This is a genomic window from Roseomonas chloroacetimidivorans (genome assembly GCF_049629625.1).
Lineage (GTDB): Bacteria > Pseudomonadota > Alphaproteobacteria > Acetobacterales > Acetobacteraceae > Roseomonas > Roseomonas chloroacetimidivorans.
In genome coordinates this window covers 55,136-110,824 of sequence record NZ_JBNBZS010000015.1, presented here as the reverse complement: position 1 = coordinate 110,824, position 55,689 = coordinate 55,136, and the positions used below count along the sequence as shown (strand labels likewise).

53 protein-coding genes (1 of these 53 running past the window's edge) are annotated in these 55,689 nt (G+C 68.1%); 35 read left to right on the top strand and 18 right to left on the bottom strand.

Annotation, left to right across the window (positions count from 1 at the left end; translation table 11 throughout):
- Positions 1 to 10 precede the first annotated feature (10 nt).
- Entirely contained in the window at positions 11 to 1,690 is a 1,680-nt protein-coding gene (ggt, locus tag ACO1BU_RS13715) for a gamma-glutamyltransferase (RefSeq protein ID WP_424136515.1), read from the bottom strand.
- Positions 1,691 to 1,726: 36 nt separating this feature from the next.
- Between ggt and ACO1BU_RS13710 the strand changes: the two genes are divergently transcribed.
- Positions 1,727 to 2,104, top strand: coding sequence for a YraN family protein (locus ACO1BU_RS13710; protein WP_424136514.1), 378 nt, complete (start codon positions 1,727 to 1,729; stop codon positions 2,102 to 2,104).
- On the opposite strand, the gene mepA is transcribed toward ACO1BU_RS13710, so the two are convergent.
- The 7 genes from mepA to ACO1BU_RS13675 all read right to left on the bottom strand — a co-directional run bounded on the left by mepA (position 2,105) and on the right by ACO1BU_RS13675 (position 8,006).
- Positions 2,105 to 2,938, bottom strand: coding sequence for a penicillin-insensitive murein endopeptidase (mepA, locus tag ACO1BU_RS13705; protein WP_424136513.1), 834 nt, complete (start codon positions 2,936 to 2,938; stop codon positions 2,105 to 2,107).
- Positions 2,939 to 3,102: 164 nt separating this feature from the next.
- A complete protein-coding gene (locus tag ACO1BU_RS13700) occupies positions 3,103 to 3,381 on the bottom strand; it encodes a hypothetical protein (protein WP_424136512.1) in 279 nt (92 codons plus the stop codon).
- 8 nt (positions 3,382 to 3,389) lie between these two features.
- Entirely contained in the window at positions 3,390 to 4,748 is a 1,359-nt protein-coding gene (locus tag ACO1BU_RS13695) for an HlyD family type I secretion periplasmic adaptor subunit (RefSeq protein WP_424136511.1), read from the bottom strand.
- A complete protein-coding gene (locus tag ACO1BU_RS13690; protein ID WP_424136510.1) occupies positions 4,745 to 6,484 on the bottom strand; it encodes a type I secretion system permease/ATPase in 1,740 nt (579 codons plus the stop codon). Before ACO1BU_RS13690 ends, ACO1BU_RS13695 begins: the two co-directional genes overlap by 4 nt.
- Before the next feature lie 99 nt (positions 6,485 to 6,583).
- On the bottom strand, positions 6,584 to 7,153 hold the full coding sequence (locus ACO1BU_RS13685; protein WP_424136509.1) for a hypothetical protein: 570 nt from the start codon (positions 7,151 to 7,153) through the stop codon (positions 6,584 to 6,586).
- Between the two features lie 5 nt (positions 7,154 to 7,158).
- Positions 7,159 to 7,557, bottom strand: coding sequence for a hypothetical protein (locus ACO1BU_RS13680; RefSeq protein ID WP_424136508.1), 399 nt, complete (start codon positions 7,555 to 7,557; stop codon positions 7,159 to 7,161).
- Positions 7,554 to 8,006, bottom strand: coding sequence for a GtrA family protein (locus tag ACO1BU_RS13675; RefSeq protein WP_424136507.1), 453 nt, complete (start codon positions 8,004 to 8,006; stop codon positions 7,554 to 7,556). Before ACO1BU_RS13675 ends, ACO1BU_RS13680 begins: the two co-directional genes overlap by 4 nt.
- Positions 8,007 to 8,142: 136 nt before the next feature.
- Here ACO1BU_RS13675 and ACO1BU_RS13670 point away from each other — a divergent pair, with 136 nt between their 5' ends.
- The 13 genes from ACO1BU_RS13670 to ACO1BU_RS13610 all read left to right on the top strand — a co-directional run bounded on the left by ACO1BU_RS13670 (position 8,143) and on the right by ACO1BU_RS13610 (position 23,057).
- The gene (locus ACO1BU_RS13670; protein WP_424136506.1) at positions 8,143 to 9,750 is read left to right on the top strand and encodes an ABC transporter substrate-binding protein; all 1,608 of its coding nucleotides are present in this window, start codon (positions 8,143 to 8,145) and stop codon (positions 9,748 to 9,750) included.
- A gap of 86 nt (positions 9,751 to 9,836) precedes the next feature.
- Entirely contained in the window at positions 9,837 to 11,435 is a 1,599-nt protein-coding gene (locus ACO1BU_RS13665) for an ABC transporter substrate-binding protein (protein WP_424136505.1), read from the top strand.
- A 281-nt stretch (positions 11,436 to 11,716) separates the two neighbouring features.
- Positions 11,717 to 13,306 (top strand): ABC transporter substrate-binding protein, encoded by a 1,590-nt coding sequence (locus ACO1BU_RS13660; protein ID WP_424136504.1) that lies wholly within the window; start codon positions 11,717 to 11,719, stop codon positions 13,304 to 13,306.
- Positions 13,307 to 13,315: 9 nt separating this feature from the next.
- Positions 13,316 to 14,257, top strand: a complete 942-nt coding sequence (locus tag ACO1BU_RS13655) for an ABC transporter permease (RefSeq protein ID WP_424136503.1) — start codon at positions 13,316 to 13,318, stop codon at positions 14,255 to 14,257.
- Positions 14,254 to 15,210 carry an ABC transporter permease gene (locus ACO1BU_RS13650; protein ID WP_424136502.1) on the top strand — a complete coding sequence of 319 codons (957 nt, stop codon included), beginning with the start codon at positions 14,254 to 14,256 and terminating at the stop codon, positions 15,208 to 15,210. Before ACO1BU_RS13655 ends, ACO1BU_RS13650 begins: the two co-directional genes overlap by 4 nt.
- Positions 15,211 to 15,213: 3 nt before the next feature.
- Positions 15,214 to 16,227, top strand: a complete 1,014-nt coding sequence (locus ACO1BU_RS13645) for an ABC transporter ATP-binding protein (RefSeq protein WP_424136501.1) — start codon at positions 15,214 to 15,216, stop codon at positions 16,225 to 16,227.
- Positions 16,224 to 17,261, top strand: a complete 1,038-nt coding sequence (locus ACO1BU_RS13640; RefSeq protein WP_424136500.1) for an ABC transporter ATP-binding protein — start codon at positions 16,224 to 16,226, stop codon at positions 17,259 to 17,261. The genes ACO1BU_RS13645 and ACO1BU_RS13640 overlap by 4 nt, the downstream gene beginning before the upstream one ends.
- Before the next feature lie 94 nt (positions 17,262 to 17,355).
- Entirely contained in the window at positions 17,356 to 17,859 is a 504-nt protein-coding gene (locus ACO1BU_RS13635) for a (2Fe-2S)-binding protein (RefSeq protein WP_424136499.1), read from the top strand.
- A gap of 17 nt (positions 17,860 to 17,876) precedes the next feature.
- Entirely contained in the window at positions 17,877 to 18,668 is a 792-nt protein-coding gene (locus ACO1BU_RS13630) for an FAD binding domain-containing protein (protein ID WP_424136498.1), read from the top strand.
- Positions 18,658 to 19,953: an NAD(P)/FAD-dependent oxidoreductase gene (locus ACO1BU_RS13625; protein ID WP_424136497.1), complete on the top strand. Its 1,296-nt coding sequence runs from the start codon at positions 18,658 to 18,660 to the stop codon at positions 19,951 to 19,953. Before ACO1BU_RS13630 ends, ACO1BU_RS13625 begins: the two co-directional genes overlap by 11 nt.
- 82 nt (positions 19,954 to 20,035) lie before the next feature.
- A complete protein-coding gene (locus tag ACO1BU_RS13620; RefSeq protein WP_424136496.1) occupies positions 20,036 to 20,803 on the top strand; it encodes a cold-shock protein in 768 nt (255 codons plus the stop codon).
- Between the two features lie 159 nt (positions 20,804 to 20,962).
- On the top strand, positions 20,963 to 21,799 hold the full coding sequence (locus ACO1BU_RS13615) for a flagellin (protein WP_424136495.1): 837 nt from the start codon (positions 20,963 to 20,965) through the stop codon (positions 21,797 to 21,799).
- Positions 21,800 to 21,869: 70 nt separating this feature from the next.
- Entirely contained in the window at positions 21,870 to 23,057 is a 1,188-nt protein-coding gene (locus ACO1BU_RS13610; protein WP_424136494.1) for an acetyl-CoA acetyltransferase, read from the top strand.
- An 8-nt stretch (positions 23,058 to 23,065) separates the two neighbouring features.
- Here ACO1BU_RS13610 and ACO1BU_RS13605 read toward each other — a convergent pair whose 3' ends face one another.
- Complete coding sequence (locus tag ACO1BU_RS13605; protein ID WP_424136493.1) at positions 23,066 to 23,320, bottom strand: DUF2171 domain-containing protein; 255 nt, start codon at positions 23,318 to 23,320, stop codon at positions 23,066 to 23,068.
- 113 nt (positions 23,321 to 23,433) lie between these two features.
- Between ACO1BU_RS13605 and ACO1BU_RS13600 the strand changes: the two genes are divergently transcribed.
- Both ACO1BU_RS13600 and cutA read left to right on the top strand, forming a co-directional pair.
- A complete protein-coding gene (locus ACO1BU_RS13600) occupies positions 23,434 to 24,570 on the top strand; it encodes an acetoin utilization protein AcuC (protein ID WP_424136492.1) in 1,137 nt (378 codons plus the stop codon).
- 7 nt (positions 24,571 to 24,577) lie between these two features.
- Entirely contained in the window at positions 24,578 to 24,904 is a 327-nt protein-coding gene (gene cutA, locus ACO1BU_RS13595) for a divalent-cation tolerance protein CutA (protein WP_424136491.1), read from the top strand.
- Positions 24,905 to 24,949: 45 nt separating this feature from the next.
- On the opposite strand, the gene ispD is transcribed toward cutA, so the two are convergent.
- Positions 24,950 to 26,095: a 2-C-methyl-D-erythritol 4-phosphate cytidylyltransferase gene (ispD, locus tag ACO1BU_RS13590; protein WP_424136490.1), complete on the bottom strand. Its 1,146-nt coding sequence runs from the start codon at positions 26,093 to 26,095 to the stop codon at positions 24,950 to 24,952.
- 151 nt (positions 26,096 to 26,246) lie between these two features.
- Here ispD and dusB point away from each other — a divergent pair, with 151 nt between their 5' ends.
- From dusB to ACO1BU_RS13535, 11 genes are all read left to right on the top strand, one after another.
- Entirely contained in the window at positions 26,247 to 27,362 is a 1,116-nt protein-coding gene (gene dusB / locus ACO1BU_RS13585) for a tRNA dihydrouridine synthase DusB (protein ID WP_424136489.1), read from the top strand.
- Positions 27,363 to 27,372: 10 nt separating this feature from the next.
- Complete coding sequence (locus ACO1BU_RS13580) at positions 27,373 to 28,512, top strand: two-component system sensor histidine kinase NtrB (protein WP_424136488.1); 1,140 nt, start codon at positions 27,373 to 27,375, stop codon at positions 28,510 to 28,512.
- A gap of 39 nt (positions 28,513 to 28,551) precedes the next feature.
- Complete coding sequence (ntrC, locus tag ACO1BU_RS13575) at positions 28,552 to 29,997, top strand: nitrogen regulation protein NR(I) (RefSeq protein WP_424136487.1); 1,446 nt, start codon at positions 28,552 to 28,554, stop codon at positions 29,995 to 29,997.
- A gap of 64 nt (positions 29,998 to 30,061) precedes the next feature.
- A complete protein-coding gene (locus tag ACO1BU_RS13570; protein WP_424136549.1) occupies positions 30,062 to 32,257 on the top strand; it encodes a sensor histidine kinase NtrY-like in 2,196 nt (731 codons plus the stop codon).
- Positions 32,247 to 33,644 carry a nitrogen assimilation response regulator NtrX gene (ntrX, locus tag ACO1BU_RS13565; RefSeq protein WP_424136486.1) on the top strand — a complete coding sequence of 466 codons (1,398 nt, stop codon included), beginning with the start codon at positions 32,247 to 32,249 and terminating at the stop codon, positions 33,642 to 33,644. Before ACO1BU_RS13570 ends, ntrX begins: the two co-directional genes overlap by 11 nt.
- A 182-nt stretch (positions 33,645 to 33,826) precedes the next feature.
- Positions 33,827 to 34,702 (top strand): D-amino-acid transaminase, encoded by an 876-nt coding sequence (locus tag ACO1BU_RS13560; RefSeq protein WP_424136485.1) that lies wholly within the window; start codon positions 33,827 to 33,829, stop codon positions 34,700 to 34,702.
- 11 nt (positions 34,703 to 34,713) lie between these two features.
- Entirely contained in the window at positions 34,714 to 35,376 is a 663-nt protein-coding gene (locus ACO1BU_RS13555; protein WP_424136484.1) for an HAD family hydrolase, read from the top strand.
- 133 nt (positions 35,377 to 35,509) lie between these two features.
- Complete coding sequence (gene hfq, locus ACO1BU_RS13550) at positions 35,510 to 35,842, top strand: RNA chaperone Hfq (RefSeq protein ID WP_424136483.1); 333 nt, start codon at positions 35,510 to 35,512, stop codon at positions 35,840 to 35,842.
- Complete coding sequence (gene hflX, locus ACO1BU_RS13545) at positions 35,823 to 37,163, top strand: GTPase HflX (RefSeq protein WP_424136548.1); 1,341 nt, start codon at positions 35,823 to 35,825, stop codon at positions 37,161 to 37,163. The genes hfq and hflX overlap by 20 nt, the downstream gene beginning before the upstream one ends.
- Positions 37,160 to 37,996, top strand: a complete 837-nt coding sequence (locus ACO1BU_RS13540) for an inositol monophosphatase family protein (RefSeq protein ID WP_424136482.1) — start codon at positions 37,160 to 37,162, stop codon at positions 37,994 to 37,996. Before hflX ends, ACO1BU_RS13540 begins: the two co-directional genes overlap by 4 nt.
- 96 nt (positions 37,997 to 38,092) lie before the next feature.
- Positions 38,093 to 38,824, top strand: a complete 732-nt coding sequence (locus tag ACO1BU_RS13535; protein WP_424136481.1) for a glycerophosphodiester phosphodiesterase family protein — start codon at positions 38,093 to 38,095, stop codon at positions 38,822 to 38,824.
- Here ACO1BU_RS13535 and ACO1BU_RS13530 read toward each other — a convergent pair.
- A complete protein-coding gene (locus ACO1BU_RS13530; protein WP_424136480.1) occupies positions 38,821 to 40,332 on the bottom strand; it encodes a YifB family Mg chelatase-like AAA ATPase in 1,512 nt (503 codons plus the stop codon). The genes ACO1BU_RS13535 and ACO1BU_RS13530 overlap by 4 nt on opposite strands.
- The gene (locus tag ACO1BU_RS13525; RefSeq protein ID WP_424136479.1) at positions 40,329 to 41,360 is read right to left on the bottom strand and encodes a histone deacetylase family protein; all 1,032 of its coding nucleotides are present in this window, start codon (positions 41,358 to 41,360) and stop codon (positions 40,329 to 40,331) included. The genes ACO1BU_RS13530 and ACO1BU_RS13525 overlap by 4 nt, the downstream gene beginning before the upstream one ends.
- Before the next feature lie 102 nt (positions 41,361 to 41,462).
- Here ACO1BU_RS13525 and ACO1BU_RS13520 point away from each other — a divergent pair, with 102 nt between their 5' ends.
- The 5 genes from ACO1BU_RS13520 to ACO1BU_RS13500 are packed head-to-tail and all read left to right on the top strand — an operon-like array spanning position 41,463 to position 46,323.
- Positions 41,463 to 42,755 carry an ArgE/DapE family deacylase gene (locus ACO1BU_RS13520; RefSeq protein WP_424136478.1) on the top strand — a complete coding sequence of 431 codons (1,293 nt, stop codon included), beginning with the start codon at positions 41,463 to 41,465 and terminating at the stop codon, positions 42,753 to 42,755.
- Positions 42,752 to 43,993 carry a Zn-dependent hydrolase gene (locus ACO1BU_RS13515; RefSeq protein ID WP_424136477.1) on the top strand — a complete coding sequence of 414 codons (1,242 nt, stop codon included), beginning with the start codon at positions 42,752 to 42,754 and terminating at the stop codon, positions 43,991 to 43,993. Before ACO1BU_RS13520 ends, ACO1BU_RS13515 begins: the two co-directional genes overlap by 4 nt.
- 4 nt (positions 43,994 to 43,997) lie before the next feature.
- Positions 43,998 to 45,491 carry a M81 family metallopeptidase gene (locus ACO1BU_RS13510; protein ID WP_424136476.1) on the top strand — a complete coding sequence of 498 codons (1,494 nt, stop codon included), beginning with the start codon at positions 43,998 to 44,000 and terminating at the stop codon, positions 45,489 to 45,491.
- Positions 45,488 to 45,889 (top strand): VOC family protein, encoded by a 402-nt coding sequence (locus ACO1BU_RS13505; RefSeq protein WP_424136475.1) that lies wholly within the window; start codon positions 45,488 to 45,490, stop codon positions 45,887 to 45,889. The genes ACO1BU_RS13510 and ACO1BU_RS13505 overlap by 4 nt, the downstream gene beginning before the upstream one ends.
- Positions 45,886 to 46,323: a GNAT family N-acetyltransferase gene (locus ACO1BU_RS13500; RefSeq protein ID WP_424136474.1), complete on the top strand. Its 438-nt coding sequence runs from the start codon at positions 45,886 to 45,888 to the stop codon at positions 46,321 to 46,323. The genes ACO1BU_RS13505 and ACO1BU_RS13500 overlap by 4 nt, the downstream gene beginning before the upstream one ends.
- A gap of 4 nt (positions 46,324 to 46,327) precedes the next feature.
- Here the strand turns inward: ACO1BU_RS13500 and ACO1BU_RS13495 are convergent, their stop codons facing one another.
- Together ACO1BU_RS13495 and ACO1BU_RS13490 are read right to left on the bottom strand one after the other, a co-directional pair.
- Positions 46,328 to 46,585 (bottom strand): hypothetical protein, encoded by a 258-nt coding sequence (locus ACO1BU_RS13495; RefSeq protein ID WP_424136473.1) that lies wholly within the window; start codon positions 46,583 to 46,585, stop codon positions 46,328 to 46,330.
- A 156-nt stretch (positions 46,586 to 46,741) separates the two neighbouring features.
- Positions 46,742 to 49,564, bottom strand: a complete 2,823-nt coding sequence (locus ACO1BU_RS13490; RefSeq protein WP_424136472.1) for a glycosyltransferase — start codon at positions 49,562 to 49,564, stop codon at positions 46,742 to 46,744.
- A 278-nt stretch (positions 49,565 to 49,842) separates the two neighbouring features.
- Here ACO1BU_RS13490 and ACO1BU_RS13485 point away from each other — a divergent pair, with 278 nt between their 5' ends.
- Entirely contained in the window at positions 49,843 to 51,147 is a 1,305-nt protein-coding gene (locus ACO1BU_RS13485) for a hemolysin family protein (protein WP_424136471.1), read from the top strand.
- 91 nt (positions 51,148 to 51,238) lie between these two features.
- Here ACO1BU_RS13485 and ACO1BU_RS13480 read toward each other — a convergent pair whose 3' ends face one another.
- The 4 genes from ACO1BU_RS13480 to ACO1BU_RS13465 all read right to left on the bottom strand — a co-directional run bounded on the left by ACO1BU_RS13480 (position 51,239) and on the right by ACO1BU_RS13465 (position 53,467).
- A complete protein-coding gene (locus ACO1BU_RS13480; RefSeq protein WP_424136470.1) occupies positions 51,239 to 52,081 on the bottom strand; it encodes a PhzF family phenazine biosynthesis protein in 843 nt (280 codons plus the stop codon).
- A 4-nt stretch (positions 52,082 to 52,085) separates the two neighbouring features.
- The gene (locus ACO1BU_RS13475) at positions 52,086 to 52,505 is read right to left on the bottom strand and encodes a DoxX family protein (RefSeq protein ID WP_424136469.1); all 420 of its coding nucleotides are present in this window, start codon (positions 52,503 to 52,505) and stop codon (positions 52,086 to 52,088) included.
- A gap of 92 nt (positions 52,506 to 52,597) precedes the next feature.
- Entirely contained in the window at positions 52,598 to 53,104 is a 507-nt protein-coding gene (gpt, locus tag ACO1BU_RS13470) for a xanthine phosphoribosyltransferase (protein WP_424136468.1), read from the bottom strand.
- Between the two features lie 15 nt (positions 53,105 to 53,119).
- Positions 53,120 to 53,467: a tRNA-binding protein gene (locus ACO1BU_RS13465; RefSeq protein WP_424136467.1), complete on the bottom strand. Its 348-nt coding sequence runs from the start codon at positions 53,465 to 53,467 to the stop codon at positions 53,120 to 53,122.
- A 313-nt stretch (positions 53,468 to 53,780) separates the two neighbouring features.
- Here ACO1BU_RS13465 and ACO1BU_RS13460 point away from each other — a divergent pair, with 313 nt between their 5' ends.
- Both ACO1BU_RS13460 and ACO1BU_RS13455 read left to right on the top strand, forming a co-directional pair.
- Positions 53,781 to 55,391, top strand: coding sequence for a gamma-glutamyltransferase family protein (locus ACO1BU_RS13460; protein WP_424136466.1), 1,611 nt, complete (start codon positions 53,781 to 53,783; stop codon positions 55,389 to 55,391).
- Between the two features lie 66 nt (positions 55,392 to 55,457).
- Positions 55,458 to 55,689, top strand: partial view of an amidase gene (locus ACO1BU_RS13455; RefSeq protein WP_424136465.1) — the beginning only. 1,265 nt of this gene lie beyond the right edge of the window; 232 of the gene's 1,497 nt are visible here — the first part of the coding sequence; the start codon lies at positions 55,458 to 55,460; its stop codon lies off the right edge, out of view.

The window sequence follows — 55,689 nt, the reverse complement described above, 5'->3', positions numbered from 1 at the left end:
GGTTGGCAGGTCAGTCGCCGACCGCCACGCCCTCGCGCCGCGGGTCGGTCCCGCCCAGCAGCCCCTGCGGGGTCACGCGGATGGCTTGCAGGCCCGAGATCATGGGACGGATCTCGACCCTGTGGCCGCGCGACTGCAGGGCCGGGGCGAGTTCGGCCGCCGGTGTCGCTTCCTCCAGCTCCACCGCGCCGCCGAGCGTGCCGATATGCGGCAGGGACACCGCCTCCTGCGGCGGCAGGTTCCAATCGAGCATTCCGATCAGGGCCTGTGCGACATAGCCAATGATCCGCCCGCCTCCGGGCGAGCCGACCACGGCTGAGAGGCGGCCCGCCCCGTCGAAGACGAGGCTGGGCGACATGGAGGAGCGTGGGCGCTTGCCGCCCTGCACGCGGTTGGCCACGGCGCGGCCCCCAATATCCGGGCGAAAGGAGAAGTCGGTAAGCTCGTTGTTCAGGATAAAGCCGCCGACCATCAGCCGCGCGCCGAAGGCGTCCTCGACTGTGGTGGTCATGGAAACAGCATTGCCGGCCGCGTCGACAACCGAGACATGGCTGGTCCCGTGCTCGACCTGCTCCGGCATGGGTGCCTGGAGCGAGGTCTCCCGCCAGCGCGGATTGCCTGCTTGCGGCTCCGCGATGGCGCGGCCCGGCGAGATAAGCTGCGCACGGTGGGTGAGATAGGCCGGGTCGAGGAGGCCGCGTAGCGGGGCCGGAACGAAATCCGTGTCCGCGAGGTACTGCGCACGGTCGGCATAGGCGAGGCGCCCGGCCTCGGCGAGAAGATGCGCCGCCTCCGCGCCACGCGGGTCGAGATGTGGCATGTCGAAATACTCAAGCAGGCCGAGGATCTGACCAACGGTGATGCCGCCCGAGGAGGGCGGCGGGAAGCCGCAGATCCGGAAGGCGCGATAGGGATAGCAGACCGGCTGTCGCTCCCTGGCCACATAGGCGGCGAGGTCATCCGTGGTCATCAGCCCGCCCTCGCCATGGCCGCGCACCGCAGTGGCGATAGCGGCGGCGATCGGGCCGCGCAGCATGGCCTGCGAGCCCTCCTCGGCGATGCGACGGAACGTCTCTGCCAAGGCCGGGTTCCGCAAACGCTCCCCGGCTGCGAGCGGCTTTGTGCCGCCATGCAGGAAGTAGTCGCGGGTGGAGGGGTGGCGTGCGAGGCGCGCCGTATCGGCCGCGATTGCCTCGGCCAGCCGTTCGGAGACGGGGAAGCCCTCCTCTGACAGGGCGATGGCGGGTTGCCAGAGGGAAGCCCAAGGCAGCTTGCCGTGGCGGCGATGGGCCAGTTCCAGCATCGCGACGGTGCCCGGCACCCCCACGCTGCGTCCGGACAGGACGGCATCGTAGAAGGGCAGGGGCGTGCCGTCCGGGCGCAGGAACATATCCGGGCGGGCCGCGGCCGGGGCGGTTTCGCGGCCGTCGAAAGCCGTCACCGAGCCGGCCGCCGGATCCCAATGCAGCAGGAGCGCGCCGCCCCCGATGCCGCTCGACTGCGGCTCGACGAGGGTGAGCACGGCCTGAACGGCGATGGCGGCGTCGACGGCGGTGCCGCCCTGCCGCAGCACGGCCAGTCCGGCTTCGGCGGCCAGGGGATGCGCCGCCGCCACCATCTGCCGTTGCGCCGGGGCCTGGGCGAGGGCTGGGCCTGCGAGAAGGAGCAGGACGGCAATGAGAACGCGCATGGCCGAATCCGAAGATGAAGCGGCTATCCTGGCAGGGTGGACCCGCATGCCAAGGATGATGCCCGCCGCGCCGCCGAGCGCCGGGGCCTGGACGCCGAATCCCGAGCCGCCGCAGCGCTGGAGGCGCGCGGATGGACGGTGCTCGCCCGGCGCGTCCGCACCCCGCATGGCGAGTTGGACCTGATCGCCGAGCGTGCGGGCTTGCTCGCCTTTATCGAGGTAAAGGCCCGGCCGAGCCTGGCCGAGGCCGCGTCCGCGGTTTCGGCGCGGCAGCAGGCGCGGATCATGGCTGCGTCCGAGGCTTGGCTCGCGGCCAATCCCAATCATGGCGAGGCCGGTATGCGCTTCGACGTGATCCTGGTTGCCCCCGAGGGCCTGCGCCGCGTGGTCGACGCCTTCCGCGCGTGGGACTGATCAGTGGGCCGAGAGAATCCCGGCACAGGCTGCCGGCATGCGCGGGCGGGGAGCCGGAGGGCCGCTGCGTGGTACCGGATGGCGCGCCTCGGGGGAGAGCCACCAGTCCAGGCTGGCGTCGCACCCATCACCCGGGGGCGGTGGTGCCTGGTCGTGGCAGTCCGGGCTGCCCGACGGGCATCGCAGGCGGATGTGCATGTGGCTGTCATGGCCTCGCCAGGGGCGCACATAGCGCAGCCAGGGCTCGCCGGCATGGGCGGCGCAGAGGCTGCGCTTGATGCCGTGATTCACGAAGATCCGGTCGATCCCGGGCAGTTCCGCGGCCATCCGGATCAGGCGCGCATGGGCTGCCGTAAAGAGATGAGGGTCAGCGGCGGACTGGTCGGGCAGGACCAGGGACTGCTCCGGGATGTTCTCCCGGGCCCGGACAGGGGTCAGTGGCTTGGGGGAGAGGTCCAGCCAGATATCGACATCCAGCCCGAACTGGTGGCTGGCATGACCATAGGGCAACGGCCCGCCGCGCGGTTGGCCCAGATCACCGATCCATAGGTCCGGTAAGCCGGCCTGCCGCGCCCGCCCGGCCAAGCTGCGGATTGCGGCAATCAGCACCGGGTGTCCCCAGTTCCGGTTGCGGGAGAGGCGGACAGCCTGCCAACCCGGACCCTCTGTAGGCAGAGCGACCGCTCCGCTGATACAGCCAAGGGAGGCGCTGCCGATGCTTCGCGCTGGTCCGGCGGTTGGGCCGGCCACGCTGGACCAGCTCGGCGCTTGTGCCTGGGTCGGGCCGGCCACAAAGGCAGCGAGGAGAAGGAAGCAGGGCAGACGGATCACCATCACCCAGCATCTCCCTCCGCGGGGAGCTCCGCCAGGGGGCCCAGCCGCATTTGATGGTCCGCCCGGCTAAAGCGTGGGTGAGGGTCTGACACCAGCTTCGCTGGGCTGTCCCGGGCGGGCCATGGGACGACCCCGGACCTTCGAGGCCCGCGGCCCTCCAGGGTTCAGCTGAAGCGGAACGTGGTTGGCGGATCGTTGCTTTCAGCCGCGGGGCCTGCCGCTGTCGCGGCCTGCTGCTGTTCCTTGGCCTTGGCCTCCACCTCTCGCATGACCCGGGTCAGGGTTCCCACCAGGCCGGGAAGCTGGGTCAGAGGCATGACCAGCAGGCCGGTGGGCGTCGGCTTCCCGTCGCCCTCCTGCACGCCCAGCTTGATGCGAGCGACGCCGTGGCGGACGGTAGCCTCCAGGACGCCATCGGTGAAAAGGGTCGGAAGATCGGCCATGGAAGCTCCTATTGCTCGCGGAAGGCGCGGTGGAAGCTGTCGAGGATCGGCTGGATCAGGTAGCGGAGGAAGGAACGCTCTCCGATCTGGATCTGGGCCTCGACCGGCATGCCTGGGCGCAGCTCGACGTTTTCCAGCCGGCTCAGCTGGCCCTCGTCGATCCGCACCTGCACGCGGTAGTACTCGCGGCCTGTGCGCTCCTCCGTGGTCACGTCGCCGGCGACCACGGTCACCTCCCCGTTCAGGAAGGGGACCAGACGCTGCTTGAAGGCGGGCAGGCGGACCTCCGCCAGCAGGCCGGGATGAACCACGTCGATATCATTGGGGGCGACCCGCACCTCGGCGATCAGGCGGTCGCGGGCCGGCACCAGTTCCATCACCGGCTCGCCAGGGCGGACCACGGCGCCGGGGTTGAAGAAGCGGGTGTTCAGGATCGTCCCGTCCTCCGGGGCCAGAATGTCGCGGCGGGCCGAGACGTCATTGGCCGCACGCAGCTTCTCCTCCGTGTCGTTCAGCCGGGCGCGGACGTCACGGGCTTCGGTGGAGGCCTCCTGCATGCGCTGGTCGAGCACCTGGCGGATCTGGGCCTGGGCCTCCCCGATCTGGGCCTTGGCCCGGTTCACCTGAGAGCGCAGGTCCCCGATGCTGCCCTCCGCCGAGGCGATCTGGCGCTGGAGTGCGAGCAGGCGCGGCATGCGCTCCAGCCCCTGGCGGACGAGGTTGCGGACATCCGCTTCCTCGCGCTGGAGCAGCTCGAGCTGCCGGACCTGGCCGTTGATCTGCGCCTCGGCCGAGATCACGGCGGATTGGTATTGGAGGCTCCGGGACTCCAGTACCTGGAGCTGGCTCCGCAGATTCGCCTGGCGGGTCGCGAAGAGCACGCGCTGGCCATTCATGGCCTCACGCGCACGGGGGTCATCGGACTGGAGCAGGGCGGGGGCGAAGGCGATCTCAGAGGCGCCCGCGATCTCGGCAGCGATGCGGCTGTCCTGCGCCAGCAGCGCCCAGCGCTGGGCGCGCAGCGCTTCCTGGTTCGAGGCGGCCTGAACGTCGTCCAACCGCATCAGTGGCTGGCCGGTCTTCACCGCATCGCCGTCACGCACAAGGATCTCGCGGACAATGCCGCCCTCCAAATGGGCGATGGTGCGGCGGCTGCCCTCAGCCTTGATGATGCCGGGTGCGATCGCGGCCTCGCTCAGGGGCACAAAAACGGTGAAGGCGGCGAGCCCGATCACGAAGGTGAGCAGCGCGGCCAAGCCCAGCACCATGGGCCCGCCGGTGCGTGGCCGGGGCATGGCGATGGCCGGCAGCCCGGCTTCCGGGGTGCGGGGGGCGGGAAGGCTCGGGGAGGGGAGGGACAGGCTCATGCGGCCACTCCGGGAAGGCTGGGGCCGGGCCGCTGCTGCCCGGGCGGTATGGCGCGCGGCGCGCGCAGGCGGTTCAGCACCTCAGCCCGCGGGCCGAAGAGCTCCGCCGCGCCGTCACGCATTACCAGGACCTTGTCGACGCCCTGGATAAGGGAGGGGCGGTGGCTGACGAGAACGATGGTGGTGCCGGTCGCCTTCAGGGTCGCAAGCCCCTCGCGGAGCCGCGCCTCGGCATCACCGTCCAGGCTGCTGTCGGGCTCGTCGAGAATGACCAGGCGCGGATTGCCGAAGAAAGCGCGGGCCAGACCGACCATCTGCCGCTGCCCTCCCGAAAGCGATGGGGCCCCGTCGGCGATCTCCGTTTCGAAGCCCTGCGGCAGCCGCAGGATCGCCTCATGGCAACCGGCGAGCGTGGCCGCGCGGTAGACCTCGTCCGGGTCCACCTCCTCCTGCAGCCGGGCGATGTTGCGGAAGACCGTGCCCTCGAACAGCTCCACATCCTGGGGCAGGTAGCCGATATAGCGGCCCAGATCCTCGCGCGGCCATGTCGAGAGGTCCGCCCCATCCAGCCGGGCGCTTCCGGCGATCGGCGGCAGGGTGCCGGCCAGGAGCCGGAGTAGCGTCGTCTTGCCGGAGCCCGACGGGCCGATGATGCCGAGGACCTCGCCCGGCTCCAGCGTGAAGGACACACCCTTGATGACCGCATTCTGCTGGCCGGGGACGGCCCAGGTCAGACGTTCTGCGGTCAGGCGGCCCTTGGGGGCGGGCAGGGGCTCGCCGTCCGGCCGTATGCGGGGCATGGCGAGAAAGCCGTGCAGGCGCTTCAGAGCCTGGCGGACATTCACGAGCGCCTTCCAGCCGCCGATCAGCTGCTCCACCGGCGCCAACGCCCGGCCCATGATGATGGATCCGGCGATGGAGGCACCCGAGGTGAGTTCCTGGTTCAGGGTCAGATATGCGCCGACGCCCAGCACGGCAATCTGGACAGCCAAGCGAACGAACTTCGTCAGCCCCATCAGCATCGCCGAGCGGGTGGCGGCAAGGTCCTGAAGGGGCAGGGCCTTGGCGGTCGTGGTCTGCCAGACCCGCAGCAGCGCAGGCAGCATGCCCATTGCGTCCGCGGCCTCGGCATTGCGCGCAATGGCATCGGCACGCTTCTGAGCGGCGATACCGGCCGTTCCGGCCTGACGCAGCGGGCCGGAGGTAGCCAGTTCGCTGGTCAGGGCCAGGGCGAAGAGGATGACGGCGCCGGCGAGGGCGATGCAGCCCAGGATCGGGTGCAGCAGGAAGATAACAGCAAGGTAAACGGGCACCCAGGGCACGTCATAAAGCGTGAGCGCCCCGGCCCCGGAGAGCCAGTTGCGGCAGACCGAAAGATCCCGCAGCGCCTCCATCCGGTAGGGACGGTTCCGCAGGGTCGCTTCCAGCGCCCGCGCGAAGCCCTCCGGCGCCACCCGGGCCTCTACCCAGGTCGCGAGCCGCTGCATGATCTGGGACCGCACGCCCTCAAGCAGGGAGAGGACGGCAATGGCGAAGATCGCCACCACCGTCAGCCAGAGCAATGTGTCCGTGCTGCGGGTCGCGAGGACCCGGTCGAACACCTGCATCATGTAGAGCGAGATCGTCAGCTGCAGCAGGTTCAGGACCAGGCTGAAGACGCCAACGACCGCGAACTGCGTACGGCACGCTGTCAGGGCGCGCGACAGAATATCCGATCGTGGTGTCTGCAATGCCATACTATTTCACGCTCCGAGACGTGCGGCCGGAGGAAACAACGCCGCTGACCCCAGCGCCGTTGACGGGCCGATAACACAGGTGAACCGAAAAGGTGCGAATTATCTGGCGGACATTGATCCGGATCGGAGGGACATAGGAGCCGCCTCCGTATCATTCCCCGCCAGCGAGGGAGCCGGGACCGCCAGATACGCGATCCGTTTCGCCTCGATGCGTCCGCGTGTGACCGTGTCCAGGATGAGCCCGCAACAAAGAGAGAAAAAACAAAGAAGCATCAGTGTCACGGAGGCGATAAAGGTCGGCAGCCGAGGCACCAAGCCGGTAGCCATATAAGTCTCGAACACCGGCAGGAGTAGGGCCAGCGCCGATATTGCTAGCAAAATACTGATTGTCCCGAAAAACAGCCGAGGCCTTTCTCGTTGGACCAAGGCGATGATCAGGCGAAGAATTCGAAGCCCGTCACGATAGGTCCGCAGCTTTGAGGCGGAACCGGCAGGCCGCTCGCCATAGCTCGTGGGCAGCTCGCTTACTGGCAGGCGCAGCTCCAGGGCGTGGACCGTGAACTCGGTCTCCGTCTCGAATCCGCCAGCCAGGGCCGGGAAGGACTTCACGAAGCGGCGGTAGCCCAAGAGCTTGTCGCTCGAGCGGTTTCCGAAGAGGGCGCGGACCACCCCCGTCAGGGCCCAGTTCCCGAGGCGGTGACCTGGCCGGTAGGCGCTCTCAACCTCCGTGACGCGGACGCGGGTAACCACATCAAGCCGATTCCGCAATGACGGGTCCAGATGGCCGGGGCGTCCGCCGCGTCATAGGTACCATCACCGTCCACCAATACGTAAGCATCCGCCTCGATGTCGGCGAACATACGGCGGACCACGTTGCCCTTCCCCTGGAGGGGCTCTGTCCAGACCGCGGCGCCCGCGGCTGCCGCTTCCTCCCGCGTCCGGTCCGTGGAATTATTGTCATAGACATGAATAACCGCGCCGGGGAGGGCGGCCTGGAAGCCGCCCACCACAGCCGCGATCGTCGCCTGCTCATTATCGCAGGGGACGAGAACGGCCGTGCGCAGCAGGTTCATTGCGCGCCGAAGACGTAGCGGCGGGAAAGGAGAAAGTTTCCGGTCATCCCGACCAGGGCGCCGGCTGCCACCCCCAGGATGGGGTCGGCTGCCGCCAGGGGCAGGTTCGCCACCATCAGGACATAGGTGCTATAATTTAGTGCAAAGCCCACCAGGTTCACCGCCAGGAAGATCAGCCACTGGCGGCCCAGTCCAGCGCGGCCGTCGGGCCCCTGGGCGGTGCGAAAGGTCCAAATGCGGTTCAAGGCCCAGGTTGCCGTTGCAGCGGCAACATAAGAGAGGATCCGGCCGCTATAAAGCCCACCGCCAATGGCCAGCAGCCCGTAGAGCACTGCCGTGTCCACAACAAAGCCTGCCGTGCCGACCACTCCGAATCGGAGGAATTGCACGGCCAGGGCACGCCGGGCTGGCGGCAGCAGCGCATCGACAAGAGGGGGGCACGCATTCATCGCGCTTCGTTTAGCCGTGGGCCTGGTGCGGGGAAAGGGCAAGCTTCGAGCCGGTGGGAGTGAGGGGCAGGGGCTTGCGCCGGCAGCGGGCCTGCGCTTGCCTCTGCCCCTCCCACCGGAAGGAACGGTAGAGCGTATGCCCACGGATCGTCGTCGATTCCTGGCCGGCGGCGCCGGCCTGGCCCTGGCCGCGCCGCTTGGCTTGTCCCGCCCCGCCCTGGCCCAGACGGCCGGAGCCCGGGTGCTGAAGTTTATCCCCCAGTCCGACATAACGGTGACGGACCCTATCATCACCACCGCCTATGTCACGCGCAACCACGGTTTCGCGGTCTTCGACACGCTCTATGGCTTTGATGAGGACTTCAATGCCCAGCCCCAGATGGCTGAGGGGCACACGGTTGAAGAGGACGGCAAGCGGGTCACCATTCGGCTACGCGAGGGGCTGAAGTGGCATGACGGCGCGCCGGTGCTGGCGAAGGACTGCGTCGCCTCCATCCGCCGCTGGGCCGCGCGTGACGCGATCGGGCAGGCGCTGATGGTGCGCACCGATGCGCTGGAGGCGCCGGACGACCGCACAATCCTGTTCCGCCTGAAGCAGCCCTTCCCGATGCTGTTCTCTGCGCTGGGCAAGCCCAGCACACCGGTCTGCTTCATGATGCCCGAGCGCATGGCGAAGACCGACCCCGCACAGCCGGTGCGCGAAATGATCGGCAGCGGACCCTTCCGCTGGAAGGCTGATGAGCGCGTGGCGGGCTCGCTGGCCGTTTACGAGAAGTTTGCCGACTACGTGCCGCGCGCGGACGGTACGGTGAGCTGGACCGCCGGGCCGAAGCGCGTGCATCTCGACCGGGTCGAGTGGCACGTGATCCCCGACGCCTCCACAGCTGCCGCGGCGCTGTCCAATGGCGAGATGGACTGGTGGGAGCAGCCCACCGCCGATCTGCAGCCGCAGCTCCGCCGCAACCGCAACGTGGTGATGGAAATCCCGGACCCCACCGGGCTTTGCGCCATCGCCCGCTTCAACCACCTGCACCCGCCATTCAACAACCCCGCCATCCGCCGTGCGCTGCTCGGCGGCGTGGTGCAGGGCGACTACATGACGGCGGTGATCGGCACAGACCGCTCGCTGTGGAAGGACGGCAATGGCTTCTTCCCGCCCGGCACGCCGCTGGCGAGCGATGTGGGTATGGAGGCACTGACCAGCCCGCGCGACTTCGAGAAGGTGAAGCGCGACCTGGCTGCGGCCGGCTACAAGGGCGAGAAGGTCGTGCTGATGGCAGCCTCCGATTTCCCCTCGCTCAACGCGCTGGCACAGGTCGGGCACGACATGCTGACCAAGTGCGGGATGAATGTGGAGTTTGTCTCGGCCGACTGGGGTACCGTGGTTCAGCGCCGCGCAAGCAAGGAGGCGCCGGAGAAGGGCGGGTGGAGCCTGTTCTTCACCTTCTTTGCCGGGTTGGACATGATCAATCCTGGAGTAAATCAGCCCCTGCGCGGCAACGGGCAGAATGCCTGGTTCGGGTGGCCGACCATGCCAAAGGTTGAGGAGCTGCGGAACGCCTGGTTCGACGCGCCGGATCTGGAGAACCAGCAAAAGGTCGCTCGCGACATCCAGGCTGAGGCCTTCCGGGAGGTGCCCTATCTGCCCTTGGGCCAGTACTTCCAGGCTACTGCCTACCGCCGTGGGTTGTCGGGTGTACCCAAGGGGTTCCCGATGTTCTGGAACGTGCAGAAGACGACCTGAGCCGCCACTGCAACAGTGGGGCCGCCGGGCTTGCCCCGGGGCCCCGCCTCCTGCTCACATGTCCGTAACAACGGGGAGCAGGTTGGATGATTCGACGCCGCCACCTTCTGGCGGCCGCGGGCGCGGGTGCGTTCGTGGCCGGTGCCCTGCCTTCCGCGCCGGCTATCGCCCAGGCGGCCGGTAGCCGGGTGCTGAAAATGGTGCCTCAGGCCAACCTGACCAGCCTGGACCCGATCTGGACCACGGCCAACATCACCCGCAACCACGGGTATATGGTCTATGACAACCTCTACGGCATGGACTCCCAGTTCCAGCCGCAGCCGCAGCTTGCCGAGGGAAGTTCGGTCGAGGAGGACGGTAAGCGCGTCATCATCACACTGCGCCAGGGGCCGAAATTCCACGATGGGGAGCCGGTGCGCGCGGCGGATGCCGTGCAGAGCCTCAAGCGCTGGATGCGCCGCTCGCCCTCTGGCCAGAAACTGGCAGAGTTCGTGGACGAGCTCTCGGCCCTGGATGACCGCCGCCTACAGTTCCGGCTGAAGCGGCCCTTTCCTTTCCTCTTCTCGGCGCTCGCACAGGTCAGCAACAGCCCAGCCTTCATCATGCCGGAGCGCATCGCCGCCACGGATGCCTTCCAGCAGATCCGGGAAACGGTCGGCAGCGGGCCCTTCCGCTTCAAGCGGGACGAGTTCAATTCGGGCAGCCTCGTCGTTTATGAGCGCAACCCCGATTACAGTCCCACCCCGGTTGGCACGCCGAGCCTGACGGCCGGGCCGAAGAACGTGTTCTTCGACCGGGTGGAGTGGCAGATCATCACTGATGCCTCGACTTCCGCCGCCGCGCTGCAGGCGGGGGAAATCGATTGGTTCGAGCAGCCACCTCCCGAGATCCAGCAGCTTCTCCGCCGCAACCGCGCCATCTCGATCGAGCCGATCGATCCGCTGCCGCTGATCGGAATTCTGCGGCCCAACCACCTCTTCGCGCCGTTCAACGACAAGAAGATGCGCCAGGCGCTGCTGCCCGCGATCGACCAGGCGGATTTCATGCAGGCGATCGTCGGCACGGAGCCGGGCCTGTGGGAGAAGGCCGGTGTCTTCACCCCGGGCACGCCCTTGGCCAGCGATGTCGGGATGGAGCCACTCTGGGGGCCGCGCAGCCTGGATCGCGCGAAGGCCCTGATGCGCGAGGCCGGCTACACCAATCAACTCATGCGGCTGGTGGGACCGACCGACATCCTGGCTCCTTCGGCCATGACCCAGGTCGCGGCGGACCTCGTCCGGCGGCTCGGCTTCAACGCCGATATCGTGCTGACGGATTGGGGCACGACGGTGCAGCGTCGTGCGAGCCGTGAGCCCCTGGACAAGGGCGGGTGGAGCATGATCCTCACCTCGTTCTCGTCCTTCGACTTTGTCGATCCCTCCGCTCATTTCCCCCTGCGCGGCAATGGCGCGAATGCCTGGCCGGGCTGGCCGGATATCCCGCAGCTCGAGACTCTGCGGGACGAATGGTTCGTGGCGCCGACGCTGGAGGAGCAGAAGCGCATCGGCCAGCAGATGCAGCGCATTGCCATGGACGAGGTCCCCTACATCCCGGTTGGGGCCTACAAATCCCTCACGAGCATCCGGCGCGACCTGCGTGACCGTGTGCCCGGTTTCGCCATGTTCTGGAACATCAAGCGGGCCTGAGAAGCTGGAGCAGGCCGTGGGCGAGCGCCTCGGGGCAAATCCGAGGGGTCAGGCGGTGGGGGCTTGCCTCACCTTCCGCTCGGCTTCGATGGACTGCCCGGCGATCGCGGGCAGAGGGCAACGAGGCGCTCCGGGCCTGATGGAACATCGATACGATCCGAGAGCTGGCACGCGCCGTGCTAGGCATCGCGGATAAGGTGGCGCGGCCAGCCGAACTGCGGCAGGCTGGCCCTACAGGGCAGGTGGCACGGCGAAGGCCGGCCCAGATGGGGGTTTGAAGGATGGATCGTCGTTCGTTCCTCAAGGTCGGGCCGGGGCTGGCCGCGGCGGGTCTTGCCTCGCCGGCGCTGTCCCAGGGGGCCGCGGCGAAGACCCTGCGCTTCGTGCCGCAGGCGAACCTGGCGAATTTCGACCCGATCTGGGGCACCCAATACGTGGTCCGCAACGCCGCGGCGATGGTCTGGGACACACTCTACGGCGTGGACGAAAAGCTTCAGCCCCAGCGGCAGATGGTGGAGAGCGAGGAGGTCTCCTCCGATGGGCTGGTCTGGACCTTCAAGCTGCGTCCTGGGCTGAAGTTCCATGACGGCTCCCCGGTCCTCGCGCGGGACGTGGTGGCCAGCCTGAACCGCTGGGCGGTCCGCGACCCGATGGGGCAGATGATCCGGGCCATCCAGAACGAACTGGCGGTGGTGAACGACACCAGCTTCCGCTGGTCGCTGAAGCAGCCTTACCCGAAAATGCTGTTGGCACTGGCGAAGAACAACGCGCCCTGCAGCTTCGTCATGCCCGAGCGGATTGCACAGACCGATCCTTTCCAGCAGATCACCGAGTTCGTTGGCTCCGGCCCGTTCCGCTTCAAGCGTGAGGAATGGGTGCCGGGTGCCAAGGCTGTCTTCGAGAAGTTCAATGATTATCAGCCGCGCAGCGAGCCCGCCTCCTGGCTCGCAGGCGGGAAGCGCGCGCTGATTGATCGCGTGGAATGGGTGGTGATGCCCGATGCCGCGACGGCCGCTGCCGCGCTGCAGAACGGCGAGGTGGACTGGTGGGAGAATCCGATCAGCGACCTGATCCCGCAGCTTCGCCGAAGCCGCAACATTCAGGCCGATATTGCTGACCCGCTGGGCAATATCGGTGCGCTGCGGATGAACCATCTGCACCCGCCCTTCAATGATGTGCGCGCGCGCCAGGCTGTGCTGATGGCGATCAGCCAGGAGGACGTGCTGCGCGCACTGGCGGGTGACGACGAGAGTACCTGGAAGCGCCTGCCCAGCTACTTCACCCCCGGCACGCCGCTCTATTCGGAGGCGGGAGGCGATCTGCTCAAGGGGCCCCGCAATTACGAAGCTGCTCGGAAGCTGCTGCTGGAGAGCGGCTACAAGGGCGAACCTGTGGTGATGCTGGTTGCGCAGGACCAGCCGATCACCAAGGCGCAGGGCGACGTGACGAGCGAGGCGCTGAAGAAGATCGGCATGAATGTCGACTACGTCGCGACGGATTGGGGCACGGTGGGCAGCCGCCGTGCCGTGAAGACGCCACCGAGCCAGGGTGGTTGGAACATCTTCTTCTCCTGGCATGCGGGCGCGGATTGCATCAACCCGGCTGCCTATACGGCTATCCGTGCGAATGGCGACGGTGCCTGGTTCGGCTGGCCGAAGAGCGACGAGGTGGAGGCCAAGCGCGACGCCTGGTTCGCCGCCACCTCGCTTGAACAGGAAAAGGCCGCTATGGCGGAACTGAACAGGGCGGCCATGGACCATGTGATCTACTGCCCGACGGGCTTTTTTACCTTCTACACCGCCTGGCGCCGGAACGTGTCGGGTATCGTCAAGGGGCCGCTGCCCTTCTTCTGGGGCGTCTCCAAGAGCTAGGGAACCGGGATGTTCGCTTACGCGCTCCGCCGGATTGTTGCCACCATCCCCGTGATGGCGATCGTGGCGCTGTTCGTCTTCAGTCTTCTCTACATATCGCCGGGCGACCCAGCCGCAGTGATCGCGGGCGACCAGGCCACGCCGGCGGATGTGGAGCGGATCCGGGCCAGCCTCGGCCTGGACCGGCCCTATCTCGTGCGCTTCGGCGAATGGGTCTGGCATATCATCCGGGGTGACCTTGGCACCTCGATCTTCACCAACCTGCCCGTCAGCACCATGATCGCGCAGCGGATCGAGCCAACCCTCTCCCTGATGGTCATCACGCTGATCCTTGCGGTCGGCATCGCGGTGCCGATGGGGGTGATCGCGGCCTGGAAGCAGGGCACCATCATTGACCGGCTGGTCATGGGCTTCGCGGTACTAGGCTTCTCCGTGCCGGTCTTCGTGGTCGGCTACCTGCTCGCCTATATCTTCGCGCTGCAGCTGGATTGGTTGCCGGTTCAGGGCTACACGCCCTTCGCCCGCGGCATCTGGCCCTGGTTCCAGAACCTGATCCTGCCCGCCATCGCGCTGGGTGGTGTCTACATCGCGTTGATCGCCCGCATCACCCGCGCGACGATGCTGGAAGTCTTGCAGCAGGACTATATCCGGACGGCGCGCGCGAAGGGCGTGGGGCAGCCGGGTATCCTCTTCCTGCATGCGCTGAAGAACGCTGCCGTGCCGATCGTTACCGTCATTGGTATCGGCGTGGCATTGCTGATCGGCGGCGCTGTCGTGACAGAGAGCGTCTTCGCCATACCCGGCCTTGGCCGCCTGACGGTGGATGCCATCCTTCGACGCGATTACCCCGTGATCCAGGGCGTCATCCTTCTCTTCTCCTTCGTCTATGTCTTGGTGAACCTGCTGATCGACCTCCTCTACACCCTGTTCGATCCGAGGATCCGGTATTGAGCACCTCCGCCATCCAGCCGGCCGCCGCTGAGGCGGGCATGATCCCGCCCGGCGCTATCGGGCCGGCCGACGTCGCCGCAGCACCGGCCCTGCCGGACGTGATGCCGCCCGTGAAGCCCAGGCGTGGCTTCATTGGCTTCCTGCGCCGCAATCCGACCATCGCGATCGGCGGCGGGCTGATGCTGCTGATCCTGCTGATCGCGATATTCGCGCCTCTGCTCTGGACCGTGGACCCGACCGCGCTTGCCCCGGCCCGGCGCACGCGCGAACCCTCGGCCATGTACTGGTTCGGCACGGACATGCTGGGTCGCGATGTCTATTCCCGCGTGCTCTACGGCTCTCGGGTGTCGCTGCTCGTGGGCTTCGCCGTGGCCCTTTTCTCCTCGGTGATTGGGCTCACGATCGGGCTTATCTCCGGCTTCGTCCGCTGGGCGGACGCCATCATCATGCGCGTCATGGACGGGCTGATGTCCATTCCCTCCATCCTGCTCGCGATCGCACTGATGGCGCTGACCCGGGGCAGCGTGGGCAATGTGATCCTGGCGATCACCATCGCGGAGGTGCCGCGTGTTTCCCGCCTGGTACGCGGCGTGGTGCTGTCCTTGCGTGAGCAGCCCTATGTGGACGCGGCAGTCGCCTCAGGTACGAGCACGCCGCGGATCATCTTCCGCCACATCTTGCCGAACACGCTCGCGCCGCTGACCGTTCAGGCGACCTATATCTGCGCCAGCGCCATGATCGCGGAAAGTATCCTCTCCTTCATCGGCGCCGGTACCCCGCCGATCATCCCGTCCTGGGGGAACATCATGGCGGAGGGCAGGGCCCTCTGGCAGGTGAAGCCCTATATCGTCTTCTTCCCGGCGGTGTTCCTGTCCCTGACAGTGCTGGCGGTGAACCTGCTGGGTGACGGCCTTCGCGACTGGCTCGACCCGCGCATGGCCAAGAGGGTTTGACCCATGTCCTCTAGCATCGGGGCCAACGCGCCCCTTCTCGAGGTTCGGAACCTCCAGACGCATTTCCGCACGCCCGACGGTATCAACCGCGCCGTCGATGGCCTCTCCTTTCACGTGAACGCCGGTGAGACGGTGGCGATCGTGGGCGAGAGCGGCTGCGGCAAGTCCGTCACCTCCATGTCCATCCTGCGACTCATTCCGGAGCCGCCCGGGAAGATCGCCGGCGAGATACTGTTCAACGGTCGCGACCTGCTGAAGCTGTCGGACCGCGAGATGCGCGCCATTCGCGGCAACGATGTCAGCATGATCTTCCAGGAGCCGATGACCTCGCTGAACCCGGTGCTGACCGTGGGCCGGCAGATCGGCGAGACGCTGCGACTGCACCAGGGCATGAACAAGGCCCAGGCCGAGGCGAAGTCGATCGAGATGCTGAAGCTGGTCGGCATTCCGGCGCCGGAGCGGCGGGTGAAGGAATACCCGCACCAGCTCTCCGGCGGTATGCGCCAGCGCGTGATGATCGCCATGGCACTGGCCTGCAACCCGAAGTTGCTGATTGCGGACGAGCCGACCACGGCGCTGGACGTGACCATTCAGGCGCAGATTCTCGACCTGATGCGGGACCTCAAGCACCGCGTGGGCGCGGCAATTGTCCTTATCACCCATGACCTCGGCGTGGTGGCGGAGGTCGCGGAACGGGTGATCGTCATGTATGCCGGCCGCAAGGTTGAGGAGGCGCCCGTGCGCGAGCTCTTCAACGATCCAAAGCACCCCTACACCCAGGGCCTGCTGGGCGCGGTGCCGAAGCTCGGGTCCTCGCTGACCGGCGAGGAGACGCGGCTGGCCGAGATCCCGGGCCTCGTGCCCAGCCTGAAGACGCGCATCGACGGCTGCGTTTTCGCCGGGCGTTGCCCAAGAGCCACCGATCTCTGCCGCGCCATTGCGCCGGCCCTGGAACCCAAGGCGCCGAACCACACGGCCGCTTGTCACTATGCCGCAAAGGAGCTGATGGCCGCATGAGTGCCGCGCTCTCCAACGCTCGACCGCTTCTGCAAGTCGACGATCTCAAGAAGCACTTCCCCCTGCGGGGAGGCCTGCTCGGCGGCGTCACCGGCCATGTCTACGCCGTGGACGGCGTGTCCTTCGAGATTGCGAAGGGCGAGACGCTCTCCCTTGTGGGCGAATCAGGCTGCGGCAAGTCAACGGTTGGGAAGGCCGTGCTGCGCCTCTTCGACATCACCTCGGGACAGGTGGTGCTGGACGGGCAGCGGATCGACACGCTGCCGAATTCCTCGCTGAAGCCGATGCGGCGCCGCGTGCAGGTGGTGTTCCAGGATCCCTTCAGCAGCCTCAACCCGCGCATGCGGGTGCGCGATATCCTGGCCGAGCCGATTCGTAATTTCGGGCTGGCCAAGGACAGCGCGGATCTCGACCGCCGGCTCGCGGAGCTGATGGACACGGTCCGCCTGCCTCGGGACGCCATTGGCCGCTGGCCGCATGAGTTCTCCGGCGGGCAGCGCCAGCGCATCGGCATCGCCCGTGCCCTGGCGGCGGAGCCCGACCTGATCATCTGCGACGAGGCCGTCTCGGCGCTCGACGTGTCGGTGAAGGCGCAGATCGTCAATCTGCTGCAGGACCTGCAGGCCAAGCTGGGCCTGGCGATGCTCTTCATTAGCCATGACCTGGCGATCGTCGAGCACATGACCCATCGCGTGGCCGTGATGTATCTCGGCAAGATCGTGGAAGTGGCGCCTCGCCGCAGCCTCTTCGCCGCACCGAAGCATCCCTACACCGAGGCACTGCTCTCGGCCGTGCCGGTGCCCAAGCCCGGGGCCTCGCGGCAGCGCATCATCCTCAAGGGTGACGTGCCCAGCCCGATCAACCCGCCCAACGGCTGCCGCTTCCACACGCGCTGCCCCTATGTCTTCGATCGGTGCCGGGTGGAGGAGCCGCTGCTCAAGCCGACCAGCCCCGCCCATACGGCGGCCTGCCATCTGCACGACCTGCCAGCCAGCCAGAACCCACTCTCTCGGGACATCTCGCCCCTCCACTGACGGAACCGGAAGGGGCACCTCGCTTGACGGTTCGGGACGGTCGCGCGAGGTTCCGGACAATGGACGTCCCGAGCGATCGGGCGGGGAGCAGAAGATGCCGAATGTCAGTCTGACGGTGAACGGCCAGCAGCACAGCGTGGAGGTCGAGGGCCGCACCCTGCTGGTGGAGCTGCTGCGGGAGAAGCTGCGGCTCACAGGGACGCATGTTGGCTGCGACACCAGCCAGTGCGGCGCCTGCGTGGTGGATGTGAACGGTGACAGCGTGAAGTCCTGCACCATGCTGGCCGTGCAGGCCGATGGTGCGACGGTCACCACCATCGAGGGTCTGGCCGCGCCGGACGGCACGCTGCACCCGATGCAGGAGGCCTTCCGCGAGTATCACGCCCTGCAGTGCGGCTTCTGCACGCCGGGCATGGTCATGTCCGCGATCGACCTGGTGAAGAAGCACCCGGACGGCCTGAGCGAGCACGAGATCCGCGAGGGGCTGGAGGGCAATCTCTGCCGCTGCACGGGCTATCACAACATCGTTCGGGCGATCGCTGCCGCTCAGGACGTGATGCATGGCCGCCGCGACGCGTTGGCCCCGGCCGAAGCCTGAAGGGAGAGGCCCGATCCATGTATGATTTTGCTTATCACAAGCCCTCCAACATCGCCGAAGCGGTAAGCCTGCTGGCCGATCCGGATGCCCGCCCAATCTCGGGTGGCCAGACGATCCTGCCGGCTCTCAAGCACCGGCTCGACCGCCCCTCGGCCCTGGTGGACCTCTCCGGCATTGCCGAGCTGCGCGGCATCCGGCGGGAGGGTGACGCCGTCGTGATTGGTGCCATGACCCGCCATGTGGAGATCACCAAGGACCCGGCGGTGAATGGCGCCATTCCTGTCCTGGCCCGGATGGCTGCCGGCCTGGGCGACACCCAGGTCCGCAACCGCGGCACCATGGGCGGGTCGCTGGCCAATAATGACCCGGCGGCCGACTATCCTGCCGCCGCCTTGGCACTGGGCGCGACCTTTATCACCAGCCGCCGACGCATCGAGGCCGACGACTACTTCCTGGGCATGTTCACCACGGCACTGGAGCCGGGCGAGCTGTTGACCGCCATTTCCTTCCCGATTCCGGAGAAGGCGGGCTATGCCAAGATGCGCAATCCGGCCTCCCGCTACGTTATGACCGGCGTCTTCGTGGCTCGCGGGCCGAAGGGCGTGCGGGTGGTGGTAAACGGCGCGGGCCCCGGCGTGTTCCGCCAGACGGATATGGAGGCCGCCCTGTCCGCCAACTGGTCGCCCGAGGCGGTGGCGGGCATTCGCCAGTCGCCCGATGGGCTGAACAGCGACATTCATGGCAGCGCCGAGTACCGTGCCCATCTCGTGACGGTGATGGCCAGGCGCGCGGTGGTCGATGCCGGCTGAGCCGGCCCCGGAAAAGGTTCCGCCGGGAACGCATCTTGTCATCATTGGCGCCGGTATCGTCGGCGCCTGCACGGCACTGGAAGCCCTGGACCGGGGCTTCCGCGTCACCATCCTCGATCCCGGCCCGCCGGGTGGGGAGCAGGCAGCCTCCTACGGGAATGGCTGCTGGCTTTCCTTCATGTCCGTGCTGCCCCCGGCCATGCCTGGATTGTGGAAGCAGGTTCCGGGCTTCCTGCGCGATCCGCTTGGGCCCTTGGCCATTCGCTGGTCCTATTTCCCCCGAGTCCTGCCCTGGCTCTGGGCCTATCTTCGTTCCGGTTGGACTGAGGCGCAGGTGCTGGAAACAGCGCGCGCGCTGAAGACGCTGCTGGCCGATGGCCCCACGCTGCACAAGACACTGGCAGAGCGCGCCGGGGTGCCTGATCTGATCCGGCGCGACGGGCTGATGTATGTCTATCCGTCTCGGGAGGATTACGAGAAGGAGGCAATGGGCTGGCGTATCCGCCGGGCCGTCGGGTTGAGCTGGAAGGAAATCGGGCCGGAGGAGATGCGGCAGCTCCAGCCCGATCTGGACCGCCGCTATGGCTTCGGCGCTTTGTTCGAGGAGGCCGGGCATTGCACCGACCCCGGCGCCTATGTCGCTGCCCTCGTGGAGCAAGCGGTAGCCGAGGGCGCCACCCTCTGTCGCGCTGAGGCAACTGGCTTCCGGATCCAGGCGGGGCGGCTGAAGGCGGTGCTGACGGGTCAGGAGGAGATCGCCGCCGATCGCGCGGTGATCTGTGCCGGTGCCCGGTCCCGCAGCCTGGCCGCGTCCGCCGGGTCCCGCGTGCCGCTGGAGACGGAGCGCGGCTACCACGCCGTGGTGCTGGGGGCAGAGGTCGGGCCGCGCATTCCGATCATGCCTTCCGATGGTAAGATGGCCATCACTCCGACCCGGGCCGGGCTGCGGGTTTCCGGCCAAGTGGAAATCGCGGGGCTCGAAGCGGCGCCCAATTGGAGGCGCTCGGAAATTCTGCGGGACCACCTGCTGCGGTCCTTCCCTGGCCTGCCGCGCGATCTGCCGGCCGAGCGCGTGAAATTCTGGATGGGCCACCGCCCCTCCATGCCCGATGGGCTGCCCTGCCTAGGCTATGCCGCGGCCACGCCAGATATCGTGATGGCCTTTGGTCACGGGCATGTCGGATTGGTCAGTGGCCCGCGAAGTGGGAAAGCGGCGGCCGCCCTGGCCGCCGGAACCACACCAGGAATCGATCTTAGGCCCTATGATCCCCGTCGATTCACCTAGCATTCCTTGCGTGACCGTGTCAGCATGAGGATACCGGTCCTGCATCCCGTCGGGCCGATCTGTTTGCGGATAATGAGATACAGTGTTCCCCGAGAATGAATCGCAGGGTGGCACCGGGCCCGTAGAGGCCGAGGTGAAGTGGTACAATGGCCGCAAGGGTTTCGGCTTCGTGCTCGGGCCCGACGGACAGGACGTGTTCTTTCACGCTTCGGCAATGGCCGAGGCCGGCATCCAGTCGGCGGATACGGGCGATAAGCTGGTCTGCGAGATCGGCACGGATCGCCAGGGCCGCCGCCTTGTTACCCGCATCCTCGAACTGAAGCCCGGTCCGGGCGGTGGCGCTGGCGCTGGCGGTGGTGGTTTCGGGGATCGCCCGCCGCGTCGTGACTTTGGTGGTGGCGGCTTTGGAGATCGCCCGCCGCGCCGTGAGTTCGGCGGTGGTGGTGGCGGCTTCGGGGATCGCCCGCCGCGTCGTGACTTTGGTGGTGGCGGCTTCGGAGATCGCCCGCCGCGTCGTGAATTCGGCGGCGGTGGCGGCTTCGGCGGTGGCGCCGGTGGTGGTGGTTTCGGCGCCCCGCGCCGTGATTTTGGCGACCGTCCGCCGCCGCGCCGCGACTTCGGCCGTGACGAGGGTGGCCCGACCTATGCCGTGAACGGCACCGTCAAGTGGTTCGACCAGGTGCGTGGCTTCGGCTTCGTGACCCCGGATGATGGCGGCCAGGACGTGTTCCTGCACTCCTCCGTCCTGCAGCGCGCCGGCGTGACCGACGTACAGCAGGGCCAGAAGGTGGCGTTGGACGTGCGCGACGGCCAGCGCGGCCGCCAGGCTGTGCAGTACAAGGGCGGCTGATCGCCGCATCCTTGCCGGATGATGGAAGGCCTCGGCTCAATGCCGGGGCCTTCTGATTCCGGGGCTCACGCGTCGCTGTGTTGTTAGGTCTTCCTTCACTCTTCGCGTCCAGTGTCTTGCCCAGGGCGGGTGACCCGCCGACGCGAAGGGAAGACCCCGATGGCGACGAACTCCGTCAACACGAACATCGGCGCGCAGGTCGCGCTGCAGTCCCTCAACCGCACGAACGAGGCTCTGGCGGTCACGCAAAAGCGTGTCTCGACCGGGTACCGCGTGGCAGACGCGAAAGATGACGGCGCGGCTTTCGCCGTGGCTCAATCTGTACGGGCCGATATCGCCGGCCTCACCTCAGCCAATGAACAGATGGGCAGCGTTCAGGGCATCCTGGACACGACCCTGGCCGGGCTGAACAAGGTTTCCGACACCATGACGGAAATCCGCGGCGTGCTGGTGAAGCTTGCCGACGGCACTCTCTCCGGCGCGCAGCGTACCCAGTACCAGGCGCAGTATGACTCGCTCCGCACCCAGGTGCAGAATTTCATCACCGATGCGACCTATAATGGCCGCACGCTCCTCACCACCTCCGCCGCGGCTGGGGGCGGCGACATCGCCACCACGCGGAACGAACAAGCCACCGTCTACAACCTGACCTCGATCGAAGGCTCGACCGCCCTCGTCGTTGCCGCCGCGCCGACGGATGCGGCCTCCGCGGCTTCGGCGCTCGCGGCCGACGGTGATTTCGCGACGAAGATGACGGCGGTGAATACCGCGCTGAACACCTTCGGCAACAACGCCACCTATCTTGAAGCGCAGATGAGCTACAATAAGGAGAAGCTCGACTCTCTCGAAACCGGCCTCGGCTCCCTGATCGACGCCGACCTGGCAAAGGAGAGCGCGAAGCTCCAGGCCCTGCAGATCCGCCAGCAGCTCGGCACCCAGGCACTCGGCATCGCGAACCAGTCGCCCCAGGGTCTGCTCAGCCTCTTCCGCGGCTGATTGCGGCCGCCCATTCCCGATCCCCAGCCGGCGCCCTATCTTCCCTGGCAAGAAGCGGAGGGATCGTGGGATGGCCGGGCATGGAACGGACGGGGCCTGCATCGTCGGTTGGGCACATACGCCCTTTGGCAAGCTGGAGGACGCGCCGGACGCCGAGGCCCTGATCAGCCGCGTTGCACGGGCGGCCATCGAGGATGCGGGTATCGACCCCGTCGACATCGATGCGGTCTATCTCGGCCATTTCAACGGCGGGTTCCAGAAGCAGGACTTTCCGGCCGCCCTCGTCCTGCAATCCCTGCCAGAGTTGCGCTTCAAACCGGCGACCCGGCTGGAGAATGCCTGCGCCACCGGCTCGGCCGCCATTCACGGCGCCATGAACTTCCTGGGCGCCGGCAGGGGACGATTTACCCTGGTCATCGGTGTCGAGAAGATGACGGCCATCCCCGGCTCCCAGGTCGGCGATGTGCTGCTGGGTTGCGCCTATCGGCGGGAGGAAGGCGACATCCCCGCAGGCTTCGCCGGTGTCTTCGCCCGGATCGCTGAATCCTACTTCCAGCGGCATGGGGACCAGTCCGATGCCTTGGCGGCTATCGCGGCCAAGAACCATCGCAACGGCGTGGACAACCCTTACGCCCAGATGCGCAAGGATCTCGGCTACGAATTCTGCCGCACGGTCAGCGAGCGCAACCCGGTGGTGGCCGGTCCGCTGAAGCGCACGGATTGCAGCCTGGTCTCGGATGGCGCGGCAGCGCTGGTGCTGACCGATGCGGAGACCGCCGCGAGCCTGGGCAAGGCCGTGCAGTTTCGTGCTGCGGTGCAGGTGACCGACCTGATGCCCATTTCGGCTCGTGACATCACGCGCTTCGAAGGAGCGCGAGAGGCCTGGCGGCAGGCCTATGAGGCTGCGGGCGTGGGTGTGGGCGATCTATCCTTCGCCGAAGTGCATGATTGCTTCACCATTGCCGAGCTGATCGATTACGAGGCGATGGGCCTGGTACCTGAAGGGCAGGGGGCCCGGGCCGTGCTCGAAGGGGTGGTGGCCAAGGATGGGCGGCTACCGGTGAACCCTTCGGGCGGCCTGAAGTCCAAGGGTCATCCGATCGGGGCCACGGGCGTGTCCATGCATATCCTGGCCGCCATGCAGCTCGCCGGCGAGGCTGGCGGAATGCAGATTCCGGGCGCGACGCTTGGTGGGGTCTTCAATATGGGTGGCGCCGCGGTCGCGAACTACGTCTCCATCCTGGAACGGCTGCGCTGAGGCCCCGGTCAGGCCTCCGTATGGCCATGCTGCTCGCCGCTGTGCATCAAGGCCTGCACCTCCTCCAGCGTGAGCTGGGTGGTGACCTTGTCGTCGTCCACCGCGGAAACCTCCGCAAGCGGGATGTAATGGTGCTGGCCGTCACCGATGCTCCCGCGAGTTAGCTTGAGCCGCCCTGCGTCCAGGTCATCCACCGTGCCGATATGACGGCCACGGCAATCTACAACGGGCATATGAGCACGGATCAGCGTGGTATCGACCATCATTGCGTCTCCTCGGTCCCGGATCAGCCCCTAAACGGCGGCGAGGCCCGGGGGATGCCTGGGGCGTCGGGCCGGAAAGCCGGTCGGCCTGCATGGGCGTGATGGATCGGTCGGTGCAGGGACGTCACCGGCCCTTGCTGATCGGGTCGGAGATCTACCGCGGATCGACCTATGGGCCGACGCACCCGCTGGCCATTCAGCGCGTGCCGGCCACGCTGGACCTTATCCGGGCACTCGGCTGGCTGGACCCGGCGCGCTATCTGGACAGTCCGCGCGCCACCCCGGCCCAGCTCACCCGCTATCACACCCCTGACTACATCGCCGCCCTGCAGCAGGCTGAGGCCCAGCAATCCGTGTCGGAGGCGGTGCGGGAGCGGCATCACATCGGTGCCCGCGGCAACCCCGTCTACCCGGAAGTCTTCCGCCGCCCGGCCACCAGCGCCGGCGGAGCCATCTTGGCCGCGCGGCTGACGCGGAATGGCGGCGTGGCCCATGTACCCGGCGCCGGAACGCATCACGCCATGCCGGACCGGGCCAGCGGCTTCTGCTACATCAACGATCCCGTCATCGGCCTGTTGGAATGGCTGGATCTCGGCCTCACCAACATTTTCTACATCGATATCGACGCGCATCATGGCGACGGCGTGGAGTTCGCCTTCCGGGACGATCCGCGCGTCTTCACCCTTTCAATCCATGAAGCCGCGCGTTGGCCCTTCACAGGGAAGCTGGAGGACCGCGCGGGCGGCCATGCGCGCAACATCCCCGTGCCGCAGGGCTTCAACGACACGGAGATGGACCACGTCCTGCACGCGGCCATCCTGCCGATCCTGCGGCATCTCCGTCCCCAGGCCGTCATGCTCCAATGCGGCGCCGACGCGCTTGAGGAAGACCCGCTCGCACGCCTCTCGCTCTCTAACAATTCCCACCGTGCCGTCGTTCAGGCCCTGATGGCCGAAGCGCCGCGCCTGATCGTCACGGGGGGAGGGGGCTACAACCCCTGGACCGTTGCTCGCTGCTGGGCCCTCGTCTGGGGCGCGCTGAATGACTATCCCGTCCCGAAGCGCCTTCCGCCCGCCGCCGAGGCCGTGCTCCGTGCGCTGACCTGGGACCGATCGGCCGGCCGCAATCCGCCTGATCACTGGTCCACCACCCTGCTGGACCCGCCACGTCCCGGTCCATTGCGCGACTTGGTCGTGCTTGCCTGCGAAGCGGTGCTGGACGGCCTGCCGCAGCCTACCCGGACCGAGTGAGGAATTGATGAACAGTCCTGACGATCCGATCCTCGTCTATGTCACCGCTGCTGATGTCGAGGAGGCTCGGCGGATCGGCCGTACCCTGGTCGAGGAACGCCTGGCCGCCTGCGTGAACCTTCTTCCCGGGCACGATGCGATCTATCGATGGGAAGGACGGATTGAGGAGGCGCGGGAGAGCGCCTTCCTGGCAAAGACGACGCGGGACCGCTTCGAGGCGCTCCGGGCGCGGGTGCGGGCGCTCCATTCCTACACGACACCCTGCATTGTTACTCTGAGGCTGGGCGAGGGCGACCCGGACTACCTTGCCTGGCTCCGCGCAGAGGTCGCCTAAGGGCGGTCCCCCCCCATCGTTTCCTGCCTCTTCGGCAGGCCCGCGTTAAGCCGGCACCAGGATGCTGACCGCTGCCTGGGCCGCGATACCTTCCTCCCGGCCGGGGAAGCCCAACCGCTCCGTGGTTGTGGCTTTCACCGAGACGCGGTTCTCCGGCACGCCGAGCAGCGCCGCCACCCGCGCGATCATGGCTGGGGCGTGCGGGGTGATCTTCGGCCTCTCGCAGATCAGGGTGACATCGGCATTGGCCAGCACCCCGCCCCGGGCAGCGATCCGGCCTGCGGCGTGGCGCAGGAACTGCGCGCTGTCCGCGTCCTTCCACTGCATCTGGCTCGGCGGGAAATGGCGGCCGATATCGCCTTCGGCCAGCGCGCCATAGATCGCATCGCATAGGGCGTGCAGCCCGACATCAGCGTCCGAATGCCCATCCAGCCCCATGCTGTGCGGAACCTGCACACCACACAGGAAGAGCGGGCGCCCTTCCACCAGACGGTGCACATCGAAGCCGGAGCCAACGCGGGGCAGCAGGCGCGGCAACATGGCGGCCTCCACGCGCTCCAAGTCGCCGGGATAGGTGATCTTCACATTGTCCTCCGATCCAGGGACCAACTTCACGGGATGGCCCGCCGCTTCCAGCAGCGAGGCGTCGTCCGTAGCGCCCTCGGGCGCCGCGCGATGCAGGGAGAGCAGCAGCGGAAAGCGGAAGCCTTGGGGCGTCTGGGCCCGGTGCAACCCTTCTCGCGGCACTGTACGAACGATGTTGCCGCCCTGGCCAAGCTTCAGCGTATCGGCCACTGGCTGGGCGGGAATGGCTCCTTCCGCGGCCTCCAGCGCGGCCAGCACGGCGGCGACGGTTCCGGCCGGCACGATCGGGCGGGCGGCATCATGGACCAGCACCAGATCCGGTGCTTGTGCCGCCAACGCCTCCAGTCCGGCCCGTACGCTGGCCTGGCGTGTCGCGCCGCCGGTTGCGGCGGGCCGCACCGGCAGGCCAGCCAGAATCGAATCGACGCGTTCGCGCTCAGCATCGGCGCAAACCGGCTGGATCACCTCCACCAAACCGTCGCGCAGCAGCGCCTCGGCGGCGTGGCGCAGCACCGGACGGCCTAGCAGGGGAAGGAACTGCTTCGGTTCCCCGCCGCCCAGGCGCTCCCCACGCCCGGCCGCCATCAGCAACGCCGCCACCCGCATGCTATCATCCCCTTCAGGCACGTTCCGGTGAGCGCGCCTATCAAAACGCGGCGGAACCTAGCGGCCTTGCAAGGCCACGCCCAGGGGCCCGCCCGCCTTGTCCCTCGATCCCGCTTGACCGGGCACCTGCCCGGTTGATAGGCAGATGCCCATGCCGACAACATCACGCATTGGAGAGGCTGCTCAACCTGAGGGCAGCCCGCGCCTGCGACCCATCCAGCTCGGCGATGTCCGCATTGAGCGTCCGGTTATTCTCGCGCCCATGTCCGGGGTGACCGATCTGCCCTTCCGGCGCATTGCCCGCGGCCGGGGGACGCCCATGGTGGTCAGCGAGATGATCGCGAGCCAGGCCATGATCCGCGAGAACCACCAGACCATGAAAATGGCCGAGGTGGACGGATTCGGCGGCCCTGCCAGCGTGCAGCTTGCCGGCTGCGACCCCGAGGTGATGGCGGAGGCGGCGAAGCTCGCCGTGGATCGTGGCGCCGCGCTGGTGGACATCAATTTCGGCTGCCCCGTGAAGAAGGTAGCGATCGGCCAGCAGGCCGGCAGCGCCCTGATGCGGGACGAGATCAAGGCCGCCCGCATCCTTGAGGCGACGGTGAAGGCCGTCTCTGTTCCGGTCACGCTGAAGATGCGCATGGGCTGGGACCATTCGAACCTGAACGCTCCGAACCTCGCCCGCATCGCGGAAGCCTGTGGCATCCGCATGGTGACCGTGCATGGCCGTACCCGGCAGATGCTCTATACCGGCACGGCGGATTGGGCCTTCGTCGCGAAGGTGAAGGCGGCGGTCACCATCCCCGTGATCGTGAACGGGGACATCCTCGGCCCGCAGGACGCGGAGGAGGCGCTGCGTCAATCGAACGCGGATGGCGTGATGATCGGCCGCGGTGCCTATGGCCGGCCCTGGCTGCCGGGCCTGGTGGCCGAATACCTGGCCACCGGCACCATGCCGGAATTGCCTTCGCTGGCCGAGCAGCATGCCATGCTGCTGGAGCATTACTCGGCGATGCTGTCCCATCACGGCAGCAACCCCGGCCTCCGCCTCGCCCGCAAGCATATCGCCTGGTACTCGCGCGGCCTGCCCGGCAGCGCCGAGTTCCGCGTCCGCATCAACGCGGCTGACACGGTGGAAAACGCCCTGGCCGCGATCGAGTCTTTCTACCGCCCGTTGCTGGACGCCGGGGTGGAAGGGGTGCGCGACTTCTATCGCGAAGCTGGCCGCGAGGCGGCCCGCGACGACGACGCCGCCCTGGCCGCCTGAGGAGCTTCGAATGGCCGGAACCAACGGTTTACTGGACAAGGGCGGACTGCCAGGCAGCGCCCATCTCCTCTCGGCCCTGCCCGTGCCGGTGGTGCTGCTGGACGAGGAAGAGCGTTTCCGTTTTGCCAACCCGGCGGCGGAGCTGTTCCTGGGCCTCTCCTCGGCCACTCTTGCGCAACTGCGCCTGACGGACCTGCTGCCGGAGGATTCTCGCCTGCTTGCGTTGGTGCGGCAGGTGCGCATGGCGGATGCGCCGGTCTCCGACCATGACCTGACGCTCCGCTCGCCCCGCCTGCACCGCGACGGCGTGGCCGCCCATGGCGCTCCCCTGCCGGAGATGCCGGGGGCGGTGGTGCTCACCCTGCAAGATGGCTCCACCGCGCAGAAGCTTGATCGGCAGCTAAATTTCCGTGGCGCCGCACGCGGGGCCAGTGCCATGGCTGCCATGCTGGCGCATGAGGTGAAGAACCCGCTCTCCGGCATCCGGGGCGCGGCGCAGTTGCTGGAGCAAGCGGCATCCGAGGGGGACCGGGAGCTCTGCCTTCTCATTCAGGATGAAGTGGACCGGATCCGCGATCTGGTGGAGCGGATGGACATGTTCTCCGAGCGGCCGCTGGAGCGGGAAGCCGTGAACATCCACGAGGTGCTGGATCATGTGCGACGGATCGCCGGCACTGGCTTCGCCGCGCATCTCCGTATCGTGCAGGATTATGACCCCTCCCTTCCGCCGGTCTGGGGCAACCGCGACCAGCTCGTGCAGATCCTGCTGAACCTCGTGAAGAACGCCGCTGAAGCCGTTGATCCGCAAGGTGGCGAGATCGTGCTGACCACCGCCTATCGGCATGGCGTTCGCTTGGCCATTCCGGGCTCGCGTGAGCGCGTGCATCTGCCCCTGGAGGTGTCGGTGCGCGACAACGGTCCGGGCATCGATGAGGATGTGCGCGCCAGTCTCTTCGAGCCCTTCATCACGACCAAGCGGGGCGGGCAGGGGCTCGGTCTCGCACTGGTCGCTAAGTTGGTGGCGGACCATGGTGGGCTGATCGAATGCGACAGCCGCCCGGGCCGCACCGTGTTCCGCCTCTCCTTGGCCAAGCCGCCAACTCGCGTCGCGCAGCCCATGCCACGGGCGCGGATGCGTCAGACGGCCTGATAGGGAAGTCATGCAAACCTTTGATCTTTAAGTAGAAGAATGACCGAACGCACCATCCTCATCGCGGATGATGACCGCGCCATCCGCACCGTCCTCGCCCAGGCCCTCGGCCGGGCGGGTTACAATGTGCGCGCCACCTCCTCCGCCTCGACGCTGTGGCGCTGGGTGGAGGACGGGGAGGGTGACCTCGTCATCACCGATGTGGTGATGCCCGATGAGAATGGACTGGATCTGGTTCCCCGCATCCGCCGCGTTCGGCCGGAGTTGCGGGTGGTGGTGATGAGCGCGCAGTCCACCTTCGCGACGGCCCTCAAGGCTGCTCAACGTGGCGCCTTTGATTACCTTCCTAAGCCTTTTGATTTGAAAGATTTGCTTTCCCTTGTTGGTCGCGCCCTCGCGGCCCCCGCCGCGGTTCCCGCGGAGGACGGGGAAGGGGCGGAAGAGGAGCGCCTGCCTCTGGTCGGACGCTCCCCGGCGATGCAGGAGATCTACCGGTCCGTCGCCCGCCTCACGACGACCGATCTGACCGTGATGATCACGGGCGAGTCCGGGACGGGCAAGGAACTGGTCGCCCGTGCCCTGCATGACTATTCCCGCCGCCGTACCGGAAATTTCGTGGCCGTGAACATGGCCGCCATTCCGCGCGACCTGATCGAGGCGGAGCTGTTCGGGCATGAGCGTGGCGCCTTCACCGGCGCGATGGCCCGTGGAGTTGGCCGCTTCGAGCAGGCGGCGGGCGGCACCCTCTTCCTCGACGAGATCGGCGACATGCCGCCCGAGGCGCAGACCCGCCTCCTTCGCGTGCTGCAGGAGGGTGAATTCACGACCGTCGGCGGCCGGACCCCGATCAAGGCGAATGTCCGTATCGTCGCCGCCACTCACCGGGACCTGCGCCAGGCGATCCGCCAGGGCTTGTTCCGCGAGGACCTGTTCTACCGTTTGAACGTGGTTCCCATCCGACTGCCGCCGTTGCGGGAGCGGGTGGAGGACATCCCCCTCCTGGCCCGCCACTTTCTGGACCGCGCCAAGGCGGCTGGGCTGCCAGCTAAGTCGCTCGACAACGGCGCGGTGGAGCGACTGAAAGTGCATCCCTGGCCCGGCAACGCCCGCGAGCTGGAGAATCTGATGCGCCGCCTCGCGGCTCTCTACCCGCAGGAGGTGATCGGGGAGGATGCAGTGGCGGCTGAGCTGGCGGAGGCCGAGCCCGCCCCAGGTACCCCCGCGGCGCCCTCCAGCCCGGAAACGCTGGAGCAAGCGGTGGAGCGGCACCTCGCGACCTTCATGAACGCCCAGCGCGACGGCCTGCCGGTCCGCGACCTCTATGAGCGCGTGCTGGCCGAGGTCGAGCGGCCGCTGCTGCGGCTCGCCCTGGCCAATACCCGGGGTAACCAGATCAAGGCCGCTGCCATGCTCGGCCTGAACCGAAACACGCTGCGGAAGAAGATCCGGGAGCTGGAGCTGCCGGTTGTACGCGGCCTAACATGACGGTCGTGACGTGAGGCGCGCGGGCCAAGGGCCAAAGAAGAGCCTCGCCCGCCGGGTGGCGGACATGCTGCTCGGCCGTTCCATGACGCTGGCGCTGGCGATGGGGGCGCTCCTCGTCGCGATCGCATCCTTTGCCGTGCTGTCGGGTGGCGGGCCTTTCGGGCCGACTACCCCGGCGCAGACGGCCGCCCTCGTGCTGGTCAACGCCGCCTTCGTCTTGCTGCTTACCGCGAGCCTGGCCGGGCGGCTCGTCCGGGTCTGGGCGGAGCGCCGGCGGGGCAGTGCGGGGTCGCGGCTGCATGTACGGCTGGTCATGCTCTTCGGCGTGGTTGCCGTGGTGCCGGTGCTGTTCGTTGCCGTCTTTGCCACGGTCTTCTTCCAGCTGGGCATCCAGGCCTGGTTCGGTGACAAGGTGCGGGACACGCTGGAGGCGAGCCTGGTCGCCTCGCGCGCCTATCTGGAGGAGAACCGCAACACCATCCGGGCCGACGCTCTGGCCATGGCGGCGGACCTGAACCGCGCGGCGCCCCTGCTGCCCGACAACACCGTGGGCTTCAGCCGGGTGCTGGCCACCCATGCCGCCCTGCGCGGGCTGACCGAGGCGACGGTTTTCGAGCCTGTGCTGGGCCGGGTGGTCGCCAATGCCGGGCTGGGCAGCGCGCTGGTCATGGACCCGCCGCCGGCCTGGGCCATGGAGGTGGCGCGTCAGGGCGACGTGGCCGTGCTGACGGCCGAGGGGGACGATACCCGGGTGAGGGGGCTGGTCGCACTCGATATCGAGCCCGGGCTGATGTTGATGATCAACCGGCCGCTCGATCCCTCGATCATCGAGCACATGCAGCGGACCGAGCTGGCTTACCAGGAATACGACCAGCTCGACCGCAACCGGTCCGGGCTGCAGATTACCTTCGCCCTCATTTTCGCCGTGGTGACACTGCTGGTGTTGCTGGCCGCCGTGCTGATCGGCCTGGTCATGGCTAACCAGATCGCCCGGCCGATTTCCCGCCTGATCAATGCGGCCGAGCGGGTGCGCGGCGGTGACCTCTCCGTCCGCGTGGAGGAGGGGGCCCCGGATGATGAGGTCGGCAGCTTGTCCCGCGCCTTCAACCGCATGACGAACCAGTTGGCCGCTCAGCGGAGCGAGCTTCTGGAGGCCTATCGCCAGCTCGACGACCGTCGCCGCTTCACTGAGAGCGTACTGGCCGGTGTCTCGGCCGGGGTGATCGGCCTTGACGCGGCCGGCCGCATCAACCTGCCCAACCGCCCGGCCAGCGACCTGCTCGGCCAGGATCTGGACACCCTTATTGGCCACCCGCTGGACGAGGTGATACCGGCTTTCCGCAGCATCCTGGCCGCCGCGGCCGCGGCGCCGGAGAAGCCACATACGGAGGAGATCCTCATCCCCGGCCCTTCCGGCCGGCGCACCCTGCTGGCGCGGATCGGCGCGGAGTTCGACGCGGGGGGCCTCTCCGGCTATGTCCTGACATTCGATGACATCACGGCCCTGCTCTCCGCGCAGCGCACGGCGGCCTGGGCCGATGTTGCCCGCCGGATCGCCCATGAGATCAAGAACCCACTGACGCCCATCCAGCTTTCGGCGGAGCGGCTGAAGCGACGCTATCTCAAGCAGATCAGTGATGATCCTGACACTTTCAGGGCCTGCACGGACACAATCGTGCGGCAGGTCGGCGATATCGGCCGGATGGTGGACGAATTTTCAGCTTTCGCCCGCATGCCGCATCCGGTGATCCGCCCGGAGAACCCGGCGCAACTGGTACGGGAGGCACTGGTGCTACAGCGCGACGCGCACCCTGCCATCACCTACGATCTGCAACTGCCCGAAGCTCCCCTTTCGGTCCGCTGTGACCGGCGATTGATTAATCAGGCCTTGACCAACCTGTTGCAGAACGCCGCCGACGCCATTGCCATGCGGCCGGAAGGCGAGGCTGGCGGGCGCGTGACGGTCGAGGTGGCGGTGGGGACCGGCAAGATCTCCATCAGCGTGGAGGATAATGGCATCGGCCTGCCAGGCGATGGTGAGCGCGACCGCCTCACGGAACCGTATGTGACCCACAAGACAAAGGGAACAGGCCTCGGGCTTGCCATCGTGAAGAAGATCATGGAGGACCATGGGGGCGGGCTGACGCTCGCGGACGGGACGGGTGGCGGGGCCAAGGCCACTCTCACTCTTCCCCTGGACGAGACGGCGGAGCAGGACGGGTTGCAGGAAAAAGGAGAGATGCTGCGTCATGGCGCATGACATCCTGATCGTCGACGACGAGCCGGATATCCGCGCGCTCATCGACGGCATCCTGGGGGACGAGGGTTACGAGGTCCGGCAGGCTGCGAACAGCGACCAGGCGCTGGCGGCATTCCGCCAGAAGCGTCCCAGCCTGGTGATTCTCGATATCTGGCTGCAGAATTCCCGACTGGATGGCTTGGGTATTCTGGAGGCGCTGCACCGCGAGGAGCCGCGCGTGCCCGTGGTCATGATCTCCGGTCACGGAACGATCGAGACGGCTGTGCAGGCTATCCAGCAAGGCGCCTACGACTTCATCGAGAAGCCGTTCAAGTCGGACCGGCTGCTGCTGATTGTCGCGCGGGCGCTGGAGGCTGCGCGCCTCAAGCGCGAAAACAGCGAGTTGCGGCTGCGCAGCGGCTCGGAAACGGAGTTGGTCGGCACCTCCTCCCTGATCACGGGCATCCGCAATGCGATCGAGAAGGTGGCGCCCACCGGCTCGCGCGTGCTGATCACCGGCCCGGCTGGCTCGGGCAAGGAGGTGGCGGCGCGCATGATCCATGCCCGCTCCCGCCGGGCCGACGAGCCCTTCGTCGCCCTGAACTGCGCCACCCTGAACCCGGCCCGCTTCGAGGAGGAGCTGTTCGGCGTGGAGGGCGGTCCTGATCCCATCACCCAGCCGCGCCGGCAGGGCGTGCTGGAGCGGGCCCATGGTGGCACGCTGCTGCTCGATGAGGTGGCGGACATGCCCCTGGAAACCCAGGGCAAGATCGTCCGCGCCCTTCAGGAACAAGGTTTCGAGCGGATCGGCGGCGCGACCCGCGTGAAGGTCGATGTCCGGGTGACCGCGACCACCAACCGGGACCTCTCCGCCGAGATCGCGGCCGGGCGGTTCCGTGAGGACCTCTATTACCGCTTGGCCGTCGTGCCGATCCGCATGCCCGCCCTGCGGGAGCGGCGTGAGGACGTGCCGGCGCTGGCCCGGCACTTCATGGCGAAGTCGGCGGAGAACTCGGGCGTGCCCGCCCGCGAGATCAGCGAAGACGCGATGGCGGCGATGCAGGCCTATGACTGGCCCGGCAATGTTCGCCAGCTCCGTAACCTCGTGGACTGGCTGCTGATCATGGCGCCGGGTGGCCCAGCCGACCCGATCCGGCCGGAGATGCTCCCCCCGGAGGTGGGTTCCGCAGCGCCCGCCATGCTGAAGCTGGACCGGTCCAGCGAGATCATGACGCTCCCGCTGCGCGATGCGCGCGAGCTGTTCGAGCGGCAGTATCTCGAGGCCCAGCTTCTGCGCTTCGGCGGCAATATCAGCCGTACCGCGAACTTCGTCGGCATGGAGCGGTCCGCCCTGCACCGGAAGCTGAAGTTCCTGGGCGTGCAAGCGGAGGACCGGGCGAACGCCTAGGCCCTGCTCCCGGCATTGAGACCCGTCCGCTGTAAGGGGACGGGGCGCCTGCTGGGAGGCTGAAGCCTTCGCCGCGACGGGCCGTCATTTCTCACACTCTGGCCTGTTGCCTAGGGGCGGAATCACGCCTACGGCGGATCCCGCCCTGCAGCGACCTGCCCCAGCGAAGAGAAGAGGCTCCCTTGTCCCGCATCGCCTATGTGAACGGGCGCTACGTCGCGCAGCGCGACGCCTGCGTGAATGTCGAGGATCGCGGTTACCAATTCGGCGACGCCATCTACGAGGTGGTCCATCTTTATGATGGCCGCTTCGTGGATGGCGACTTGCATCTCGCGCGGCTGGAGCGGTCGGTGGGCGAAATCCGTTTGCCCATGCCGATGCCCAGGGCTTCGCTGGAGCAGGTGCTGCACGAGGTGGCCCGGCGGAACCGCCTGACCGAGGGACTGATCTACATGCAGGTCGGGCGCGGTGTGGCGCGGCGGGACCATGCATTCCCGAAGACGCCGGTTCCGGTCAGCCTCGTCGTGACGGCGCGGCGTATTCCGCCCTATCCCGCCAGCCTTGAGGGCTGGAGCATGACGGCCATCACTCATCCGGACCTCCGCTGGGCCCGGCGTGACATCAAGAGCGTGAATCTCCTTCCCAACGTCCTGGCGCGTCAGGCGGCCCGCGAGGCCGGGGCAGGGGAGGCAATTCTCTTTGATCCCGCGACGCGCATGGTCACGGAAGGCGCGGCGACCAGCTTTTGGATTGTGGATGCGGAGGGCCTTATCCGCATTCCACCCCTGGGTCCGGACATCCTGCCCGGCTGCACCCGGGCGGCGCTGCTGGCCGAGATGGCGGCGCATGGGCTGCAGGCGGAGGAAAGGCCAGTCTCGCTGGACGAACTGGCCCAGGCGCGGGAGGCCTTCATCACCTCCGCGACCTCTTTCGTGAAGCCTGTCCTGGCGGTGGACGGGCGGCCAGTGGGGGACGGGACACCAGGCCCCGTCACGCGGCGGCTTTTTGAGATCTTCGCCCGCCATGTGAAGGGCGGGCCGCGTAACGCGGCGGCATAAGGGAAACCGCCATGCAGCGCCCGCGTGCCATCGTCTGGGACTGGGACAACACACTGATCGATGGCTGGCCCGCGATTCGGGCTGGGCTGAACGCCGCCTTCAGCGATGCCGGCCTGCCGGAATGGACGCTTGAGGAGGTTCGGGAGCGCGTGCGCCACTCGCTGCGCGACAGTTTCCCGCAGCTCTTCGGCGAAGGCTGGGAACATGCGCGCGACATCTTCTACGCCGGCGTGCGCGCCACCCATCTGGCTGTGCTGCAGCCGATGCCGGGAGCGGAGCTGCTGATCCGCCGGGCGGCAACGATCGCCCCGCTGGCCGTGCTTTCCAACAAGGCAGGGCCGCTATTGAGGGCCGAAATAGACCATCTTCGCTGGACGCCGCTTTTCCGTGCCCTGGTCGGCGCTGGGGACTGCGCAGCGGACAAGCCCGATCCCTGCCCGATGCGCGTCGCATGCGCCGCATGCGGCGTGCCGGCGGGTGGCGATGTCTGGTATGTCGGCGATAATTCGCTGGACATGGAGGCCGCGCGCCGCGCCGGCTGCGTGCCCGTTCTGCTGGGCGATGCGGCCCATGACGGCGGGCCGGCCAAGGCGGCACCTGCCTTGCACTTCCTCACCGCCGCGCAGATGACGGATGCGCTATCCGCGCTGGACAAGGTGCCCGCCAACGGGTGAGTTTGTCCCTCCCACGGGCGAGGGTGCGCGTCCCGGGAACGCGGCGCGTCGCAAGGGCGGGTCACGAAGAACAACCGCCCCCGGATCCGCCACGGCAAAGCCGGGCGGAGAGCAAGAAGAAGGACCTCAGCCAATGGCTGCCGACAAGTCCCAGAACGTGCAGGACGTGTTCCTGAACCATGTTCGCAAGAGCAAAACTCCTGTCACCGTCTTTTTGGTGAATGGCGTGAAGCTGCAGGGCATCATCACCTGGTTCGACAATTTCTCGGTGCTCCTGCGCCGTGACGGGCACACCCAGCTCGTCTATAAGCATGCGATCAGCACCGTCATGCCGGGCGCGCCGATCATGCTTTTCGACGCCAGCTCGGCCGGTGCCCAGCAGCCTACCCAGGGCGGCGCCCCCGTTCGCGAGACCACGATGACCCTTTCGCCGCGCGAGCCGAGCCCTGTCGGTAGCCAGGACTGATTCGGGCCTTGGGGCCGGGGCGGGAGGCCCCACCCCGGCCGCCGTGATCCTGCCTTGGGAGCGCCCCCCTAATCTCGCGGAGAGGGGCATCCCCGATGGCCGCGGCGCTACGCGCGCTGCGGAGGCAAGGCTGGCAGAGGCGGTCGGACTGACCGCCTCGATCGGCGTTGCCATAGTCCATACGAGCATCTTTCCATTGCGCGCTCGCCGGCCAAGCACTTTGCTAGGCGAAGGCCAGGTGGAGGCCGCCCGCATCGCGATGGCGGAGCAGGGCGTGACCGTGGCCGTGGTGGATGCCGCCCTGACTCCGGTGCAGCAGCGCAACCTGGAGCGTGCCTGGGGCTGCAAGGTGATCGACCGCACCGGGCTGATCCTGGAGATTTTTGGTGAACGCGCCCGCACGCGCGAGGGCTCGCTGCAGGTCGAGCTGGCCCATCTGGAATACCAGCGCACGCGCCTCGTCCGGTCCTGGACGCATCTTGAGCGGCAGCGGGGCGGCTTCGGCTTCCTCGGCGGTCCCGGTGAGTCGCAGATCGAGATCGACCGCCGCCTGATCGGCGAGCGGATCGTGAAGCTGAAGAAGGAACTGGAGCAGGTCCGCCGCACCCGCGGCCTGCACCGCAAGGCGCGGACCAAGGTGCCGTACCCCGTGGTCGCGCTGGTCGGTTACACCAATGCCGGCAAGTCCACGATGTTCAACGCCCTGACCGGCGCTGGCGTCTATGCCCAGGACCAGCTCTTCGCCACGCTCGACCCGACCATGCGGGCCATCCGACTGCCATCGGGTCGCACGGTGATCCTTTCGGACACGGTGGGCTTTATCTCGGAGCTGCCCACGCAACTCGTCGAGGCCTTCCGCGCGACGCTGGAGGAGGTAGCGGCGGCCGACGTCATCCTGCATGTCCGCGACGTCGCCCACCCCGACAGCGCCGCCCAACGCGCCGATGTGCTGGGCGTGCTGGCGGAGCTGGCCACGGGACCCGACGCGCCCCTGGACGAGGACTGGGAATCCCGCGTCGTCGAGGTTCTCAACAAGACCGACCTGCTACGGGAGCCGCCACCGCCGACGCCCGGCTCCATCCCGGTCTCCGCCCTGACGGGCGAGGGGCTGGAGGCGCTACGCGCCGTCCTGGACGAGCGCCTCGCCGCCGGGTTGGTGACGGAGCATTTCACCCTCCGCCCGGAGGACGGCGCTGCGCTCGCCTGGCTTTATGAGCATGGCGAGGTGATGGACCGGCAGGATGCCGAGGATGGCGTTCGTCTTTCCGTCCGGCTCTCTCCTGCCGACCTGGCCCGCTTCACGCAACGAGGTGCCGCATGAGCCATTTCGATCCGGCGGCCCTGCGGGAGGTGGATTCCATCCTCCGCGCCGCCGCACGGGCGGAGATCATGCCGCGCTTCCGGCATCTCGCCGCCGCCGATGTGCGGACCAAGACCGGCCCGCTGGACATGGTGACCGACGCCGACGAGGGCGCCGAGCGCGTGATCGCCGAGGCGCTGGCCGAGCGCTTCCCGGGTTGCGTCGTGGTGGGGGAGGAGGGGTGCTCCGCCGATCCCACCCTCTCGGACCGGCTCGCGACGGCCGATCTCGCCTTCGTGGTGGACCCGGTTGATGGGACGGCGAACTTCGCGGCTGGCATGCCGCTTTTCGGCTGCATGGCGGCGGCCTTCGTGCGGGGCGAGGTGGTGGCTGCCTGGATCCATGATCCGCTCGGGCACGACACCCTGACCGCCGCACGCGGCGAGGGAGCCTGGTTGGCCGGGGAGGATGGCACGCGGGGGCCGCGTCTCCGGGTGGCGCAGCCTGCCCCGATCGGTCGCATGGTGGGCTGCATCTCCTTCGGCTACCTGCAGGAGCCGATGAAGAGCCATGTGGCGGCCCGCCTGCCGCGCCTCGCCAAGACCTGGCTGCTCGGCTGCGCGGCGCATGAGTATCGGCTGCTGGCCGGCGGGCACATGCATCTGTCTCTCTACAATCGCCTCATGCCCTGGGACCATGCGCCGGGCTGGCTCATCCATCAGGAAGCCGGCGGTTACGCCGCCCATTTCGATGGATCGCCTTATGTGGCGGCCACAGACCGGGCGGGCGGGATGATCTGCGCGCCCAGCCCTGAATGCTGGGAAGCCGCACGCGCAGCGCTGCTGGGCGACTGACACGGAAGACCGCCGGGCGGGCTGGAAGGCCAGCGCGGCCCATGTTACCCGCCCGGACCTCCGGCCGACGCCGTGCAGATTTTCGGGAAGCCTCCCATGACCGACATCATCGCCCATCGCGGCGGCGCCATTCTCTGGCCCGAGAACAGCCTGGCCGCCTTCCGCGCCGCCATCGCCGCCAGCGTCGACTTCGTGGAATGCGATGTGCACCTCTCCGCCGATGGCGAGGTGATAGTGATGCACGACCCCACGCTGGACCGCACGAGCAATGCCCGTGGCCCGATCCGGGATCGCAGCGCGGCGGAACTGGCCCAGGCAAAGCTTATCTCCGCGGGCGGGGAGGGCGTGCCGCGTTTCGCTGACCTCGCTGCGCTCGTGGCGGATTCTTCCGTGGGGCTTCAGGTCGAGATCAAGCTGGATGCGAGCGGCCGGCCCTATCCCGGCATCCTCGACCGCGTGCTGGCGGGGTTGGACCGCCATGGGCTGCGCGCCCGGACCGAGCTGATCGTCTTCGAGGCGGACATGGCGGCAGCCGGGCTGGCCGCAGGCGGCTTCCGCAATGTGGCCTGGCTCTTCGCGCCCGCGATGCTCGCCAAGCTCGGCATTGGTGGGGTGTTGGCCGTGGTGCGGCACCTCGGCGTGCCGATGGTCGAAACCCATGAGGCTGCGCTGGATGCCGAGCTCTTGGCCGCACTGCGTGGTGCCGGGCTGCGGGTGGGCGCCTGGGGCGTGAACCACGCCGAGAGCATCGAACGGATGCTCGCCCTGGGCGTGGACGCGATCGCGACGGACGATCCGCCGCTCGCCCTCTCGATGCGCCGTCGCTAACCCGCGGCGGGCCGGCGCTGGCGGAAGGTCAGCGCCTCCGCCACATGCGCCCGCGCCACCATGGCGGCGCCCGCGAGGTCCGCAATGGTGCGGGCCACGCGCAGCGTTCGCGTGAAGCCGCGGTTGGAGAGGCCAAGCCGTTCCGCGGCGGTCTCGGCCAGGGTCAGCGCCTCCGGCGCAAGGCTTTCCTGAAGGGCCTGCACGGGGGCTTCCGCATTGGTGGTGATTCCCAGCCCATCATACCGGGCCCTCTGAAGGGCACGCGCGGTGGCCACGCGGGCCGCCACCATCCCGCTTGCCTCACCGGTCGGGGCGCGGGCCAGTTCGCGCGGCGGGATGGGCTGCACCTCCACGGTAAGGTCGATACGGTCCAACAGCGGCCCGGAGAGCTTGCCCTGATAGGCCTCGCCGCAACGCGGCGCCTGCCCACATTCGCGCGCGGCATCGCCGAGATGGCCACAGCGGCAGGGGTTCATCGCCGCCACGAGCTGCACCCGCGCGGGATAGGACACATGGGCGGAGGCACGGCTGACCATCACGCGTCCGCTCTCTAGCGGCTGGCGCAGCGCCTCCAGCGCGGGGCGGGGGAATTCCGGCAACTCGTCCAGGAACAGCACGCCGCGATGGGCCAGGCTTACCTCGCCGGGCCGGGCGCGCGGGCCACCGCCGGTCAGTGCGGCCTGCGAGGCGGAGTGGTGGGGATCGCGGAAGGGCGGGCGTGCGCTGATACGGCCGGCTTCAAGCCCGCCAGCGACTGAACGGATCAGGCTGACCTCGAGCGCTTCGGCCGGGGAGAGATCGGGCAGCAGGCCGGGGAGCCGCGCGGCGAGCATCGACTTGCCCGAGCCGGGCGGGCCGATCATCAGCAGGTTGTGGGCGCCGGCCGCCGCGATCTCCAGCACGCGCTTGGCACTTTCCTGGCCGCGTACTTCGGAAAGGCAGGGGCCGCGCGCCTCCTCGGTCGCCGGGGCAGGTGCCTTCGGCGGGGAGAGCGTCTGCCGGCCCTGAAAATGGGAGATCAAGGCGCGCAGGTCGGGAGCGGCCAGGGCTTCGGTCGCTCCGGCCCAGCACGCCTCCGTTCCCTGGTCGGCCGGGCAGACCAAGCCCAGCTCGCGCTCCGCGCAGGCGAGGGCGGCCAGAAGCACACCGGCCACCGGGTGGATCGTGCCATCAAGCGCCAGTTCGCCGAGAGCGGCGAAATGCGCCAGCTCGTCGATGGGGATCACGCCCATGGCTGCCAGCAGGCCCAGCGCGATGGGCAGGTCGAAATGACTGCCCTCCTTCGGCAGGTCGGCCGGGGCGAGATTTACCAGGATGCGCTTTGGTGGGAGCGAAAGGCCAAGTACGGAAAGCACGGCCCGCACCCGTTCACGGCTCTCCGCCACGGCCTTGTTCGGCAGGCCGACCACGGTGAAGGCAGGCAGGCCGGCCGCGACCTGCACCTGTACCTCGACCGGAACCGCCTCGACGCCCTGGAAGGAGAAAGTGGTGACGCGGGCGAGGCTCACCTGCGCCATTCTCCAAGGAACCGGGCCAGCAGGCCGCCGATGACATCCACGTTGTAGCCGCCCTCCTGGATGATAGCGGTCGGCAGGCGGAGCCCGGCGATCGCGGCGCCGGCGCGGGCAAAGCCCTCTGCCGTCACGCGGAGCGCGGCGAGCGGCTCATGCTCCGAGGCGTCGAAGCCGAGCGAGACGACCAGCGCTTCGGGGTCGAAGGCGCGTAGGCGCGCGATCCCGGCGGCAATGGCATCGAGCCAGCGCTCGTCGCCCGTGCCCATGGGCTGGGGCAGGTTCAGGTTGAAGCCTGCGCCGCTATCGGCCCCGGTTTCCGCCGCATGGCCGACAAACCAGGGATAGTAGGAATCCGGATCGGCATGAATGGAGATGGTCAGCACATCGGCCCGGGACCAGAAAATGCCCTGGGTGCCGTTGCCATGGTGGCTGTCGATGTCGAGCACCGCGACGCGCGCCGCGCCGGCGTCGCGCAGCGCCTGCGCGGCAAGCGCGGCATTGTTGATGTAGCAATGACCACCGGCTCGTGCCGCATAGGCATGGTGGCCGGGTGGGCGGCAGAGCGCATAGGCCGTGCCGCCACTCGCGGCCACAGCCGCTGCCGCCAGGGCGCAGCCGGCGGCACCCAGGGCCGCCTGATAGGTGCCGGGCCCGACCGGGCAGGCCGTGTCCGCCGTGTACCATCCCGCTCTGCCGATCGCCTTGGTTGAGGGCCGCGCACCCTGGGCCAGCATTTCCGGCGAGGGATGGATGTTCGAGACGATCTCCGGCCCTGCCTCCGGCATGGCGGCCCACTCGGCGGGGCCGTCCCGCAGCCAGTCCAGGTAGTCCGGGGCGTGCACCGCCTCCAGCGCCGCCCGGTCCGGCAGTTCCGGGACCTTAGGCACGATTCCCATGCTTCGCAGGCCCTCCCGCAGGGCCGCGGCCCGCGCGGGCACCTCGAAATTCGGGCGCAGCATGCCGCGCATGAGGAAGAACTGCGGCGCGTGCGCCGATTCTAACGGGTGATCGAAGGCCTGCATGGGCCAAGACGCTAGGGGCGGGCCGGGAGCTTGTCCACGCGCCTCGACAGGAGCCCCGAAGCAGGTAGTTTGCCCCGGTCTTCTCGCGGTGCAGGATATTCCATGATTCCTCTCGATCCCGGCGCGAAGCGCGCCATCCTGGATGCGGTGACGGCGCTGGAAGGGGCGGCGGTGGACCGCCTGGCTGCCCTGGTGCGCTGTGATTCCACACTGGGAAAGGAGGCCGGGGCGCTGGACCTCATGGCCGCGAATTATGAGTCGCTTGGCCTCGCCCCGCGCCGCATCCAGACCGACCCGGAGGCGCTGAAGGACCATCCGGGATTCTCGCCACCGCTCATCTCCTATGCCGGGCGCGACAATGTGGCTGCCATCTTCACCCCACGTGAGGTGAAGGGGCGCAGCCTGGCCCTGCAGGGCCATGTGGATGTGGTACCGGAAGGCGCAGCCGATCTCTGGATCACGCCGCCCTATGAGCCATCGGTGCGCGACGGCCGCATGTACGGCCGTGGCGCGGGCGACATGAAGGCGGGCATCGTCTCGTATTTGACCGCTTTCCAGGCTCTGAAGCTGGCAGGGCTGCAGCCCGCCGCCGCTGTGCAGATGCAGGCGGTGATCGAGGAAGAGTGCAGCGGGAACGGCGCGCTGGCCACCATGCTGGCCATGCCGAAGACGGATGCGGTGGTCATCCCCGAGCCTGGCCCCGGCATGGCCGCGATGTATTCGGCCGAGGTTGGCGTGGTCTGGGCCTGGGTGACTGTCACGGGGCGCCCGACGCATGTGCGGGACATGCATGCCGGCATCAATGCGATCGAGGCGGCAATGCAGATCGCCCGCCGCTTCAAGGATTACGAGAACGAGCGCAACCGCGCGGAGAACATCCACGCGGCCTTCCGCGGCGTGAACCATCCGGTGAACGTCAATCTCGGCACGGTGGAGGGTGGCGAATGGAACAGCTCGGTGCCGACCCGCGCGCGGATCGGGCTGCGGGTCGGAGTCATGCTCGGCTACAGCGCGGCGCAGACCAGGGCGGATATCGAGCGGATCGTGGCTGAGGCCGCCGCCGATCCCGCGCTGCGCGGCACGCAGGTGAAGGTGGAGTTCAAGGGCTTCATGGCCGATCCCTGCGCCTTCGACATGGAGAGCGAGATCTGCCGGCTTGCCCGTCGCTCCTATGCGGATGTCTCCGGCGGTGAGCTGCGCGACTATCCCGCGACGGGCCTGACGGACGGGCGCTTCTTCACCCTGTACCAGAACACGCCGGTGGCCTGTTTCGGGCCGGAGGCGCAGGAGATCCACGGCATCGATGAAAGCGTTTCGCTCGCCTCGATGCACGACATCACGCGCAGCATCGCGCTGCTGATGGCGGAATGGTGCGGCGTGGAGAAGGCGGCATGAGCAACATCCCGTTCTCCGGCGCGCGGCTCTGGGATTCGCTGATGGAAATGGCGAAGATCGGCGCCACGCCCAAGGGCGGCTCCAACCGCCAGACGCTGACGCCGCTGGATGGCGAGGGACGCGCGCTGCTGGCGCGCTGGGGTGCGGAAATCGGCCTCTCGCTGACGACCGACCGGCTCGGCAACATGGCCTTGCTGCGGCCGGGGCGCGATCCCTCCCGCAAGCCGGTCGCGATCGGCAGCCATCTCGACACCCAGCCCACAGGCGGGAAATTCGATGGCGTGCTGGGCGTGCTCGCCGGTCTGGAGGTGATGCGCGCGCTGCATGAGGCGGGCGTGGAGACGGAAGCGCCAATTGTTCTGATCAACTGGACGAATGAGGAGGGTGCGCGCTTCTCCCCGCCGATGATGGGCAGCGGCGCGGCCATGGGCGCCTTTACCGAGCAGCAGGTGCTCGACACGCGCGATCCGGAGGGCGTGCGCTTCGGCGACGCACTGAACGCGATCGGCTGGGCGGGCGAGGCGGACCCGGCGAGGCTGCGCGATCTGGAAGCGTATTTCGAGGTGCATATCGAGCAGGGGCCGGTGCTGGAACGCGAGGGACTGGACCTCGGCGTCGTGACCCATGCTCTCGCCCAGCAATGGTTCACGGTGACGGTGACGGGCGAGGAATCCCATGCCGGTGGCACCATGGCGATGCGGCGCGATGCGCTGGTCGCCGCCTCCATCCTCATCCAGACATTGGAGTCCATCGCGCTGAACGCGGGCGGCGACGGCCGCGCGACAGTGGGGCAGATCAATGTCGAACCCTATAGCCGCAATGTCGTGCCTTCCCGCGCCGTGTTCAGCGTCGATCTGCGCCATGGCGATGAAGCGGCGCTGGACCGCATGGCCAAGGCGTTGCGGGACCGGGCGGCGGCGCTGGCGGTGGAGCGACGTGTGGGCATTGAGGTGGAGCCCTTCTGGGCCTTCCCGCAAACTCCCTTCGACGCAACTCTGGCCCAGCGGTTGCGCGATGCGGCGAAGGCGCGCGGTCTGCGTTTCCGCGACATGCCAACGGGCATTGGGCATGACGCCGTCTATGTCGCGCGGCAGGTGCCGACCGTGATGATCTTTTCTCCCTGCCATGGCGGTATCAGCCACAACGAGGCGGAGAGCATTACGCCCGAATGGGCTGAGGCGTCGCTGCTGGTGCTGGGCGATGCGGTGGTCGCGACTGCCGGCCTCGTGAGGAGCTGACGCCATGCGTATCGCCATCGGCGGCTTCCTGCATGAGAGCCATTCCTTCGCCCCCGTGGCGACGGAATGGAAGGATTTCGCGGAGCCTGGCGGCTGGCCGGCGCCGATGCGCCCTGCCACCTTGCTGGACGGGCTGCGCGGTACCGGCGTGCCGGCGGCGGGCGCGATCGAGGTAGCGGAACGCGAGGGAATCCGGGTTGCGCCGCTCTCCTGGGCCTTCGCGAACCCCGCCGGCCCCGTGACGGCCGAGGCTTTCGAGCGCGTAGCCGCCTGGATCATCTCTGACCTGATCGCCGCGCTGGAAGAGGGACCGCTCGACGGGATCTATCTCGACCTGCACGGCGCCATGGTGGCGGAAGCGTTCCCGGATGCGGAAGGCGAGTTGCTGCGGCGCGTCCGCGCTGTCGCCGGGCCAACGATGCCAATGACGTGCAGCCTGGACCCGCATTGTAACCTGACGGCCGAGATGGTGGAGCGGTCGGACGCGCTCGCACCTTTCCGAACCTATCCGCATGTGGACATGAAGCCGGCCGGCGCCCGTGCGATGAGCCTGCTCATCGAGCGCATCCGCGGCGGCGTCCCCTTCGCCCGCGCTTATCGTCAGGTGGATTTCTGGCTGCCGATTACCAGCCAGTGCACGCTGGTTCCGCCGATGAGCGAGGTCTGTGCCGAGCGCGGGCGGATTGCGGCGCGCCACGGCCTGGCCGAGCTGGCCTTCTGCTTTGGCTTTCCCTATGCGGATTTCCCGGGCTGCGGCATGGCGCTGGCCGCCTATGGCGCCGATCAGGCTGCGGCCGATGCCGCGGCGGATGAGTTCCTGGCACTGCTGTATCGGCGCGAGCGGGACTTTGCCGGCGAGATCCTGCCGGCCGGCCGTGCGGTAGCGGAGGCAATGAAGTCCACGGGCACCCGCCCCGTGATCCTGGCGGACACGCAGGACAATCCGGGCGGTGGCGGCCATGGCGACACCACTGGCCTGCTGGCGGAGCTGGTGCGCCAGGGCGCGCGCGATGCCGTGCTCGGTTCCATCAACGATGCGGAGAGCGCGGCGGCCTGCCACAAGGCGGGGGAGGGTGCGACGGTTACCCTATCGCTGGGTGGCAAGAGCGACGGCGCGCCGCTGGAGGTCACGGCGCGGGTGCTGCGCCTGTCCGATGGCCACTTCACCTGCACGGGGGCGATGGCGGGCGGCAACCCGGCTGATCTCGGGCCCTCCGCGCTGATCGAGATCGACGGGGTGCGGGTGATCGTTACGAGCCGGAAGATGCAGGCCTATGACCTCGCCCTGTTCCGCCATATCGGCGTGGAACCGGCGGAGGCGCGGATCGTGGCCGTGAAGTCGAGCGTGCATTTCCGCGCCGATTTCCAACCGATCGCGGATCGCGTGCTGGTGGTCGCCGCGCCCGGGCCGGTGGTGGCCGATCCGGCCACGCTGCCCTTCCGAAATCTGCGGCCGGGCCTGCGCCTGCGCCCCGGGGCGAATGACACGACGCGATGAGGCCGATGTTCAGCCATGTGATGGTCGGCGCGAAGGACCTGGCGGCCATGGCGCGTTTCTACGACGCTGTGCTGACCCCACTGGGCTTGGAGCGCGGACCGGATTCTGTGGCCGGCCCAAAGGGTATCTCATACCGCGCCCCCGGTGCGCGGCACCCGACCTTCGATGTGCAGGAACCCTTCGACGGGCGGCCGCCCAGCCCCGGCAATGGCTGCATGGTCGCTTTCCTGGCGCCGAGCCGTGCTGCCGTGGACGCGGCCCATGCCGCCGCCCTGGCACATGGCGGCACGGATGAGGGGGCGCCAGGCCTGCGCCCGCATTACGCGCCGGATTACTATGGCGCCTATATGCGAGATCCGGAGGGCAACAAGCTCCATGTGGTGCATCGCGGCGGATGAGCGTCCGCATCGCGCGCGTCGCTGATCTGCCGCCCGGTTTTCCCGCTCTGCGCGATGCCGCGCTGGCCGAGGGCTGGAAGCTGCTGAAGGTGCTGGAGGAGGACTGGGCAAGCGGCGCGCAGCGTTTCGACGCGCCGGGCGAGGGGCTCTTCGCTTGCTGGCGTGCCGGGAAGCTTGCCGGCATGGCCGGGCTGAGCATCGATCCCTATGCGGAGGAAGCGTCGGTGGCGCGCCTGCGGCGCCTCTATGTCGCCCCGCCCCATCGTGGGCACGGCCTGGGGCGCGCATTGGTGGAGGCGGTCGTTGAGGCAGCCGGGGAGCACGGCTTTGGCGTGCTTCGGGTCCGGTCTCCCGCCGCGGCGCGACGATTTTACGAAGCCTGCGGTTTTCTGCCCGCCGTCCAGCGCTCCGCGACGCATATCCGGCCGCTGTAGCGCCTCACATCCGTGCGGCGGTCTCCTCCAGCGCGCGCACGGTATGGCGCGCCGTGGCCAGGTCGCGGCCCGTCGCGGCGACGCTGCGCTGCCAGCCATGCACACTGTCCTGCAGCTTCGCCGTGGTGTCGCGCAAGGCGTAGAGACTTTCGCGGAACGCGTTGAGCGCGCTGCGTTGCTCCTCCTGCGCAAGGGTCAGCAGGCGAAGCGCGGATCGCAGCCGGTCCTGCGGATTGCGGGTCAGGGGAAGGATCTCGGCCATGCGCATCGCTCCGGCGAAAGGTAAGCGAAGCCTTAACGCCGCTTGGGACGCCCCCGCATCTTCAAACCGCGTTAACGAAATTCACTTCTGAGCCGCCAAATGCAAAACGGCCCGCGGGATTGCTCCCGCGGGCCGTTTCCCTTCGGATGCCGAGGATTAGTGAACCTCGCTCCGCGCCACGACCTGCCCGGCAGAGGATTGAACCGGCGCTGCGCCCGGCAGCACTGCTACCTGGGCCGAGGGTAGCGCCGCGATCACCGCCATCGACACCGCCGCGAGATAGGGGATGGACTGCACGAGCAAGATGACGGTCCAGAGGATCGCCTCCCAGGTACCGCCGCGATGGGCGAGGGTAATCCCGGCGGCCGCGAGCCAGAGCAGGAGCAGGAAGATGCCCTCCTGCCGCGCCGTCAACAGGCCCTGCACCAGGGCGGGCGCATTCTCCATCTTCGGCGTGCGGGCGAAATGGGCCCGCCGCTTGTAAAAGCCCTGCCACACCGCCTTGCCGATGGTGTGGGTCAGCGCCAGCCCGCCCAGTGCCGCACCCAGGCGGTCCAGCGGGCTGCAAGCCACGCGGGCGCGGTAAAGCATCCAGATCTGCAGCAGCTTGAAGGCGAACAGGCCGAGGCTGGGCAGCATGAACAGCGTGATCGGGAACTCATCGGACAGGCCGACCGAAACCAGCGCGGTCCGCAGCCCCTCGGTCGCCACGCTCATCCCGAAGAGATCGACCGTGGGGTATAGGCGCGTCAGCGGGATGAGCACGAGGCCGATCGACCAGGCCAGGCCACCGATCACGAAGGCCAACCCCAGCGCGTCGCCGATCCAGGGCATCCAGCCCATGACGAAGTGGAAGCGCTGGCCCTGGGTGAGGCTGCGGTCGAAGGGGTTCAGCAGCGCGCGCCAGTGGCCCTTCATGATCTGGATGGCGCCCATGGCCCAGCGGTGCCGCTGCTTCCGATAGGCGGCGAAGTCGTCCGGCATCACGCCACGGCCCATGGAATCCGGGCAGTACACGGCCTCCCAGCCCCGCCGCATCAGCTTCAGGCCAAGCTCGCTGTCCTCGCAGATGCACCACTCGGCCCAGGTCTTGCCGTCGAGGCCGCCGACCTCGAGCATCGCCGACTTGCGAATCAGCGTCATGGTGCCGTGCTGGATGATCGCGTTGCGCTCGTTGCGCGTGACCATGCCCGCCTTGAAGAAGCCCGCATACTCCCAGAACATCAGGCGCTTGAAGAGGCCACCATTGCCGTCGCGGTAATCCTGCGGGCTCTGGGTGAAGCCGACCTCCGGGCGCTCGAAGAAGGGCACCATGCGGCGCAGCCAGTCCGGGCGCACGAGGTAGTCGCTGTCGATCACGCCCACGATCTCGGCATCGGGCGCCGTCTCGCGCAGGGCGAAGTTCAGCGCGCCAGCCTTGTAACCGGGCCACTTGCCCAGGTGGTAGAAGCGGAAGCGGCTGCCGAGGCGCGCGCAATGCTCCGCCACCGGCTCCCAGATCGCGGGGTCGGTGGTGTTGTTGTCCACCACCAGAACCTCGAAATCCGGGTAGTCCAGCTCGGCCAGGGCCTCAAGCGTCTGGCGCACCATATGCGGCGGCTCATTGCAGATGGGCAGGTGGATGGAAACCTTGGGCAGCTGCGCGCCTGCCTCGGCGGGCAGGGCGGGCCAGCGGCGCTTGCTCACCCGGCCGAACACCGTCTCGGCCAGCTCGAAGCTATCCGACAGCAGCAGCGCGAGCAGCAGCACCTGGCCGGCGACCAGGAGGCTCCAGACCACGCCCGCGGTGGTGGACATATAGGTCTCGCTCATCGCCAGCAGAACGCAGGCGCTCAGCGCAACGAACCCCTGGGAGAGCGCGGCCAACATCACCTTGCCGGGCCAGCGGATGTCCGGACGGCGGGACAGGAAGAAGAAGGCTGCCAGGAAGGAGACGAGGCTGGCGCCGATGGCCCAGCCGGTCCAGGCCGGCGTTTCCTGCACGGCGCCCGTCAGCGGCCACTTCTGATGGCGATCCAGGTCATACATGCCCCAATGGCCGGCGGCGCGGCCCTCGAAGGACACTTTCCAAGGCTGGTCGAAGGCCTCCATCACGAAATAGTCGAGGCCGCGCTGCTCGGCGATGTTGAAGAAGCTCCGCATGAACAGCGCCTGGTTCACCCGGCTCGCGCGGGCGGCGCCCTGCGCCACGCCGTCGGAGGGCCAGCCGACCTCGCCGATCACCACCTGCTTATTGGGGAAGCGCGCCTGCACGGCGTCGAACTTCTCCATGATGAAGCGCAACGCGTCATCGACCGGCAGGCCCTCCCAGTAGGGCAGCAGGTGGATGGTGATGTAATCCACCGCGTCGCCGATTTCCGGATGGTCCATCCAGACATGCCAGGGTTCGGCGGTTGAGACGGGCTGGCGGACCTGGCGCTTCACCTGCTGGATGTAGCCAACCATCTGCGCCGCGGTGACGTCCCCGCGCAGCACGGCCTCATTGCCGACCAGCACGCGTTCCACATTGCGGCTCTCCCGTGCGACCTGCACGAGGCGCCGTAGCTCGGCCGCGTTGCGGTCCAGGCGTCGGTCCAGCCAGGAGCCGAGCGTGACCTTCAGGTCCAGGCCCGTGCTCCAGGCGAGCTCGGGGATCCGTTCCATGCCGCCATGGACGGCATAGGTGCGGATATGGCGTGTCATCGGCGCCACGCGGCGCAGATCGCCTTCGATCTGCTCCGCGCTCGGCCAATTGTTACCCTCCGCGCTCTGGCCGCGCTGATAGGGTGCGAAGGCAAGCCCGTTCACCTGCCCGCGGAAGTCGGGCATGGCCACGGGGCGGTTCAGCGCCCACCAGGCGCCCAGATGGGCCAGCGCCACCAGGACGAGCACCAGCAGGGTGCCGCGCTGGCGGGCCAGGCGGGACGGGGCGGCGGGGCCGCGGGAAAGATGGCCGGCCGAAGGGCCGGGGGATGGGCGCGGGGCAACGTGCGCGGTCATCGCGTGCAGGGCTCCGGCGCAAGGACTCCGGCCACCGCCCGGCCGATCCGGGCTGGCATGGTCCGGGGACCTCTGCGCTCTCATCAAATAAAGACCCCCTGGCTGCGGCGCGGTTCCGGCCCAATCTGGGCAACATTGCGGCGTCGCCGGCGGGCGCAGCTTCGCCAACCCGGCGGTGTGATGGAGCGACTCGCGAAATCTGCTAAGCCCCCCGTCTGCAAGGATCTCGCAAGGGTCCCGCCCGCTCCCTCGGAACGAAAAGGAACCTGCCTCAAACCATGTCGGCGCTCCTCGAAATCGGCATCATCATCCTGCTGGTGTTGCTGAACGGCGTCTTCTCGATGAGCGAACTGGCCATCGTCTCGGCCCGCCGGGCCCGGCTCGCGGCGCTGGAGCGCGCCGGCTCGGCCGGAGCGACGGCCGCGCTCGAACTGGCGGAGGACCCGCAGCGCTTCCTTCCAACGGTCCAGGTCGGGATCACGCTGATCGGCGTGCTGGCCGGCACCTTCGGTGGCGCTCGGCTTTCCGCGACGCTCGGGCCCGTGCTCGACTCGATCCCCGGCGTGGCGCCCTATGGGAACGAGGCGGCGCTCTTCGTTGTGGTTGTGCTGATCACCTATCTCTCCCTCATCCTTGGGGAGCTGGTGCCGAAGCAGCTCGCCCTTCGGCATCCCGAAGCGATCGCGGCCCTCGTCGCGCGGCCCATGTCGAAGCTGTCCCGCATCTCGGCCCCGGTCGTCTGGATCTTGTCCACCTCCTCCGCGCTCGTGCTCCGACTGATCGGCGCCAAGGACGCTGTGGAGCAGTCCGTGACGGAAGAGGAGGTCAAGGCCGTGGTGGCCGAGGGCGCAGAGGCCGGGGCGCTGGAGACCGAGGAGCGCCAGATGATCGAGCGCGTGCTCCGCCTGGCCGACAAGCCCGTGCGCGCCCTGATGACGCCTCGCACCGAGATCGTCTGGCTGGAGCGCAACGCGACGCCGGAGGAGGTGTCGGAGAAGCTGAAGAGCGAGACGGTAAACCGATTCGTCGTGGCGGACGGGCGGGTGGACAATGTAGTGGGCGTTGCCGCCGCCAAGGACCTGCTGGACCAGGTGCTGTCGGGCCAGCCCCTTTCGGTCGCGGCCGTGCTGCGCCAGCCGATGGTGCTGCCGGACAACCTCTCCGCCCTCGACGCGCTGGAGCGGATTCGCCAGGACCCGCTCGGCATCGCGCTGGTGATGGACGAGTACGGCTCCTTCGAGGGGGTGGTCACCGCTGCCGACCTGCTGGAGGCCATCGTAGGGGAGCTGGGTGGCGCCGATTCGGTGCCCGCCGCCGGGCCTGCGGTGGAGCGCCACGACGGCAGCCTGCTGCTGGACGGCATGATGCCGAGCGACGAGCTACGGGCGCAGCTGGACCTGCCGGTGCTGCCACAGCCCGGCACTTATCACACCGTCGCCGGCCTGATGCTGGCGCTGCTGCGCCGCGTGCCGAAGGAAGGCGACCGCATCGTCTTCGCCGGCTGGCGTTTCGAGATCGTGGATATGGATGGCCGCCGCGTGGATAAGATCCTTGTGGCGAAGGACGAGCCGGTCGCCAGCTAAGCGTCCTCGGGTTGCGTCTCGGGCAGGCTGCTGGCCATCCAGATCCCGTGGCCGCGCTGGCCTGCCGGCTGGGTCCGGCCACGGCGCTGCCTCAGCCCCGGGCAGGGTCCATCACACGCGCCTGCCCGGAAACCCGCACCGGATTTCCGCGCCCGGAAGTAATGGCGACCTCTAGCCGCGAGGGCATGCCCATCTCGTCGCCCTGGTGAATCAGGATGTTTCCGTCCAGGGGCCAGCCCAGATCCCGCAGATAACCGCCGAGTGCGGCCGCTGCGGCACCGGTCGCGGGATCCTCTTCCACGCCGCCTATCGCAAAGGCGTTGCGGGCGTGGAAGAGGGTAGGGGAGGCCGCGTGCACCAGGGCGATGGTCACGATCCCCGCTGTGGCCATTAGCTCCCGGCCGGCAGCTAGGTCATAGCGCATGGCCTTCAGCACCCCATGGTCCCGCAGAGCCAGCACAAGATGGCGGGCCCCAGCCTCGGCGATAGCGGGCGGTATCCGGGAGTCGAGTGCGGTCACGTCCCAGCCGAACAGGGCCAGAGCCCGGCTGATCAGATTCTTCTCCGCCGGTGCGCTGCGGGGCGGCGGCGATTGCAGCGCCGCGCGCAGCCGGCCCTCCGCCCGCCACCCTTCGACGGTGATGGAGGCCTCGTTCAGCCGCAGGCCGAAGCGCCCGTCACCGTGCCGCAGCGCCAGGGCGGCGCCGAGAGCAATGGTGGCATGGCCGCAGAAAGGAACCTCCATGGCCGGGGCAAAATAGCGGACCCGCCACCCCTCGCCCTCCGGCGCGGCGAAGGCGGTTTCGGAGTAACCCACCTCTGCCGCCACCGCCTGCATGGTGACGGAATCGGGAAGGGTCTCCGTGATCACCACCCCGGCCGGGTTGCCGCCTGTCTCGCCATCGGAGAAGGCGGCGATGCGCTGGACCAGCACCGGATCAGCGCCGCAGCCGGGCCCAATGGGCCTGAATGGCGCCCAGGGCCAGGCCGCCGCACATGCCGATGTGCTCGACGGCTGTGTGGAAGGCGACGACCCCCATTGGGCCGTCGATCCGCCAGAAGCTGTGGACCAGGAGAATGGTCAGCAGGGTAAAAACCGCCAGGGCCCCGGCACCGAGCCAGGCATAGCGGCCATGGATGATCAGCAGCGCACCCACCAGCTGGGTGATGATGACGGCGATGGCGAAGCCCGCTGTCGGATGGAGGCCGAACATGCCCATTTCCCTCTGTGCGCCGGCGAAGTCGATGAGCTTCGCCAGCCCGCTCGCCCAGAAGGGAAAGGTAAGGACGATCCGCATGAGGAGGCCGAAGGCACGGCTATCCAGGATGGCGGCGATCGGCCGCGGCGTGGTGTTCATCTCGTCTTCCCCCAATCAGCCCCTCCGGAGTTGAGGGCCGAGTCACGGGACGCACCATGCTTCGGTCCGCGACGTTTCGCCAGCGTCTCGATTTACTTACCGGGGGTGGCCGACCTCGCAATAGGGGCGATGAACTGCGGCTCCGTGTCCCAGGGGAAGAGGATCCAGGTGTCCTGGCTGACCTCGGTGACGAAGCTGTCCACCAGGGGCCTGCCGGCCGGTTTGGCGTAGATGGTCGCGAAATGGGCGCCGGGCAGCATGGCCCGGACGATCTTGGCGGTGGTGCCGGTGTCCACCAGATCGTCCAGCACCAGCCAGCCCGTGCCATCCCCGGCCGCGACCGGCGCCTTGGCGACCTGGGGCTCGCCCTTATTCTGCTCCTCGCCGTCCTGGCCGTAGGTGACGACGGAAACGCTTTCAATCATGCGGCAGTCCAGCTCACGCGCGATGATGGCGGCGGGGATCAGCCCGCCGCGCGTGATCGCGACGATTCCCTTGAAGCCGCCATTCTCCGGCCCCTTGCCGACCAGCCGCCAGGCGAGTGCCTTGGCATCGCGGTGCAACTGGTCCCAGGTAACGGTGTAGTAGCGCGGGGCCATGGGGGCAGGGTCCTCTCAGAACATTCGGGCGCCGTTGGGCACCGCTTGGTCCGGGCGCAGCAGCACGACCGCGCCCTCGGCATCCGGCACGCCAAGCACCAGCACCTCGCTCGCGAAGCCGGCGATCCGGCGGGGGGCGAAGTTCACCACCGCCATCACCTGCCGCCCGATGAGCGTTTCCGGCGAATAATGTACGGTGACCTGGGCGGAGGAGCGGCGGATGCCGAGCCCTTCCCCGAAATCGACCCAGAGCTTGATGGCAGGCTTGCGCGCCTCGGGGAAAGGCTGGGCGTCGACCACCGTCCCGGCACGGATGTCAATCCGGTCGAACTCGGCGATGGTGGCGGGCGGCGCGTCTTCCATTCCAGGCGCATAGCGGAGGCCGGAACCGCGCGAAAGATGGGGTAGGGCGGGAGCACCGGTCCATGCCGCCGGTGGGAAGGGCGCAGGGCATCGTCCGCGCCGCGGCAAAGCCAGGCCGTCCCTGATCGCTGGCGGTCAGTCCCATATTCGGCCTGCCGGGGCTGGCGGCGGATACCGCTTCCGGGCTTCCGCCGATCCGGCCAGGGGCGTATTCCCCTTTGACGCCTGCGCAGCCCGCGTCGGCGACAGGATCTTGCGGACCGGGCCGGTCCGCCCATGCAAAACAAACCCAACGGGGGCCTAGGACCAGCACATGCGCGATCTTCATCTTCCCGGCCGCAGCCCGGCCATGGCGCTGAACGCGATGGCGGCCACCTCCATGCCGGTCGCCACGCTGGCCGCTCTCGATACGATGCGGGCGGGTGGCAATGCTCTGGATGCCGCCATCGCCGCCTGCGCCACGCTCTGCGTGGTGGAGCCGCAATCCACAGGCATCGGCGGCGACTGCTTCTGCCTCTACGCGCCGGCTTCGGGCGGGGTGATCGCGATCAACGGCTCCGGCCGCGCCCCCGCCGGGGCGACGCCGGAGGCGCTGCGCGCCGCCGGGCTGACCGCTATGGTCAACACCTCGGCCCATTCCGTGACCGTCCCCGGCGCCATCTCCGCTTGGGAGCTGCTGAACAAGACCCATGGCAAGCTGTCTATGGAACAGATCCTGCAGCCCGCCATCGGCTATGCGGAGCAGGGCTTCGCCGTCTCCTCCCGCGTCTCGGCGGATTGGGAGGACAGTGTCGGCAAGCTCTCCCTCCAGCCCCAGACCAAGCGGCGCTTCCTGAAGGATGGCCAGGCCTATGCCTTCGGCGATCGCTTCGTGCAGCCGGAGCTGGGCAAGACGCTGCGCGCCATCGGCAAGCACGGTGCCAAGGCCTTTTATACCGGCGAGATCGCGGCGGACATGGTGGCCGCCCTGCGCGCCGCTGGCGGGCTGCACACCGAGGAGGATTTCGCGGAAGGGCAAAACGTCGCGAACTTCGTTGATCCGATCTCCCGTAGCTGGAGGGACATGGAGGTCTTCCAGTGTCCGCCCAACGGCTCGGGCCTGCTGGTGCTGATGATCCTTGGCATCCTTGAGGGAATGCCCGATCCGGCGGGTCCGCTGGACCTCACCCGCATGCACCGCCACCTGGAAGCCGCGCGCCTCGTCTATCGGGACCGCGATGCCTTCCTCGCCGATCCCTCGCAGGTCGAGGTGCCGCTCGCGAAGCTGCTCTCGGACGGTTACCTGGCGAAGCTGCGCGGCATGATCCGCGATGACAAGGCGATGGAGGAGCTGCCGCCCGCCGGTGACGTGGACTGGCAGAAGCACAAGGACACGGTCTACCTGACCGTCGTCGACAAGGACGGCAATGCCTGCTCCTTCATCAATTCGCTCTTCGAAGGCTTCGGCTCCGGCATCCTGGCCGAAAAGTCGGGCGTGATGCTGCAGAATCGCGGCTTCGGCTTCCGGCTGGAGGAAGGCCATCCGAACTGCATCGCGCCGCGCAAGCGCCCGATGCACACGATCATCCCGGGCATGGTGATGAAGGATGGCAAGGCGATCATGCCGTATGGCGTGATGGGCGGTCATTACCAGCCGATGGGCCAGACCTGGTTCCTGGCGAACCACTTCCAGTTCGGCCTGGACGTCCAGGAGGCACTGGACCTGACCCGCGTCTTCCCGAGCCCCGGCGCGAACCACCGCACGACCGAGATCGAGACCGGCCTTCCGCCGGAGCTGAAGGAAGGGCTCGCCGCGCTGGGCCACCAGCCCAAGCTGGTCAAGAAGCCGCATGGCGGCGGACAGGCCATCCTGATCGACCGGGATCGCGGCGTCCTCATCGGCGGTTCTGACCCGCGCAAGGATGGCTGCGCGATGGGCTACTAGCCCGCTTCGGGCCGCGGCTTGTGCCGCGGCCTTTTTTTCTCCTGACCACTGCGACCGGGATGGCCCATGACCGAGCCCTGTGACCTCTCCGCCCTTGAAGCCCGGCGGCTGATCGGCAGCAAAAAGCTCTCCCCGGTTGAGCTGCTGGATTCCTGCCTGGCCCGGATCGCGGCGGTGAACCCCGCGATCAACGCGGTGGTCGCGATGGATGACCGCGCCCGGGCGGCCGCGAAGGCGGCCGAGGACGCGGTGATGCGTGGCGAGAAGCTGGGCCTGCTGCACGGCCTGCCTATCGGCA

What these genes read in the sequence shown, in the direction of transcription:
- ACO1BU_RS13505 (WP_424136475.1), top strand. Translation starts at nt 45,488, where the DNA reads ATGAGGCCGATGTTCAGCCATGTGATGGTCGGCGCGAAGGACCTGGCG.
- gpt (WP_424136468.1), bottom strand. Translation starts at nt 53,104, where the DNA reads ATGGCCCCGCGCTACTACACCGTTACCTGGGACCAGTTGCACCGCGAT.
- ACO1BU_RS13535 (WP_424136481.1), top strand. Translation starts at nt 38,093, where the DNA reads ATGACCGACATCATCGCCCATCGCGGCGGCGCCATTCTCTGGCCCGAG.
- ACO1BU_RS13695 (WP_424136511.1), bottom strand. Translation starts at nt 4,748, where the DNA reads ATGAGCCTGTCCCTCCCCTCCCCGAGCCTTCCCGCCCCCCGCACCCCG.
- ACO1BU_RS13520 (WP_424136478.1), top strand. Translation starts at nt 41,463, where the DNA reads ATGATTCCTCTCGATCCCGGCGCGAAGCGCGCCATCCTGGATGCGGTG.
- ACO1BU_RS13605 (WP_424136493.1), bottom strand. Translation starts at nt 23,320, where the DNA reads ATGGTCGATACCACGCTGATCCGTGCTCATATGCCCGTTGTAGATTGC.
- ACO1BU_RS13625 (WP_424136497.1), top strand. Translation starts at nt 18,658, where the DNA reads ATGCCGGCTGAGCCGGCCCCGGAAAAGGTTCCGCCGGGAACGCATCTT.
- ACO1BU_RS13570 (WP_424136549.1), top strand. Translation starts at nt 30,062, where the DNA reads ATGCTGCTCGGCCGTTCCATGACGCTGGCGCTGGCGATGGGGGCGCTC.
- ACO1BU_RS13460 (WP_424136466.1), top strand. Translation starts at nt 53,781, where the DNA reads ATGCGCGATCTTCATCTTCCCGGCCGCAGCCCGGCCATGGCGCTGAAC.
- ACO1BU_RS13500 (WP_424136474.1), top strand. Translation starts at nt 45,886, where the DNA reads ATGAGCGTCCGCATCGCGCGCGTCGCTGATCTGCCGCCCGGTTTTCCC.
- ispD (WP_424136490.1), bottom strand. Translation starts at nt 26,095, where the DNA reads ATGCGGGTGGCGGCGTTGCTGATGGCGGCCGGGCGTGGGGAGCGCCTG.
- ACO1BU_RS13680 (WP_424136508.1), bottom strand. Translation starts at nt 7,557, where the DNA reads ATGAACCTGCTGCGCACGGCCGTTCTCGTCCCCTGCGATAATGAGCAG.
- ACO1BU_RS13700 (WP_424136512.1), bottom strand. Translation starts at nt 3,381, where the DNA reads ATGGCCGATCTTCCGACCCTTTTCACCGATGGCGTCCTGGAGGCTACC.
- ACO1BU_RS13660 (WP_424136504.1), top strand. Translation starts at nt 11,717, where the DNA reads ATGGATCGTCGTTCGTTCCTCAAGGTCGGGCCGGGGCTGGCCGCGGCG.
- ACO1BU_RS13655 (WP_424136503.1), top strand. Translation starts at nt 13,316, where the DNA reads ATGTTCGCTTACGCGCTCCGCCGGATTGTTGCCACCATCCCCGTGATG.
- ACO1BU_RS13495 (WP_424136473.1), bottom strand. Translation starts at nt 46,585, where the DNA reads ATGGCCGAGATCCTTCCCCTGACCCGCAATCCGCAGGACCGGCTGCGA.
- ACO1BU_RS13610 (WP_424136494.1), top strand. Translation starts at nt 21,870, where the DNA reads ATGGCCGGGCATGGAACGGACGGGGCCTGCATCGTCGGTTGGGCACAT.
- ACO1BU_RS13635 (WP_424136499.1), top strand. Translation starts at nt 17,356, where the DNA reads ATGCCGAATGTCAGTCTGACGGTGAACGGCCAGCAGCACAGCGTGGAG.
- ACO1BU_RS13525 (WP_424136479.1), bottom strand. Translation starts at nt 41,360, where the DNA reads ATGCAGGCCTTCGATCACCCGTTAGAATCGGCGCACGCGCCGCAGTTC.
- ACO1BU_RS13675 (WP_424136507.1), bottom strand. Translation starts at nt 8,006, where the DNA reads ATGAATGCGTGCCCCCCTCTTGTCGATGCGCTGCTGCCGCCAGCCCGG.
- ACO1BU_RS13640 (WP_424136500.1), top strand. Translation starts at nt 16,224, where the DNA reads ATGAGTGCCGCGCTCTCCAACGCTCGACCGCTTCTGCAAGTCGACGAT.
- ACO1BU_RS13615 (WP_424136495.1), top strand. Translation starts at nt 20,963, where the DNA reads ATGGCGACGAACTCCGTCAACACGAACATCGGCGCGCAGGTCGCGCTG.
- dusB (WP_424136489.1), top strand. Translation starts at nt 26,247, where the DNA reads ATGCCGACAACATCACGCATTGGAGAGGCTGCTCAACCTGAGGGCAGC.
- ACO1BU_RS13510 (WP_424136476.1), top strand. Translation starts at nt 43,998, where the DNA reads ATGCGTATCGCCATCGGCGGCTTCCTGCATGAGAGCCATTCCTTCGCC.
- cutA (WP_424136491.1), top strand. Translation starts at nt 24,578, where the DNA reads ATGAACAGTCCTGACGATCCGATCCTCGTCTATGTCACCGCTGCTGAT.
- ggt (WP_424136515.1), bottom strand. Translation starts at nt 1,690, where the DNA reads ATGCGCGTTCTCATTGCCGTCCTGCTCCTTCTCGCAGGCCCAGCCCTC.
- ACO1BU_RS13630 (WP_424136498.1), top strand. Translation starts at nt 17,877, where the DNA reads ATGTATGATTTTGCTTATCACAAGCCCTCCAACATCGCCGAAGCGGTA.
- hfq (WP_424136483.1), top strand. Translation starts at nt 35,510, where the DNA reads ATGGCTGCCGACAAGTCCCAGAACGTGCAGGACGTGTTCCTGAACCAT.
- ACO1BU_RS13540 (WP_424136482.1), top strand. Translation starts at nt 37,160, where the DNA reads ATGAGCCATTTCGATCCGGCGGCCCTGCGGGAGGTGGATTCCATCCTC.
- ACO1BU_RS13645 (WP_424136501.1), top strand. Translation starts at nt 15,214, where the DNA reads ATGTCCTCTAGCATCGGGGCCAACGCGCCCCTTCTCGAGGTTCGGAAC.
- ACO1BU_RS13490 (WP_424136472.1), bottom strand. Translation starts at nt 49,564, where the DNA reads ATGACCGCGCACGTTGCCCCGCGCCCATCCCCCGGCCCTTCGGCCGGC.
- ntrX (WP_424136486.1), top strand. Translation starts at nt 32,247, where the DNA reads ATGGCGCATGACATCCTGATCGTCGACGACGAGCCGGATATCCGCGCG.
- ACO1BU_RS13690 (WP_424136510.1), bottom strand. Translation starts at nt 6,484, where the DNA reads ATGGCATTGCAGACACCACGATCGGATATTCTGTCGCGCGCCCTGACA.
- ACO1BU_RS13670 (WP_424136506.1), top strand. Translation starts at nt 8,143, where the DNA reads ATGCCCACGGATCGTCGTCGATTCCTGGCCGGCGGCGCCGGCCTGGCC.
- ACO1BU_RS13475 (WP_424136469.1), bottom strand. Translation starts at nt 52,505, where the DNA reads ATGAACACCACGCCGCGGCCGATCGCCGCCATCCTGGATAGCCGTGCC.
- ACO1BU_RS13555 (WP_424136484.1), top strand. Translation starts at nt 34,714, where the DNA reads ATGCAGCGCCCGCGTGCCATCGTCTGGGACTGGGACAACACACTGATC.
- ACO1BU_RS13665 (WP_424136505.1), top strand. Translation starts at nt 9,837, where the DNA reads ATGATTCGACGCCGCCACCTTCTGGCGGCCGCGGGCGCGGGTGCGTTC.
- ACO1BU_RS13465 (WP_424136467.1), bottom strand. Translation starts at nt 53,467, where the DNA reads ATGGAAGACGCGCCGCCCGCCACCATCGCCGAGTTCGACCGGATTGAC.
- ACO1BU_RS13580 (WP_424136488.1), top strand. Translation starts at nt 27,373, where the DNA reads ATGGCCGGAACCAACGGTTTACTGGACAAGGGCGGACTGCCAGGCAGC.
- ACO1BU_RS13485 (WP_424136471.1), top strand. Translation starts at nt 49,843, where the DNA reads ATGTCGGCGCTCCTCGAAATCGGCATCATCATCCTGCTGGTGTTGCTG.
- ntrC (WP_424136487.1), top strand. Translation starts at nt 28,552, where the DNA reads ATGACCGAACGCACCATCCTCATCGCGGATGATGACCGCGCCATCCGC.
- mepA (WP_424136513.1), bottom strand. Translation starts at nt 2,938, where the DNA reads ATGGTGATCCGTCTGCCCTGCTTCCTTCTCCTCGCTGCCTTTGTGGCC.
- ACO1BU_RS13515 (WP_424136477.1), top strand. Translation starts at nt 42,752, where the DNA reads ATGAGCAACATCCCGTTCTCCGGCGCGCGGCTCTGGGATTCGCTGATG.